The following is a 57,671-nucleotide window of genomic DNA, read 5'->3' on the forward strand; positions in this document are numbered from 1 at the left end:
TCGAATGTACTTTCTAAACTTGCCGCTCTATCCATTCATCCCGCAATATCCCCATAATCATACGGTCAAAACACTTCCCATCTCTTTGAACCGCTTCTCTCATACAGCCTTCCATTTCAAAACCCATCTTTTTATACAATGCAATGGCAGGTTTATTATACGAAATAACATCGAGACCGATGCGGTGTAAATTCAATTCATAGAAAGCATACTTTAGAATAAGATGTATTGCTTCTTTCCCATATCCTTTTCCTCTATCATTCGCATCTCCTATACCAATGGCTAATAAACCTGTTCTGTTATTCCACTCTATACCATGAATCGCCACAAAACCAATTAAGCGATCTTCTTGAACTGTCCTTACCATGAAAGAAACACTATTCGATCTCCGTCCTTTTAATAACCCATCACTTGCTATTTCATTTAAAGATTGCGGGAATGCTACATCTGTATCAACATTTCTTAAATACTCACTATCTTCTTGCCACATAGCCATTACTTCAGCATCTGTTTCTCTCATAGCTGATAATTTAATCGTTTTATTTCGAAAAAGATTCATTGTCATTTCAAACTCTCCCTTTTAAATAACAGGGATACTTATTTTAGCCTATTTATCCCCTTGTTCCATAAACTGTTTCATAAACGGGATACTTACAATAAGCACTGACATTGGCACATCTCCTCCATATTGAATTAACTTCATTGTATAATTTTTTATTTATTCTAACAATAACAGAAAAGCCCTCCAAATTTTGAGGGCCTTTCCTAATAGCAAAACTATATTATTTCGTAAACATTTTCTCCGCTTCATCCATTGCCATTTTGTTTCCTAAAGCAGAATAGTCAAGCCATGGTTGATCATTGATAATGTATACGTGCTTGCCTTTAACTGCTTTTAAGTCTTTCCAAATTGGTGTTTCTTGAAGTTGTTTAAATGCTGCTTTTGCTTTATCATCTCTATTTACAACAACGAAAATCGCATCTGCATCAAAGTCAGGTAATACTTCTTGTGAAATGACTTCGAAAGGACGGTTTCCATCAATTTTCTCTACACCATTTGCAGGTTGTAACCCTAGGTCTTGGAATAAAATTGGTCCCATCGGTCTTTTCGTACTAAATACACGCAATTCTTTTGCAGTAACGCGAATTGCCATTACTTTTTCGTTATTACCTAGCTCTTTATCTATTAAACCTTTTACTCGTTTTGATTGCTCTTCGTAATCTTGAATATATTTATCTGCTTCTTTCTCACGGTTTACAAGTTTACCAACTTGTTTTAAATGCTCTCTCCACGTACCTTCATCTAAATTGAAAGAATGTGTTTTTGCAATTTTTTCGTATTTCGCTACATCTTTACCAGCATATTTTTCATCAACATAAATGTCAGTTGGCTTTAATTGAAGTAACGCTTCCATATTCGGATCTGTTACAACACCAAGCTTCTTCGTATCTTTCAACTTCTCTTTAGCGTGCGGTAAGAAATCTTTTAAATCTCCACCAATAACAGAACCTACTGGTGTAATTCCTAATGCAAGTAAATCATTTGTTAAATGAATAGACATTGAAGCAATTTTTGGATCATTACTTTTTTCCGTTTTTTTCGTTGCCTCTTCATTAGCTTTCGTTTGACCACATGCTGCTAATACTAAAATACACATCATGCTAAATAAAATAGTAAGTTTCTTTTTCATATGTTCTCCTCTTTGAAGTATTTATTTTGTTTTTGTAAGTAAATAAAGAAAATACGGTGCTCCTAAAGCTGCCACTACTACACCAGCCGGAATAGAGTTTGGCTCAAATATAGAACGACCTATCGTATCTGCTAGCACTAAAATAATCATTCCGATAATGCCAGCTAAAGGAAGAAAGTGTTGATATGTAGTACCTACTAACTTCCTTGCGATATGCGGAGCAACTAAACCGATAAAACCAATTCCTCCTGCCATCGATACACTTGTGCAAGATAATCCAACCGCTGTAGCTAAAAGTAATAACCGTTCTTTTTGAACAGAAACACCAAGTCCTGCTGCTACACTATCACCTAGTGACAATGCATTTAACGTTTTAGATTTTAGCCACGCATAAGGGGTTAGTATGAAAATCCAAGGTAATAATGCAAAGACATGAATCCAATCCCTTCCCCACACGTTACCAACTAGCCATCTAGAAGCGAATGTATACGTCTCATCATTTAACTTGAGAGAGAAAAATAACGAAATTGCACTAAAGCCAGCTGAAACTGCAATACCAACGAGAATAAGTCTAATGGGAAGTAAACCTTTTGACCGATCACTCGCAAGTAAAATAATAAGAAATGCAGCTAATACTCCTCCGCCAAATGTAAATAACGGTATTAAAATGGATGCACTCTCATTAATAGAATGAAAGAGAGTAACAAATACGATAAGACCGAAAGATGCACCTGAATGCACCCCTAAAATACCAGGATCTGCAAGTGTATTACGTGATAACCCTTGCAAAATCGCACCGGAAATACCAAGACCAATACCGGCTAACATCGTGATTATTATTCTTGGCATACGATAATCATATAGCACGGTTGCACTCTCAAAATTACCATAACCCAAAAGTGTTTCAATTACTCTAAGTGGCGCTATACTCAGTGTCCCTGTATTTAAACTAATTAAAATTACAGCGATACTTATACATCCGAAGATTGTAGTTACAGTAATAGCTCTCTTTTTATCCGTGTTAAAAAGATCCTTCACTTATAACTCCCTCCCAACTTTACGTGCTATATAGAGGAAGAACGGAACTCCAACAAGAGCTACCATAATCCCTATCGCAAGTTCCTTAGGAGGATTTACTGTTCTTGCCCCTAAATCAGCTACAACTAATAACATAGCTCCTAATAATGCTGACATAGGAATAATGAGTCTATAATTAACACCAACTAATTTTCTAGCAATGTGCGGGATAACTAGTCCTACAAATCCAATAGAACCAACAGCTGAAACAGAAACACCTGCCAGAATAACTACTATAATCATCCCTAGTATTCTCGTTCGGTTCGTTTTCACTCCTAAATTTGTAGCAACATCATCCCCCATTGATATGAGTGAAATAGATCTCCCTAGCATTGTCGCGAAAATAATCGTTATAAGAATAATAGGGACTAAAAATTTCAAGTGTTCCCACTTAACCCCTGCAACACCACCAGCATACCAAAACGCTAAATCTTGGCTTAAATCATAATAAATCGCAACACCTGAACTTAATGAATGTAAAAGCGCTGCCATAACCGCTCCAGCAATCGTTAACCTCATTGGTGTTAACCCGCCTGATGTTGCTGATCCAATAACAAAAATAAGTACTGTACTTAAGACAGCTCCAATAAAGGAAACAATCATTAAATAGGAATACGGCATATGTGGGAAAAAAGCAAAACTAAGTGCTACTACAAACATCGCACCTGCATTTATTCCGAGTACACCTGCATCAGCTAAAGGATTTCGTGTTACACCTTGCATAACAGCACCAGCAACCGCAAAAGCTGCCCCTACAACTGCTGCACCAATTACTCTCGGGAGCCTTAATTCATAAATAATTTGGTGCTGTGTTAGTTTCGGATTATAATCCAAAACCGCTGCCCACACCGTTTGTACATGAATATCTTTTGCACCAAATGAAATGGCTAAAAATATAGATCCAATTAAACATAAAATTGTTAAGCTCATGAAACATATGAACTTAATATGTATCCAGCGGTTATTACCAGCATGTACAGTAGACTTATGTAACATGTTTCATTTCATCCTTTATATTCAGTTGTTTTTTATAATTATTTTTTATTTGTAATTATTATTGATAATAATTATCATTTTCATTTAGATATTATATCGCCACTTTTTTTAAATAGCAAACTATTTTTTCACTTCGCTAAATATTAAAATACTCATTACAATTCCCTTCCAAGACTTACAAATACACGCAAAATAGACTACTAGCTTATTTTTAAAAGTGTAGTATACTTAATCATTATTTTGATTTTTCTAATAAAAATTCCAAAGGTGACACAATGTTCTATATAAAACAACTACTATACTTCACTTACGAGCAAGCATTATCTTGCTTATTCCCAGTCGTTATTTTCTTAACACTAGCCCTTTCAAAAATCGTTTCTATTCCAGGGTTATATCGCTATGATTTCATATTCATCGCATGTCTTCTTATGCAGTGGATTATGTACAAGACTGGACTTGAGACGAAAGACGAATTAAAAGTAATTACTGTCTTTCACCTCATCGGCCTTTTACTAGAAATATATAAAGTTCATTTCGGTTCATGGAGTTATCCTGAAGAGGCGCATTCAAAGATTTTTGGAGTCCCGCTTTACAGCGGCTTTATGTACGCAAGTGTCGCAAGTTACATATGCCAAGCGTGGAGAAGGTTGTATTTACAAATGCATTATTGGCCGAAAGCTATTTTTACCGTGCCATTAGGAGCAATGATTTACTTCAATTTTTTCACGCATCATTTTCTATACGATTTTAGATGGTTCTTAACTTTACTTCTATTCATCGTTTTCTTTCGGACATTTGTGGAATTTTCATTACGAGGCGTTACATATAAAATACCACTGGTTCTCTCCTTTTTCCTTATCGGTTTCTTCATTTGGATTGCAGAGAACATCGCAACATTTTTCGGTGCATGGCAATATCCAAATCAACGGGAAGCATGGAACCTCGTTCACTTAAGCAAAATTAGTTCATGGTTTTTACTCGTTGTTATTAGTATTATGATTGTTACGCAACTCAAATATTTGAAGCAATCAAAAAGATAATGCTAATTATGTAAAAACAGTTAGCCCATCACTCATTAGAGAGTGATGGGCTTTTTTTAGTAATATTTTTTAAACCGACCTTATCAAAGGAATTATAATTTACAAGAGTATAAGCAGTTGCACATTATGAACTACTACTAGCAGAAGATGTTGCTGCAGATGAAGCGGCAATCGTTGCCATCATAGCAGCCTGTTGTGCTTGTATGAGGACTTCTATCATTGTTTGTAAACCTGTGTTGGTAGTTTTACTTTCCTCACCTTTCTGACTTACGAACAGTTGAATAGCAATAAGAATATTTGTATCTGTATGCCAACGGAACAATTTATCCCCCTGCAATTTTTCAATAAATGCTCGAATAGAATGAATCTCTTTTTCTCCATCCTCGAGTAACGCTAGTAGCCCGATAGCTGGGTAATGCATCTGTTTTACTTTTACCTTTTCTTGCTTTAACAAATTCCATATATTTGTGCATTTTGCAACTAATAGTTCTTCCCTGACCTCCTTCTTTAATGAAAGAATATGACTCAAAAATTGAAGATCATTCCCTTTACGCAAACCAGCTGTCGCTAGTTTCTGATAAAGACGTTCCACTCGGTCCATAAGTGTTTCTACATGCTCTGATTGTCCTGCTAATAAAACTGCGAGCGGATAATCATTTGTACTTGTAAGAAAGAGATGATCCTTTTTCATGCGTTTATATACTTGCATCGAACGCTGAATGTGCGCGCCATGCTGTTCATCTTCTTCTGTCAAAAGCACAGCTGCTGCGAGATAAGTAAATATACTCCGGCTAAAGCCACCAGTGACCAATTGTTCATATAAATCTAAAAACGTCCGAAAAGCTTTCTTGTAATCTGTAAAGTGAATATCTAATGTTGCGGCCACTACAAAACGATGATAAGACTTTAAGTATGAAAACATCCCTACCTGATTCTTAATATAACTACTAATTTCTAAAAAACGTCCGAGATCAAACAATTTATCACTACCTGCATACATAGCCGCAATCATCATTCCTGTTCGAGAATCACTCGCTTTCCATTTTAGTTCTCCCTTTAACTGTACATATGTATGTTTATATTGCTCCAACTTTTTCTCTAATGTAATCATAGTATTCACCCCTATTTCTAGTTCTTCTCTATCATTATACGTATATTCCATATTTAGGAATACTATAATTAATAATCACAACATAAAAAATTCTCTAATCCTTCAAGAAGTTATACAAAAAAGGTAGATAATAATTTATCTACCTTTTTTGTATATATTATTTAACATTACAACTGTATTGCTTGTTATATGCAATTAAGACTAAAGAGCTTTAATAATACGTTCCATCGCCTTCATTTGCCCAATATGATCAGCTTCATGATAAAGCATCATACCGTAAAGCTCCCCTACTGTTTCCAATCCTAGGAATGGCTCTGGCAGTTTATTTTCAAATGCTTCTGCTGGAGTTTCGTTAATACGTTTTGCTTGTTCTTTTAATTGAGCCGTTAACACTTCTAACGATGGTCCTTCTGTCGTCCATTTAGATGGTCTTGATCCATATCCAAACATACCTGGATATTCAGTTGGCAATTGTTTAAATTCTCTTCCGAACATGAAAGTCTCTGCTGCTGTTAACACGTGTCCAATATGCCAACGAATTGTATTGTTAAAACCCTCTGGCTGCGTATCCACAGTTTTATCATCTAACGTTTCCATAAATTTAAGTAACGCCCCGCGCGTTATTTCAAATTGTTTTAAACCCACTATTCTATTCATTTTATCGTTCCCCTTCTTGATGTACAATTTATTATGAACTAAGAATGTTCAACTTACTAAAGTTTCACCTTGTTTAATCTATCAGAAACAAATAAGAAATACATCTAATATGCTTATTAAAAATAATAAAAAGGTTCACTCCTCGTAAATATAGAATTACTTACTATGTTAATAAAAGAGGAGTGTACTTGCATGTTACATATTTTAAAACAACAATATAATCTTATTAGCTCTACAAGAGAAACTCTATTTTCGTTTTTGGAAGAAATCCCAGTAGAAAAATTACATAGCACAGTTTCTAATTTCGGAAGCGGTAGCATTATAAAGACTCATATTCATGTAGCCGATTGCTATCGATACTGGCTTGGATCATTCGCATTCAAGCAAAAAAGAGCAGATTTTTCATTTGCTAGCGATTACGAAATTGAGCATGCAAATGTGGAAAAAGTTCGCGCTAGATTTAAGTTAGTAGATGAGACTGTACAACATTTTTTAGATGAATACAATGACCGTTGGCTCGAAAATATAGCAAATGAAGTGAAATGGCAAAAAGAACCTTGGAGCACAACTCCGCTATGGCTTTTAACTCATACGGAGACGCATGAATTTCACCATAAAGGACAAATTGTATCTATGGCTCGTCACCTTGGATATACTCCTCCTGATACAGACCTTAGTTAATACATTCGTGTTCATTTAAAAGCGGAATGAGCAGCAAGAATAATAGTATGATCAAAAAACTCGTTGATACATTTTGTTGTGTATAAAACATTTATTATTTGTTTTAGGTATACCATGCCATTATAAAATTCATGTAACATCGAATTAAGATTCATATTTTTTATGTAACTCATTGAAGAAAGTTAAGTATTTATACATTCAATTACTAACTAAAGGAGAAAATTATAATGAGATTAGAGAGCGAGAGAATTTATTTAAGGCCTCTTTGTCAGCTAGATGCTCCTATTATATTAGAAAGTACAATGGATGATGAAATAAGATATATGACTGGAACTAAGTCCACTTTTTCATTGGAGCAAATTACGAAACATATAGATCATATAAATAATGATTCAAGTCGCTATGATTTCGCTATTTGTTTACAAAGTACTGACAAGATGATTGGAGAGTTGTCGATTTTAGATATCGATGAGGAGAACAAAAGAGCAGGATTCAGAATATCAATGCTTTCAATAGCATTAACAGGACAAGGCTATGGAACGGAAGCTATTAAAATAGTTTTAAGATTTGTTTTTGAACAACTATCATTAAATCGTTTACAGTTAGAAGTATTTAGCCATAATTTACGCGGAATTAAAGCTTATAAAAAAGTTGGTTTTGTAAAAGAAGGAACCTTACGTCAATCTTTATTTTATAACGATACATACTCAGATGAAATTATTATGGCCATACTTAAAAGCGATTATATAGAGAGACCTTTGTAAATGGATGCAGTTAATCTATTAAACAAATTTAAAGAACCTTACCACAATAAAATGCAGTAAGGCTCTTTCATTTTTATATCAAATAACAGCTCTTAAAACATGTATAATCGTATTAATACCAAATAGTCTCCGCATAATTATATGCATCACTATTCGGAATTGCATGTTTCCCTTGTGCTTGTGCCTTTCTTGGATCTAAATCATATACCATTGGTGTATAGCATGATGTTTGCCCTTTATTTACAACACCATTTCCTCCAGCACTTCCGCAAGTGTATGCCTTTCCATCTGTTTTTCTAACAATCCTTGCATCAGCTTCATTATTATAAACTGCCAGGCGAGTTACAGTAACTTTTGCCCACGCTGTTTTACACGTCGTGCTAAATTTTAATTCCACATAAGAATTTGAATCAATCCACTTCTTTTCTTTCGTTACTGCAGATTGATCACAGCTGTTATAATAAGGACTTTTCCCATCATATGAATGGTCTTCTGCGTATGCTTTATCGCTATTAGTCGTGCTAAACATACTAGTTACAACGAGTAAAGATAGCAATAAACATGCACTCGTCTTTTTTAAAAGTTTCATATCATTTCACTCCTTTCTTAATAACGTGCTGTTTTCCCGTAACCGTTATTAAACGTAACTGCTTCAGCATCTGCTGTGTATCCGAAATCAGCAGTCAAATCAAATACCATTCCTGTATAAGTGCTCGTTTGACCTGTTTTTATTGTGCCGTTCCCCTGATTAGAAGTAACTGATTTTTGGAATACACCATTTTTGTATTTATTCACAACAGCGTACGCGTACACTCCTCCCGAAACAGCTGGTGCTGGTTGATCTAAAACAAACTTAGCCCATGCTGCATGACATTTATTACTGTAACGTAAATACACTGTCCCTACTTTTTTACTACCTTCATATACAGCTGTAGATTTTGCATTAAATCCATCTGCATCACACGTCGTACTTCCCCCGTATACTTTCGTTGTTGCTGGATTTTTCCCGTCATAATAACTGCTTAAATCAGTAGCTGCAAATGTACTTCCTTGGAAACTAAATAATACCCCTACACTCGCTGCACTTAACACACATACTTTCATTAGCTTTTTAAACATTGTAAATCTCCTCCCTCAAAATAAGTACGTTTATCTATCCCCTATGTACGCCCCTCCTTTCATGCTGCCTAGAGGCATCTTACAGAAACGAATAAAAGTTGTAAATTCCCTTACGATTATTGGAATATACAAAGAAATTTACTTATCCTTTTAAGAAAAAAATTTGAGAAATACACATTTGAAGACATCCTTTATTTCAAACATAAAAGAACCGATACTTGTTACATGCAAGCATCAGTTCTTTATAAAAAATTGCCATTTTTTCTTTTTATAAAATAAATATTTCTCCACTTAATCCGTTGTAAAGAACTCCCTCGTTACATCAATAAATTGCTGCAGTGGCACTTTCATCCATTTGTCTTTATGCCAAGCGATTTGCGTATAAATCGGAGAGATTGTATTTTCTAAATGTAACTCTTTTATCGTCCCCTCTCGTATATCTTTTTCTACTACTATTGCTGGTAAAACGGCTATGCCTAAATCTGCAATAACACATTGTTTAATTGCTTCAACACTAACAAACTCAATTTTATTTGCTGGATATACATCTTCCCAGCGAAATAGCTCTTCAAATAAAGTCCGATACGAGCAGCCTAATTCTGTTAGTAACAGTGTTTCACTCTCTAAATCTTTTATAGAAGCAGTAGTCTGTTCAAGTAAACGATGTGTAGGAGCAGCTACTACTTTTAATTCTTCTTTCATAAGCGGTTCCACATGTAAAACATCTTCTGTTTTACACTCATCCAAAATAAATGCAAGATCTACTTTTCCCTCCATCAATTGTTCCTTCGCATCTTTATTGGAATGTGCTGGTTTAAATATAAGTTTTATTTTTGGGAATTGTATTTTAAACCTCTTTAATATAGAAGGCAGTCTGTATGTACATTGACTTTCTTGTGCACCAATTATTAACGTACCTGCTATTTCTTCATCATCTTTCACAGCCATTTTCGCTTCGTTACTGAGTGCAATCATCTTGTCGGCATATAGTTGAAACTTCCTACCTGCTTCAGTTAAGAAAAGACGTTTCCCTAATCTCTCAAATAGTGGTGTACCGAGCTCAGCCTCTAATGTTTTAATTTGTGCTGTAACGCTCGATTGGGCAAAGTTTAATTTCTTCGCAGTTTGTGTAAAGTTCAAAGTATGTGCCGCTACTTTAAATGTAATTAACTGTTTTATTTCCATTTATCATCCCTCTTTTCAATCGATATTTCCGATTGATTCCATCGAAATAATCCTCTTTGTCTATTGATATTTGTATTGTATGATAAAGAACATCTATAAACAATATAAATGGAGGTATTCCATATGAAAGCACTTTGTTTCGAAACATTCGGAGACGCTAATGTTCTACACTATAAAGAAATACACAATCCAATCATAAGTCCAAATGAAATTCTTGTCCGCACGAAAGCAATCGGATTAAACTTCGCTGATATTTATAGACGCCGCGGCGATTATCATCTTGCTGGCAATCCGCCTTATGTATTAGGTTATGAAGGAGCTGGAATTGTTGAAAAAGTAGGAGCTGACGTTACTACTATCAACCTAGGAGACCGTATTGCATTTGCGGACGTCCCATTTGCAAATGCAGAACTAGTTGCCGTTCCATCTGAAAAAGTAATCCCACTGCCAGATTCTATTTCTTTTGAAACAGCCGCTTCTGTCTTATTACAAGGATTAACTGCACATTATTTAACGCACGATAGCTATCAACTAAAACAAGGTGATATAGCTTTAGTACACGCTGCAGCTGGTGGCGTCGGTCAACTTCTTATTCAAATGATTAAACTACAGGGCGGAACAGTAATTGGTCTTACATCATCAAAAGAAAAAGCAAAGATAGCTACATTAGCTGGTGCCGATCACGTATTTTTATATACCGAAGCATGGCATATGAAAGTACTGGAAATGACTAATGGAACTGGAGTAAATGTTGTGTATGAATCAGTAGGTTCTACATTAGGGGAAAGTTTTAACGCTACTAAAATTGGCGGTACTGTCGTATTTTACGGAATGGCTGGTGGTAATCCTGCGCCAGTTGATCCGCGTATGCTTATGGATACTTCAAAAACTTTAACTGGTGGAGACCTTTGGAACGTGCTTACTACTTTTGAAGAACGTAAAAAACGATCTACTCAATTATTCGATTGGATCGCAACTGGAAAATTAAACATTTCAAATCCTACTACATTCTCTTTACAAGACGGTGCTCTTGCTCATGAATTATTAGAGAGCCGTAAAAGCACAGGGAAGATTTTATTAATCCCATAATTCACAAAATGAAAAGGAAGCTAGATTTCTCTACCTTCCTTTTCTTATTTCTATTTGAGATTTAATTATATTTCCACACTTTCTTTCCCTTTTGCAACATAACTCATATCTCCAACAGACTCGACTGTGTATGTTCCATCTTGATATACAATTTTCGTCACACTAGCATTTTCCACTCCAAGTTTTGTTTTGCTACTGTCTAACATTTCTATTAAGGTAGTAATCAAAAGCCCATGAACGACAACTAAAACGTTACCGCCACCATTTCCAGCAGCTTCTTCACTAATTTTATCTATCTCTGTTTTTATACGAGTAGAAAATAAGTCCCAATCTTCCGCCTGTTTTGTAGGATCTGCTACGCTAATAAGATTAATCACTTCTTGAATAGAAAACTTCATAAGTTCTTCTGATGATGCAACGCCTGCAGCTTTTCCAACCACATCCCACATATTCTCAAGTTTTTCACCTTCAAAAATACCGAAATTTAATTCTCGCAAATCTTTTCTTTGCTCAAGTTTTAATTTTGATTGCTCACTATATTTTAATACTAAATTAGCAGTTTCAATTGCGCGGCCGCTATCACTACTATATGCATTCATAAAATGAATATCTTTTAATCCTGTCCCTAAATTTGTGGCAACTTCAACACCTTTTTCTACTAATGGAGAATCAGCCCAACCTTGCGCACGATGATTCGTATTTAATATTGTTTTACCGTGTCTTGTAACATATAACGTAACTGCATTCTCATTGCTATCTGTTTCTCGCTTATTCATTTCATTCTCTCCCTTTACGTTTCTATATCAATTTTACCACCTCAATTATTCATTGAGCAAAATATACGTCAGTAGATCCGCTTAATAAAAAAAGCTATCTTTCTGTATATCCATACAAAAAGATAGCATCTTTTATGATTACATTTCTTAACCGTTACTCCTACTCAGCAAAAGCACTCGAATATTGTACAATTCCTTTTACACCTCGAAGAGCATTTTCTGTTAATTCCATTATCATAAATACCTCTTCAGGCACTTCAAACGGTGCTTTTATATTCCACTCACTTGCTTTCTTAAAACCAAATTTCGGGTAGTACTCTGGATGTCCCAATACTACAACTGATCCGTATCCAAGTTCTTTCGCTTTTTCTAATGCAGCTACAATCAGTTTTCCACCAATTCCTTTTTTCTGATGACCCCTAGCAACTGAAACTGGTGCAAGCGCTAATGATTCTACAGAAGTTCCATCTTGTTCTATTGTAATTTTCGATAACATAATGTGACCAACTATATCTTCATCTACCGCAACAATTGATAACTCTGGAACAAACGCGTCACATTCTCTAATACGTTTTACAAGTTCATGTTCTGTTTTATCACTAAATTCTTCCTTTAAAAATGCTTCTTTTACGACTTCTTCTGTTTTTCTATAATCATTTTTTTGTTCTTGTCTAATCGTTACCATTTTAACTTATCCTCTATTCTTTCTTATTTCTTTTTGAATTTTACGCAGTGCTTTTTTCGATCCGCGCTCAATATCGTGTTGCATTTTTCTTTCTTTATAATCAACAAATAGTGTATTTAAATCGTATCCTTCTGGATATAACTCCTTCGCTGCTACTTCTAAAGTAATACGTTTTACATTTACTTCAACGAATTCACCGTTATAATATACAACAACATTATAAAAATTATCTTTTTCCTTATAGATAATACCAAAATCATCATGATCCAATAAATTAACACGATCGCCGATTTTGTACTCATAATGAGATTCTCTTTTTTCTTGTACGAATTTCGGTTTTCTAATTTTACTTTCATTCACTTTTTCTAAAGCGTACTCTTTATTTCCCATGTACTCTTTCGCCCTTTTCAGTACATGTTCTTTTACGTTCATTTTATTCGCAATCCAAAGTGCATTACTTTCTCCTGATTTTCCGATAACTAATTTATAAAGCGGCTCTAACGTTTCACTATTAAACTGCATCGCTGCATTCATAAAGTCATCATGCATTTCTGAGAATCGTTTAATTTCTCCGTAATGCGTACTCGCAACGGTAATACATCCCGCAAAGTACAACTCTTCTAAAATAGAAATTGCAAGTGCTGCACCTTCATTTGGCTCTGTACCGCTCCCTATTTCATCAAATAAAAGTAACGTATTATTATTTGACATCCTCATAATCTCAGAAAGATTTTTCATATGAGATGAAAATGTACTTAGTGCGTTTTCGATACTTTGATTATCACCAATATCTACAAATACATTTTCAAAAATAGCGATTTCTGTCCCTTTATCTCCTGCAATATGAAGACCTGACATTGTAGCTAATGTTAACAATCCAATCGTTTTTAACACAATTGTCTTTCCGCCCGCATTCGGCCCTGTAATAATTAAACTACGATACTCTTGACCAATTTTAAAATTCAAGGGTACAACTTGCCCTGTTAAAAGCGGATGCTTACAATTCACTAAATGAATGTAGCAATGATCATTTAACTTCGGTTCTATTCCATCAATCGATTTACTAAACTTCGCTTTCGCAAATACCATATCATACTGACTAATTAGCTCCATGTTAATCTTTATACTATAAATATTTTCTAATACCATCCCTGATAAAGTCGCTAAAATTTGATATTCTTCAACCGCTTCTTCTGCTTTCAAACCTGCTAGTTCTGCATTCAATTTCGTAACCGTATGCGGTTCTATAAATACAGTAGAACCTTTTGCCGAGGCTTCAATAATACTTCCAGCAACTTGATTTTTATAGGAAGATTTAATTGGAATCGTATAACGGTCATCCTTTTTACTAATAAAGAATTCCTGAATGAATTTCTTATTTGCACTACTATTTAAAAACTTCGTTAAACGTTCTTTTATTTTCCCATCTACAGAATCGATATTATTTCGAATTCGTTTTAACTCTTTACTTGCAGCTGCATCAATACTATTTCCTTTAATTGAAAAGTTAATTTCCTCTTCAATACTTTTATATTCAGTCATTGAATTTGCATAAGAAGCTAATACTGGTGCAAAAAATTCTTTATCTAACATAAACTTTTTAATCTTTCTACATCCACGTAAAAAGTCTGAAACACTCACTAATTCTTCTGGATCTAAAATCATACCTTTTTCTAATTTTTGAATTGTACTAGCAATATTAGAAATGCCGAAGAAAGGAACATGCCCTTCTGCATCTAATATAGCTCGTGCTTCTGTCGTTTCATTCAACCGATTTCTCACTACTTTTATACTCGTACTCGGCTCTAATTTGTTTAATAATTCCTTACCTAATCCACTTACACAATAAGATTTCACTATATCCTTTAATTCGTTATATTGTAACTTTTCAAAAGTCATCGTATTCATTTTGTTTCTCCTCACTATGATTGATTTTTATCATAAATGAAGATACCTACTCATTAGATTCCAATGAGTCATATATAAAATTCCATAATTATACAATAAAAACATATACAAAAAAGCTGCGGGGATACCGCAGCTTTTACATTTACAAGGCATGTGTAATAACGTATGAGGAAATAAGCCATAAAAAATAGATGGCAGTCCCTTATTACACGCTTTATAAAGTATTGTAGGTATCTTCATAGGTTTTGAAATAAATGCATGACAAAATTAGGGGTATGATGTACATAAAAATCCCCTGGTCTTATCCGATTTATTTCATTAAATTTTTCCTATTTAATACCTACCGCACTCACAAAAAGCACCTCTCATTAATTTATATTATAGTCATTGAAATCTAATTTATTGAAATCATCATACTATATGTTACGTGAGAAGTAAAGGTGTCATACTTTAGTAGTACGTAACTATAAATTTCAATATTGCTTAAATTAGGTCTATATTCGCTGAAGAGAAATTATAAGAAGCGCCTCCGCTATTGCGAATGTCATTTACTTCCCCAAATACATTTAATAATTATGACAAGCAATGATAGGAGGTTTACTATATGAATGAAGAGTATAGTATTTTACACGGACCTGCTCTGGAACCAAATTTAATCGGTCCCACACTACCATCAATTCCACCATTTACATTCCCCACCGGACCTACTGGAATCACAGGACCTACCGGCGCGACAGGTTTTACCGGAATTGGAATAACTGGTCCTACCGGGGTTACAGGTCCTACCGGAATCGGAATAACTGGTCCTACTGGGGTTACAGGTCCTACCGGAATCGGAATAACTGGTCCTACTGGCGCAACCGGTTTAGGGATTCTTCCCATATTTGGAACAATAACTTCTGAAGTAGGAATCGGTTTTTCAGCAGTAGTTAATACAAATATTAATTTTACCATTCCAGGACCTGCTAGTGGAACTACCCTAAATCCATTAAATAATTCTATTACAATTGATACCACTGGCGTGTACTCTGTATCCTTTTCAATTGTATTTGTAATACAAGCTATATCGTCTAGTATATTAAATCTTACAATAAACGATTCCATTCAATTCGCAATTGAAACGCGAGTTGGTGGTGCTTCTGGGGTGAGAGCTACATCCGCCAGAACTGATTTACTACCTTTAAATCAAGGGGATGTTCTTCGAGTACGAATAAGAGAAGCCACGGGTGACATTATATATTCCAATGCCTCTCTTGTTGTTATAAAGGTCGACTAGCTCTTTTATTACAATAAAGATTTATGAAAAATAAAGTGAAACTTTAATAAGCCCTCACCAATCGGGCTTCCCACAAATAGCGGGATAAATATGCACAATATAAAAAGAAGAGGAAAACTTATATTTCAGTCTACCTCTTCTTTTTCATCACCAAATTATTGTTGAACATATATGGAAACTGATCCTCCACTTACTTGGAACTGCCCCCATCCGTCCTTATTAATTGTTACAGTATTTGTTTGATTACCCGTAATATCGTACCATACTTCCCCTGCGTTATTCTTTCCAACATCCATCCACTTCGCCCCTCCTGGTCCATCAGAGATTAATGTTGCTAAACCAGAATTAGCATGTACACTATCACCTTCTCTTGTCCAGCCAATCACATCCGGATGATCAAAATAATCACGCTGCGTACCATATGCAAAGTTTTTTCGTGCCGTCAAAATCGGATCAATTTTGTCCTTTAACGCTGGAATTTCATAGTTACTATTTCCTTTTGTACCATAGTAATCACCATAGAAAACAGAAGGATACCCCTCTGCACGCGTTAAAATAAATGCATATGCCAGCGGTTTGAACCAAGGGCTCACTACAGATTCCAATGACTGACCAGGCTGTGAATCATGATTTTCAACTAGAGTAACCGCAAGTGTAGGATGATTCGCAACTACCGTTCCTTTTAAAATATTTCTCATATCATAATTTCCATTTCCTGTTGAAGCATAATGAAAATTATAATGAAGTGGTGCATCGAACACAGATTGATTATAATTAACCTTCGCTAAATAATTATTTAAAGTCTGGATATCATTTTGCCAATATTCAGCTACTGTAAACATTTCTTTCCCTGTTTGCTGTCTAACATGATTTACCCAATCGCGCAAATATTCATGATCAATATGTTTAACAGCATCTAAACGAAAACCATCTAAATTTAATTCATTCGCATACCACGTTCCCCATTTTTTCATTTCATTCGCAACATCTGGATGATCAAAATCAAGATCCGCATACATCAAATAATCATAATTCCCATTCTCGCTAGACACTTCCCAGTCCCATGCTTTACCTATGCCCCTAAATTTATAAATTCGGTTTAATTTCCTTCCTTCATCCCAATCCGTTCCGTCAAAATGATACCATTTCCATTTGAAATTAGAATAAGAATCTCCACGTCCTGGAAAGTTAAATCCCGTCCACGCACTAATTTCATAATCACCTGATACTTCAACATTTCGATTGCTCGGGTCTACCTCAACTGCTGTTACAGTTTCTGTATAATCAGCCCCACCTTTATGATTCATAACTACATCACCGTATACATCGATGTTTTTCTTATGTAAAGCGTCAATTGCAGATTTCAATTGTGCTTTCGTCCCATATTTCGTCCGCACTGTGCCCTTTTGATTGAATTCCCCCAGATCATATAAATCATATGCTCCATATCCTACGTCATTTTGCGTAGTTCCTTTATATGCAGGTGGTATCCAAACAGATGTAATTCCTTTTTCCGCTAAATTTTCAACATCAGTACGCAAACGATTCCAATGATTCCCATCATTCGGAGCATACCACTCAAAATATTGCATTAACGTTCCATTGTTAACTGTGTCTGCATATGCCTTACTCCCCTCATATATACTAGGTAAAAACATAACAACTGACAATCCGACTATTGTTATTCTTTTAAACATCTGTACACCATCCCCTTCCAAGAAAGCGTTTGCATAGTTTATCAGAATTATTATAATATTCGTCCCACCGTTAGTAAAGTAGCAATCTCTCACTCTCCCATATTATTTTTAATCTAATTTCAAATATTCAACGTAGTTTTCATTTCACATCCTATTCAAGATTGTTTACAATTTACCTATAAAAGCATAACGGAGGGATTTCGATGACAGACTTTCAAAAACAATTTTTCGCACGATTACATATAGAAGAAAAAGACACAGTTTCATTTGAAGATTTATCTAACATTATGTACGCAATGGCACAAACTGTTCCTTTTGAAAACTTAAATATTCTCGAAAAGAATTTTAAAGAAATATCAAAAGAAAATTTGAAAGAGAAAATTTTAGTAAATAACCGTGGCGGTCTTTGTTATGAACTCAATCCTACTATGTATTACTTCCTGAAAGATTCTGGATTCGATGTTCATCTCGTTTCAGGAACAGTTTATAACGCTGCAAACTCCATATGGGCTGTTGATTCTGGCCATATCGCAACCGTTTTAACACATCATAATGAACTTTATTTAATTGAAGTAGGATTCGGATCATACTTACCTCTTGCCCCTGTCCCTTTCTCAGGTGAAGTCATTCACTCTGCTACAGGAGATTATCGTATTCGTAAAGAAATGACCGAAAAGGGAAACTACATTTTAGAGATGCGGAAAAACAATGAGTTCTTGGATCAATCTGCTGCTGATGATTGGACGTTAGGCTATGCATTTTATATAGAAGAAGTGGATGAAGAAAAAGCAAATACAGCACAAAAAATTATCGTTGAACATGAAGGATCACCCTTTAACAAAGTACCTCTTATTGTAAAACTAACTGAAGATGGGCATGCCTCTTTAACGAAAGATAGCCTTACAGTAGCGAAAAATGGTAAAAAAACGAAAGAAACCGTTACAGACATGCAATATACAAACCTTTTACATTCAAAATTCGGAATTACACTATAAGTATGTAAGCCTTGTTATTTTAGCAAGGCTTTTCAATTTTCAGCAGGGATTTTTTGCAATTTGTTGTATTTCATAGTTATATAGAAATATAACTACATGTTTAGAAAGGAAATGATTATGACAGAACTTAAAGATCGATTACAAGTAGCTGATATAGAAAAATGGGATTTAACAGACATTTACCATACAATTGAAGATTGGGAAAGTGATTTTCATAAAATTGAAGTATTAACGAAGGAATTACACGAGTTTAATGGCAATATTCACGATGGCAATAGTTTATTAGCTTATTTAACGAAGAGTGAAGAAATTTCTAGCATAATATCTTTAATGTTCGCTTATGCACGATTACAATCTGACCTTGATACACGCAATACTGACGCGCAATCTCTTGTCGATAAAGTATCACAATTACACGTGAAAGTAAGTGCAGCTAAATCTTTCTTTTCCCCCTTCTTACTTAGCATAGACGAAAGCACATTACATTCTTACATAGAAGAAACAGAAGGCTTACAATATTATAAAGAAGACTTGTTTGAATTATACCGTTATAAAAAACACGTATTGAATAAGGACCAAGAAGCAATTTTATCACAAATGGGTGAAGCTCTTTCTTCTCCACAGCACACATTTGGTATGTTAAACAATGCAGATATATTATTTGGTGAAGTGACGACTGACGATGGAGAAAAAGTGAACTTAACACGCGGAATGTATGCAAAGTTAATAGAAGATACGAATCGTGAAAAGCGTAAAGAAGCTTATAAAGCATATTACAAACCATATGTTCAGTTAAAGAATTCCATCGCATCTACTTTATCCGCTGCTATTAAAAATAATGTTACTGTTTCGAAGCTAAGAAACTATCCATCAGCGCTAGAGAAATCATTATTTGGCGATATGGTTCCGAAAGAAGTATATGAAAACCTAATTGATACAACGAAAAAAAACATTCAAACATTACATACATACAATGAAATTCGAAAAGAAAAATTAAACGTAGATGAACTAAGACAATACGACTTAGGCGTCGATTTAGTAGAAGGTGCAAAACAAGACATTCCATATAGTGAAGCATTTGACATTATGATTGCATCACTAGCTCCTTTAGGAGAAGAATATATTGAAACATTAAAAAGTTTTAAAGATAAAAGATATATAGACGTAAGGGAAACACCAGGAAAACGTTCTGGTGCTTATAACTTTGGTGTATATGGTGTTCACCCTTTCATTCTTTTAAATCATCACGATGATTTAAACAGCCTGTTCACTCTTACTCATGAATGCGGACACGGTATGCATACGCACTATTCACATGGATACCAACCAAGAATTTCTGCACATTATTCTATCTTTGTCGCAGAAGTCGCTTCAACAGTAAATGAAGTGTTATTAATTCACTATTTATTAAAAGAAGCAAAAGAAACGAACGTACGTAACCATTTAGTTAACCATTTTATTGAGAAATTTAAAGGTACTTTCTTTACACAAATTATGTTTGCAGAATTTGAAAAAATCACACATGAAATGGCTGAACAAGGTAAACCATTAAATGCACAAGTATTCAGTGAAATTTATGAAAAGCTATTTAAAGAATATAACGGTGATTCACTTGTATTTGATGAAGAAGTAAAATACGGATGGGCTAGAATCCCTCATTTCTATCGCCCGTTTTACGTATACAAATATGCAACTGGATTTGCATCTGCCATTCAAATCGCTGATAAACTATTAAGCGGTGATCCGAATGCTCAGAAAAATTATATTGAATTCCTTAAAGGTGGAAGTTCAGACTACCCATTAAACTTATTGAAAAAAGCTGGCGTCGATTTAACAACGCCAGAACCGATTGAAAGTGCATTGAAACAATTCACTCAACTTGTTGAGGAGTTTTCAACCCTATAAAAAAGAGCCTCTAGGGGCTCTTTTTTATATTCCCTTTCCTTCTATTAAATCATTCGCCATTTTCCTAAATTCTTGATTAAATGCGTCATTCATACCATTTTGGACGTTAGAAAATAATATGACAAACGTTCGTTTATCCCAGTTAAAATTATTAAAAGTGTTCCAGCCAGCTAATACACCGTGGTTATGATAATAATCTGGGTAAATATAGAAACTAAATCCATATTTTCTTGCAGGTGATGCAGAAAACATATCTGATACACTTTGTTTAGAAAGTAGTTTACCATCCATAATAGCTTCATCTAATTTTTTCATATCTTCAACAGTCGTATACATTTCACCACAACCATACAGCCAGTTCATTTTTAAGCGCGGCGTGGCTATTAACTTATTATCTTTTTTCGTATACCCTTCTGCTAAGAAAATATCTTCTGGAAGTGTTGCGCCCATTCCAGATTCATTCATTTCAACGGGAGTCAAAATATTTTCTTTCACATATTCAGCAAGTGGTTTATTCGATATTTTTTCTACAATATATGCAAGCACCATATAATTATAATCTGTATATTTCCATCCTGTCCCTGCTGGAAATTGTAACGTTTGTGCCCCAATCCACGTTACTAATTTTAACCGTGATGCTGCGTCAACACTACCTTGTCCCTGTTCTGGTAATCCAGACGTATGTGTTAACAAGTTTCGTAACGTAATGTTTTTATCTGCCGGAAACGATGGGATATATTTATTTACATTGTCTTCAATGTTCAACTTCCCTTTTTCTTTTAGTTGCATAATAGATATTGCAACAACTGTTTTCGTAATAGAGCCAATGCGATATTTCGTTCTTGGCGTTGTTAATACTTGATCTTTCACATTCGCATAACCGTAGCCTTTTCGTAAAATTACATGACCTTTACTTGCTACAAGAACACTCCCATTAAACCCTTTATCTTTTAAGTACTGATCTAGTTTTCCAGCTGCAATTTCATAACGCTTTTTCTCATTCGCATCGATTTCCTGCTTAACATCTTTTTGCTTACTATTTACATTAGAAAATGCCTTTGCATCATATTTCTTTCCTTTATTTGCATGTATTAGTGTAACAATACTTCCACAAAAAACTGCAAAAATAAAGAAAACGATTAACCATTTCTTTAACATACTAGGAACCCTCTTTTATCTAGTTTCACTTAACGTACATCCATTCTATTTTATATCTTTTAATTATCAAGTATATTATAATATTATTTAATATTCACTCTGTTAAAACTAGATTCCTTTTTCTCATTTTCAATTTTGACTACTCTCTATTGTATTTCTTTCTTGCAAAATTTCCAACATACAATCGGATGCATTACACTATAATTTCAAATTCTTTTGTAACATTTGTTACATACTAAAAAGAATGGAGATGTAATATGAAAAACACCGATAAACGCAATCGTTTAGATGATAAGATGTTTCATTATCGGATAACAAAAAACAACATGGTATTAATTGAATATTACGAAAAACAGATTATGGTATTAAAAGGAAATGATGCTGAAAAATTTTTAAATAAAATAAATCATGCAAATAACGATAAAGAAAAACAGCTAATTATGGCTAAAATTACAGGTAATTTCAAAAGAGGTAATGAACGAAATTGAAAACGAATCTCATTTACATTTTGATTATACAACAAATAAAAAAAGAAATGTCGCTCATTCAACATTTCTTTAGACTTTCTTCATAAAAAATTTACATTGCTAACATTCCTTCATTTTCTATCCTTCCTATATAAGCTAACCGCTGAAATAGTTAGTAATACAACTATGCATAACCACGCATACGTATATCCCTTCTTATCTACAATATAACCAAATAAAGCAGGCGCAGCAATAATGGCAATTTGATTTAATGTAAGTGCAAAACTCACTGTCATCCCTACCGATTCTTCACTTGCTGATTCCGCAACTTCAGTTATGAAAAGGCTAAACCATCCAATTGCAAAGAACCCTAACAATGCACTTACACCATACAATACATTCGTTATTGTATGTATGCTCATTACTAATATTAGAATGAAGAAAATAGAAATACAAACAGTTATAAATAAGAGGGTACGCCTATTCTCCTTATAAAATAAATCACTAGTAGCTGCTAATATAACCCTACCAACCATTCCAGAAAAGAACATAACGGAAAATACTTTTCCAGCTAAAATTGGCGTGATTGATTGTTCCAATACTAAAAATTTTATAAAGTGCGCAACTAACACCATTTGCAATGAAATCATACAAATGCCAGTTATATAAATTGTATATAACTCTTTTTTACACATCACTTCTTTTAACTACATCCAAAAAGAAAGTTTACTACGTTCTTGTTTAACTTTCTCTTGAATATATGGTTCCTTATAAAATATAAAAAATAAAAACCCTCCAATTATACAAATACATGCAATACTATTTACCGCATAGGCCATATTATATTTTATTGTAAGAAACGGGATCAATACTCCCGCTAATGTACCACCAATCGGTATACCGGCTTGTCTAATCCCCATCGCTAACCCGCGATTTTCTTTTGAGAACCACTTCATTATCACCTTACTTCCTCCTGGCTGCGAAACACTATAAAACGTTCCTACTAATAAAAGTACAAAGAGTAACCCATTAAATCCATTGACCATATTAGTCAGTAAAAACGAACCTCCTAGTAAAAATGAACTTATCGAAATTAACAACTTTTCATTGTATTGATCAAGTAGCCGCCCGACAAAAAGCATACAAAATAGCGGTCCTATATTTACAACACTTACTAACAATCCAATCTCCGTATTCGTAAGTGTATATTCTTCTTTCCAAAATAAAGCAAACGCTCCAACACCATACGTTATAAGTGTCGCTGTTGTTTGAGCAACCGTCGCAAAAATTAACATAACCCACTTATAAGTACTATTCACCCTTTCTTCCATTAACACAATAATCCCTCCATCCCCTTCCATTGTATGAAAGTTCTGATATCATATAAAATAAAGATTTATCATGTAATTCATCAAAAAAAATGATACCTTTTCTGGAGGGATGATACTTGGATATAAAAGATTTAACTGTATTTTACGAAGTTGCGAAAGAAAAAAACATATCTCACGCAGCTAAAAATTTAAACTATGTACAGTCTGGCGTAACAATGCGTATGAAACAACTAGAAAACGAATTAGGTGTGCCTTTATTTTACCGAAACGGAAAAGGTGTAACTTTAACTTCTAACGGTGAGATTTTATTAACATACGCCAAACAAATTATCTACTTAATGGATCAATCTGTTAAAGCAGTTCAAAGTAATGGGATCGAACCAAGAGGCACTTTAAAAATTGGATGTACAGAATCTACAACCGCTGTAAGACTTCCATCTATATTAACGGCCTATTATGAGAAATACTCAAAAGTCGAATTGATTTTAGAATCAAATACGACGGAACAATTGATTAGGCTTGTACTAGAACGAAAACTGGACGGAGCGTTTATAGCTGGCTCTACTCAGCATGCTGAACTTCATACAAATATATTTCGTGAAGAAGAATTAGTTCTCATTAGCAAAAAGCCTTTATCTTCCTTTAAAGACATAGGAGACATGAATTTACTTGCATTTAGTCATGGTTGCTATTATAGAAATTTATTAGAAGATTGGCTTCAAGAAGAAGGAATTTCACCTAAGCGAGTATTAGAGTTTGGAACAATTGAAGCGATTCTCGCATGTGTAAAATCAGGTATAGGCATAGCAATTATGATGAAGTCTATTTTAAATGGTCATCAACATGACATATCATTCAACCCTTTGCCAAATAGCTTCAAAAAAGTTCCTACTACTTTTATTACTAGAAAAGATATATATCACTCTGCTGCATTACAAAAATTTATGGAGATGACTCACAATGCGTGAAAAGAAAATACGTGGTATGAACCGAAAAACAGACACTATGATACAGCGAATTGAGGAACATACAAAAACGTTCCCTTCTACTTTCTATAACGATGAATATTGGAATATGCTATTGCCAGTTTCGCAAGCTTTTATTGACTCTCGTAAAACACCTAGAAAAGTAAAACGGTTATGTATTCAAACCTTATTAAATCAAGCAAATCATTTAATAAATATGAAACCGAGCGATACACATACATATCGAGTTGTTGTTTTGATTCCTATAAATAATTTGTGGGATTCGCAAATCATTACATTTAAAAATGAGGACTACTTTCATAATTTCTTTAATAGAAATAGTGAATTTCAAAAATGGATTCTTCTTTCAAATGAAATTGATTTTTGGGAGACATGGGAAATGTCAGTTTGTCATACCTTCAAAACGCTTCACTTTCAAGAAATTATTTATGATGTAGATGAATGCTATGAAAAAGAGATTCTGTTTATCGGAGAGTTAGATTAAAAAGGGTATACCTAAAACACTGGTATACCCTTTTCCACTTATTTTTCCTTCAATACACTATGTAATCGATCCGGATAATTTGTAAACATTCCTGTAACACCCCATTTGATTAACAGTCTCATATCTGGTTTCTCATTAATTGTATAAGGGTGAATTAATAGTCCATTTTTCCTAGCCATTTTCATATATGACTCATCAATAATTAGTTCTCCGTTATCATTACGTAAGTTTGGTCCAATACCAGCTGCATACTTTTTAATTTCTTGAAAATCATCATTTGTTACACTTTTCGGTTCATGTGTAATGCCAGACCATTCAACAATTTCATTGTTTTCATTTGGATAATACCAAAGCAATTGAACTAACGGAATATTTTCATTCATACTATGAATCTTTTTCAAACTATCTTTACTAAATGATTGAATCATAACACGGCTAGAAGACATGTTTTGGCCTACTAAATTATATTTTTGTAACAACGCCAACAATTTCTCTTCCATTCCTGGATACACATCTGGTGATTTTGTTTCAATATAATACTTCATACTTCTTCCATACTTTTGGAAGATTTCTTCAAGAGTTGGAACCTTTTGCCCAACATACTCTTGCTTAGCCTTTTCTGGATACGCTTTATTAAACCATGATCCAGCATCTAAACTCTTTATTTCACTTAACGTTTTATCGCGTACTTCGCCTGTTCCATTTGTAGTGCGATCAACTGCAGTATCATGCATTGCAATTAATTGGCCATCCTTTGTTAATTGAATGTCTAACTCTAAATAATCCGCTTTCATTTTTTTCACTAAATCATAAGAAGCAAAAGTATGCTCAGGTGCATGTCCACTTGCTCCGCGATGTGCAATATTTAAAAACTTATTCGTATTCCATTCATGCTTTCCTTCTGCTTTCGCATGAACAGCTCCCCCAGCAAAGATGCTTCCCGTCATAAAGAAAATAACTAAAACGCTAATAATCTTTCTCATCCTTCTAACCCTTCCTACGTTGCAAATTTCAACAAGCTAATGAGATTTACACGAAACAGAAGACACACTTTCATTATTTTTATAAACCTATATTAAAATTCCAATCTTACAAATGTTTTCTATATTATTAATATAGAAAACTAGTATTATCCTATTTAATTCCTATAGCCCTCCTTTTCACATGTAACTCCCTATTTTGTACGGTTCATTCAATAAAAAAAGCCATAAATTATTTAGGCTACACTCCTGTATCCCTAAATAAATTTATGGCTTTTCTCAAATATCTCCGGCCTCTATTAACTTGTCGAATTTAATCATATCAAACCTATTGAAATTTGTGAATATTTTTTTCAGTAGAGTGAAGCACATAAAACAATATTTCTGTAGTTACTTAAAAATCACATAATAAATTTCTCATTACCTCTTCCGATACTATATCTGGATTTACTACCGTTTTTTCCGAACGCCATCCGATAAAGCCATCTGGTCTAATTAATACAGCACCTCCATTCTCTATACCATATAATTTGCTAAAAATATCTTCTGGAACAACAAAGTCTCCACTTAAGCCAACACGATACCCTTTTATATTTATTCCTAATTTAGCTGAAACAGCATGTGCTGCCTCAGCCCAAGAACTATTTTCTACTCCTGTAAGTAATACAAAACTGTTACCGAATAAGTCTAATGTAGAAACTTTCTTCCCTTCATACGTTCCCCATAAATGTGGCGCTCGCGTTCCAGGTCTTCCGTTCAATTCTATGCTATCCATTCTATGCGGAGTGACTGAATCATCTATAATTGCCTCTGAACAATACTGATATCCAACTGTAACAGCTAAACCATCCATATTATTCAAACTGCCTTCCTCTCTATTCGCAGCACGAAACAGTAAACTACTTGCATAAGCTGTCGTTAATTTTGCAACAGAGTGTCTCTCCTCATGATATGTTTCTAACAGTTTTGGTTTTGCCTTCCCTTTTATAACAGCCGCTAATTTCCAAGCTAAGTTATGCGCATCTTGTATTCCTGTATTTGAACCAAATCCTCCTGTTGGCGGCATAATATGTGCTGAATCTCCAACTAAAAAGGTTCGATTCCCTTGAAATTTCACCACTGTACTTTCGGCCGCTTCCCACGGTAAAACACTTAATATTTTTGATTCAACATTTGTACTTCCAATTGCTATTTCAATAATTTGTTTACAACGTTCCATCGTGAAATCCTCTGGTCCCTCTCCTTTTAATGGATCGTAGGCTACATGGTAAATCCATTTTTTCACGTTATCTACTGGGATCAGTGCACCAAGAACCTCTGGATGAAGTACCATAGAAAAACCGAATGCGTCTCCTTGTATAAACTCACTTAAGTCTGCTTCAAAATAAATATTCATATAATAGCCACCAATGGTTCCACGCCCCTCAGTTTTAATCCCTAACTGCTCACGTATTTTACTTTTCGCTCCATCCGCTGCAATTACATAGTCACAATGTATGACACTTTCTTTTTCTGCTTCACGATTTCGAATCTTTGCTTTTACCCCGTTTTCACTTTGTTCAAATGAAACTAATTCATGATAAAAAGATAGTTGCCCGCCTAGCGTTTTTGCTTCTTGTAACATCATCTCTTCTAAAATAATTTGATAACATGCAGTTTGTTTTGATGGACTAATCTTTTCTATTTTTTGAAGTAACTCTTCATCGTTTCCGTATTGTGTCGCTCTCATTTGTTCCAATTCTTCTTTATTCGCCTCAGCTATTGTATGAACCGCTATTCTTCCTCGGCAGTTCTCTAATGCTTTACCTGCCAATTTAATTCTTTTTTCCAAGCCTAATTCTCGAAATAACTCCATTGTACGTAAAGTAAGACCCCCTGCTTTCGGATGAATGGCAGTAGACGGATGCCTTTCAATAAGTAAGTACTCAATGTTATGTTTTGCAAGAAATAACGCAGACGCTAACCCAGATAATCCCCCTCCAACAATTAAAACTGGTACATAATTCGATTTCATATATTTCCCCTCCAAATCATTGTTCTGAGCTCAGTGACATAAATATAATCAAAAAAAACATTAAAATATAGACTTATATTTCATTTTGAATTATCATATAGATAGATTACGCCCCAAAATTCCTTTTACCTTTTCATACATCTATAATCCACCTGAATTGTGTCTGTATGAAAGTGTAAAACAAAAGAACGTACTTTACGTTGAACCATGTTCTATCGTAAAATTCAAAAATAATACAAACATTATAAGCGGTCGTAACCTTATGGATTATACAAGGTTACGACCGCTTATTTTATTGTTACATCATTTTTTGTTTTTAAAACCTCATCTATTGTGTTATGTAGTCCTTCCAATCCCTTTTCTATCTCCCTATAATTTTCAACAATAAAAAATTCATTCGTCTCGATTTTCTTTCTCAATATTGCACCTCATACAACAATCATGTAGCATTACCGTATCGAAGTAATGGTTCATCATCTTAAACCTTTCGACTAATTACCTGGAGGCAAAGTGATTGAAATGAATAAACAAGAACAATTAAATATTATAAAAAAAGATTTTATTGATTCTCAAAAAGTATTATTGGCAATTGGTGATGAAACGCGTCAAGCTATTTTATTAGTGCTAATGGAAACGGAATGTCAAACAGGATTACGTGTAGGAGAAATCACGAAGCAAACACACCTTTCCCGTCCAGCAGTATCACATCACCTTAAGATTTTACGAGAAGCTGGCATTATTTTAATGAGAAAAGAAGGTACAAAGAATTTTTATTATATTGATATACGTACAAAATTAGGTTTATTAAAAAATCTTGTATTAGATATTGAGAAGCTATTGCAGAACTTTTATTAAAACTTGGAGGTATAAGAAATGAAAGCAATGATAATTGATAGATATGGAAAAGTCCCAATGCGTATGGCAGAGGTACCTACTCCTGAAATAAATGAGTATGAAGTGCTCGCAGAAATTCATGCAGCTAGCATTAACCCAATTGATTTTAAAATACGCGACGGAAAAGTAAAAATGTTACTGAAATATGAAATGCCCCTAATCCTTGGGAATGACTTTGCCGGTGTCATCACGAAGGTTGGATCAAAAGTAACTCGTTTTAAAGTTGGTGATGAAATATATGCTCGTCCAAGAAAAAATAAGATTGGTACTTTCGCGGAGTATATAGCCATTCATGAAGATGATATAGCTTTAAAACCGAAAAATTTAAGTTTTGAGGAAGCTGCTTCGATTCCACTCGTTGGCTTAACATCATATCAAGCATTACATGACATCATGCAATTACAAAAAGGACAAAAGATTTTAATTCACGCCGGATCCGGTGGTGTTGGTACTTTCGCTATTCAGCTAGCAAAAATAATGGGTGCCATTGTTACAACGACTGCTAGTGAAGCTGGTGCGAATTTAGTAACGTCTCTTGGCGCAGATGAAATTATTAATTACAAAACAGAGAAATTTGAAGATATACTAAAAAATTATGATGCCGTATTTGATACAATCGGCGGTGCAACACTTGAAAAATCATTCAATATTATAAAAAGGGGAGGAAACATTGTTTCCGTTTCAGGCATGCCGAATGCTCGCTTCGGTAAAGAATTTGGTTCAGGATTCTTTAAAACTCTCTTATTTTCATTAGCCAGCAAAAAACTTACTGCACTTGAAAAAAAGCATAATGCTCAATATTCATTTTTATTTATGAAGCCAAGTGGGGATCAATTACGTACTATTGCAAACTATATTGAAGCTGGTGAAATCAAACCGGTAATCGATCGAGTTTTCCCTTTTGAAGATGCGCAAAAAGCAATGGAATATTCCGAGGCTGGAAGAGCAAAAGGAAAAATAATTGTAAAAATTAAATAATAATAAAACCTCCATTTTCTTAAAATGGAGGTTTTAAATTTGCTGTTAAATAGACATAGTGCAATGAAGTCCTTACAATAGATTGCAAGGGGAAATATTATATTATACTTTTAGTTAACTTTACAAAGAATACATACGTACAAATACATAATTTAAAATACAAAAAGGAGGAGATACAATGACTAAAAATAATGAAACAGGTTGGAATTTAGATAATAGTTATACGACTTTACCACAATCATTTTATACAGAAATCCCCCCTACTCCCGTAAGTTCACCGGAGTTAGTTAAACTAAACCATTCATTAGCGATATCTCTTGGCTTAACCCCTGAAGAACTGAAAAAGGAAGCTGAAATTGCCATTTTCGCTGGTAATGCACTCCCAGAAGGAGCTCATCCATTAGCTCAAGCATATGCTGGTCATCAATTCGGACATTTTAATATGTTAGGCGACGGTCGTGCTCTTTTAATTGGCGAACAAATTACTCCTTCAGGTGAGCGTTTCGATATTCAACTGAAAGGTTCTGGCCCTACTCCCTATTCACGCCGAGGAGATGGCCGTGCTGCACTCGGTCCGATGCTACGTGAATATATTATTAGCGAAGCAATGTATGCACTCGATATTCCGACTACTCGCAGTTTAGCAGTTGTTACAACCGGTGAACCAACCTATCGTGAAACAAAGTTACCTGGAGCAATTTTAACTAGAGTAGCTAGTAGCCATATTCGCGTCGGTACATTTCAATATGCTGCAGCTCGTGGTTCAATAGAGGACCTGAAATCACTAGCTGACTATACGATAAAAAGGCATTACCCAGAAATTGAATCTCATGAAAACCGATATACTGCATTACTACAAGAAGTCATTAAAAGACAAGCCAGTCTTATCGCAAAATGGCAACTTGTTGGATTTATTCACGGCGTAATGAACACTGACAATATAACGATCAGTGGCGAAACAATTGATTACGGTCCTTGTGCATTTATGGACAATTACGACCAAGGAACTGTATTTAGCTCTATTGACACACAAGGTCGTTATGCATATGGAAATCAACCATATATGGCCGCATGGGATCTAGCACGACTAGCTGAATCTTTAATACCAATTCTGCACGAAGATGAAGAAGAAGCATTAAAAATCGCTCAAGACGAAATTTCGAAATTTAGCGTACAGTATGAAAAACAGTGGTTCCTTGGAATGAAAAAGAAATTAGGACTATTTAGCAACGAAGAACAAGATCAATCACTTATTGAGCAACTTTTAAAAATGATGGAGAAATATAAAGCGGATTATACAAATACATTCCGTTCATTAACTCTTGATGCTATCGAAAATACAGCTCTATTTGAAAGTCCTGAATTTAAAGAATGGTACAAACTGTGGCAATCTCGATTAGAAAGACAAGAACAATCAAAAGAAAACGCCTACGAGATGATGAAAAATAATAACCCATCAATCATCCCGAGGAACCACCGTGTAGAAGAAGCACTAGAAGCAGCTGTTACAAATGACGACTATAGCGTAATGGAGCAACTTCTTGAAGCTTTATCAAACCCTTATGCGTATTCTACAGATCAAGAAGAATACTGCATTCCGCCTACACCGACGAATCGCCCTTATCGTACTTTTTGTGGGACTTGATTGTTTAATATGTAAAAAGGTGCGTTCATATAATTTGTGTGAACGCACCCTTTTTATATCCCCCCACTCAACTAAAACTTTAAAATGCACATCCCCCGATGCCATTTCTTTAATCCAAAACAAATTCTACACTATTCCAATAGACTTACTCGTAAGCTTGTTAAACAAATATTGAGAAATATAAAACATCATTTCTAAATATTTTTATTTTTGATACTATATTTTATAAGAATATTCAAAAAGTGAGGGGATTTCATGAACGTTCAACTACAAGGTAATGAACAAATTACAAAATTATTTAATGACTGGTATAGAGCTATGTTACAGCATCAAACTACCCATGCAACAAAAATAAAAAAAGATATTGAAAATACCATCTCTAATTCAGAAGAAGATACAAACCTACAATTGTATTATTCACTTTTTAATTTCAGATACAAAATCTTAACAGATGGTTTAAATATTAATAAAGATGATTTTAATAAAATTGATTCTTTCCCACTTCCAGAGAATGGGCTATTTTCTTATTATTATCATTTTTTTAAGGCTATTCACAATACAATTATTGGAAACTACAATGCAGCAAAACACCTTTTCGAGAACGCTAAAAAGCTGCTAATACACGTATCTGACGAACTAGAGAATGCTGAATTTAACTACCGCTTAGCTGCCTATTATTATCAAACATATCAACCACTAGTAGCAATCCAATCTGCAAATGAAGCTAAAGCGATTTTTTCAAAACATATAAACTGTGAAATTAATGTTGCTTTGTGTGATAACATCTTTGGTTTATCTTGTATTGATTTAAAACAGTTTGAACAAGCTGAAATTAGACTTGATTCAGCATTAAATATTCTACAGAAGTATTCAGAGGAGACTTTATCATTAAGAGTACGACATAATTTAGCTTGGCTATATGCAAGTCAAAACCTTTCAGAGTTAGCAATGCGTCATATTTCAGAGGTTACAACTAAGCAACCAAATCACTTTAAAGCACTTTTTGTTGAAGCACGTGAATACTACAAGCTTGGAGAATATACCCAGGCTAAAGAACTTATAAAAAAAGGATTAAACATCTCAAATAAACTAGAAAACAAAGAGTTTCAATATCGTTTCATGATTTTAAGAGAACTAAATAATAAAACTTCTATAAATGATTTAGAAATGATAATTTTGGAAGGAATTTCTTACTTTAAAACAGAAAACCTTTGGGAATGTATACAAGAGTACACTGATGTTCTAGCAAATATGTTTTATGAAAAAGAAGACCATATAAAAGCTAGTCAATACTTTTACATGGCCAATCAAGCAAGAAAAAAACATGAAGAAAAGGGAGCTTTGATATAATGAAAAAGATTAAATTGAGCATCATTGGCTTAGCTGTTATTAGCATCACAACTCTTGGGTTAAGCTTCACCTCAGAAACACCGAAAACACAGTTAGGATATGTAGCATTAAACATTGGGGACACCCCTGCACCACAAAGACCTGACCTTGTTCAATCTATTGACGTAAGTAAAGACTACAACTCAACAACAACTGAAAAAGCACTTTAAAAAATGAAAGACCTTCAATTAAGAAGGTCTTTTTAAATACGCTTATTTAGAATATTTCCCTTTCATGTAGGCTTTATTTTCTCATCAACTCCGCAATCCTCTTACTCTCCTCACTACCAACTTTCTCAAGTTTCTCCACAACTAAATTCCGTCTCTCTACAGAATGATTTTGACTTAACTTCGCTTTTCCTTCTATTTTATTTATCTTTATTTTGAATCCAACTATTCCCTTACTTAATCCTCCCATATAATTTGGATCTACATCATTAAGTGAGTAGGTGCTCTCTGGATCTTCATATTTATTTACTAAATCTTGAAGAGAATCTACTAATGTCTTCTCATCCTCAACAATTTCTAATTCACCATATACATGCACTGCAACGTAATTCCATGTTGGTACTGCATTGTTTGTTTCATACCATAACGGAGAGATGTAACTATGTGGTCCTTGAAATATAGCTAGTACTTGCTGAGTCCCAATATCTTTCCACTGTTCATTCGGCCGTGCGAAGTGACCATGTAAAGTAAGGGTCTCCCTATTTAATAACAACGGCAAGTGCGTTGCATATGGTTCTCCGTTATGTTGAGAAAATAATGTCCCAAAGCTATTTTGTTCCATTATTTCGTACTTCATCTCTTCATCTTGTATTACGAAATATTTTGGTATGTACATAAGCTCCCTCTTTTCCGCTCTTTTCTATTTTATTTCCTATTATATTTAGTAACCGCATCAATCAACAGGGCCAGTTTGTATTTGTTTTATAATGGCAGCTTTCTATTTCAAAACAATAGGCAGCATGTATTCCATGCTACCTTAGTTTATTTTTTCTAATATATTTGTAATAAATACGGTCTTACCCTCAATATAACTAGATCGTTTTTTCGACTCTCTTGCTAACTCTTCCTTCAAGTTTCCATACTCATTAGCTACTTCAGTATGTTCACGAAGGTAATCTTGAAACGCTATATGCCTTCTCAATTCTTCACTATTTTTATCACACACATATAAATGATGTTCCATCCAAACTGTATTTCCCTCGTTCCATGGAACGAACGTATCCTTTCTTCCAAACGCCTCTCTTCCTTTAAAGCTCCATTCTAACTGATGATAGTATCCTATCGCTTCAAACTTTGTTACTACTTCAGGAAAGATTTCATAATCTTCTATTACGATATCAATATCTAATATTGGTTTTGCTACAAGTCCTTTAATAGATGTACTCCCAACATGTTCAATGGATAAAATGCGGTCTTCCATTACATCGTTAATGAAAGTGTGTAGCTTATTAAATTCACTTTCCCATTGGATGTTATACCCTTCGATAGTAATTCTCTGTTTCAAAGTATCCCTCTCCTCAAAAGCAACTATAACCTCTGAATATGAGTATCCTTAAAATCCGTCTCATATTTCAATCCATATCCAAACATTCGATCCATTCCAATATGTGCTGTCCATATTAAGCCAATCATTATAACGGTATCTATCTTAAAATAGACACCTATTAGAACAATTAATATGGATATGATATATGTATGACATACGTTATATATTTTCGCACCAACGTGATTATTGATCCCATACGCTAACATGGAGAAATCCGGCGCTAAAAGGAATACAAAAAATATAATCCAACTAAACTCATATATTGAATACATATAAATCGTGGCTAAAAATACAACCGTTCCTTCAAAATGTACAATACGTTTTTGCATTATTTATCATTCCTATTTTTCTATATTTATTAATACATTTTCATCGCTGAAAGTATTCTTTGCATTTTTTGACCAGATGGTTGCTAATATTGGCCCTGCAATGTTATGCCATACTGCCGCTAATACACTTGGGAGTGCAGCAGCCGGTCCAAAATGCAAAATACTTTCCAGCTATATTACTTATCGCTTCTAGTACTTTCATCCACTCAGCCCCTATCTTTTAATTGAAACACCTTATTCGGATTCAAAATATTTTGCGGATCAAGAGCTTTCTTTATTTTCTCCATTACAAATAATGCCGCCCCATGTTCTTCTTCTTGATACTTTCGTTTTCCGATTCCAACGCCATGTTCTCCTGTACACGTTCCTCCTCGTTTAAGAGCATACAAAACGATACTTTCGTTTATTTCGTCTGCCTTCTTTACTTCCTCTTTATCATTTGTGTCAATCATTAAGAGTACATGGAAATTCCCATCTCCAACATGACCTAGAATACCGCCAATAAGCCCTACTTTATCTAATACCTCTTTCGCATGTTGAATCGCTCCAGCTAATTCCGAAATTGGCACACATACGTCTGTACTCATTAGCTTTTTACCAGGATAACTATGCACGTAAGAGTACGCTAAGTTATGTCTTGCATCCCACAGTTTATTTCTCGCTGCTGTTTCCATCTCAAATGCAATTTCTATACATTTATGATCAAGAACGATTTCTTTCGTAAATTCAATATCTTGCTTTAACCCTGCTTCATTACCGTGAAACTCTAAAAACAGTGTCGGTTCTTCTCTGTAACTTGTTTCATTGTAATGATTTACTTGTTTCATAGATAATTCATCAACGAGTTCAATTCTCGCGATTGGAATACCTGCCTGTAATATGTTAATTACAGCTTCTACTGCATCATTTATAGTTGGAAACGATGCCCTCGCAGCCATAACATGTTCTGGTATACCGTATACTTTTAAAGTTAACTCCGTGAAACATCCAAGTGTTCCTTCTGAGCCTACGAAAATACCATTTAAATGATAACCTGATGATGACTTCGCCGCTAAATTCCCGGTATGTATTACTTCTCCATCAGCAAGAACGACTTCTAAATCTCGGACTTGATCACGCATTACTCCATACTTTACCGCTGTCGTTCCGCTCGCATTTGTAGCAGCCATTCCTCCTAACGTTGCATCAGCTCCTGGGTCTACACTAAAAAATAATCCATACTTTTTCAATTCTTTATTAAGCTGAGAGCGCGTCACCCCTGGCTGTACTCTCACAAGAAAATCCTTTCCTCTTATTTCAAGTATTTTGTTCATAAGAGAAAAGTCCATTGTAATTCCTTTTTCGTAAGGAATTACATGTCCCTCTAAACTGGACCCTACTCCAAATGGAACGACAGCTGTTCCGTGCTGACTCGCTATTTTCATTATCGCGCTAACTTCTTCGGTCGTTTTTGGAAAAACAACTACATCAGGTAAACTACTAACATGGTAAGATTCATCTTTACTATGTAACTCTCGTACTGTCATATTTATTACTACTCGATCTTCAGGAAGTATGCCTTTTAATTCATTTACTACATGTTCAATTGTTATTTCCATAATCAACTCTCCTTTTTAAATTTAAAACAAGTATACCATCTTTATACAAAATAATTAGAAAAATGAGATTTTTAAACCTAAACATACAAAAAAGAACCTGCAGCACACGCTACAAGTTCTTTTCCACTACATTTTAAACGATTTCTTTATTAACAACATAAACCAAATTAAAGTAACTGCCATCAACGAATGAGAAAATCCTACAATATAAGTTAACCCTTTAAAGTCAGCTCCATTTAACTGAAGAAGCCCTCTCGCTGCTAGCGAACCTAACATTAATGTTAATGCAATGTTATGTAAAACAAACCACTTATTAAACCCTTGCACTTCATGAAACGCGAATACTTTTGCTAATCCTAAAGCAATTAAAAAGAAGAAAAAGCCAAGTACAAGTGTATGTGTATGCAAAAGATTTAACAAAGTAGATCCTAAAATCCCTTTATACTTACCATACTCCCTAGCGAAAATCCCTGATAATAAACCGATAATCAAATACGTAAACGATGCATTATATAATTTCTTCATTATGTACCTCCTTGAGTAGAATGTGTAGTGTGTCATATTTAGTAATAATGATAGTTATATAGTAAAAACTCCTAGTCACCTAGGAGTCATTGTATAAGCATCTCACTCTTTACAATCAATCCTAATTATAAAATATCTCTCTATACAAAACAAACGAACTTTATGTGAACAAACAAAGCTCCATTAAAATATGTTGCACTTTTGTTTTACACAATCCATACTAATTGTTATAACTTTTTAAAGGTGGTGTAATAATTGATAGTTCTTGAAACCGAACGTCTTAACCTTCGTTGGTTTGATATAAAAGACGCTCCTTTTATTCTTGAGTTAGTAAACGATCCTGCATGGATTCAGTTTATCGGTGACAAAGGAGTTAGAAACTTAGAAGATGCAAAAAATTATATTGTAAACGGTCCCATCGATATGTATAACAAACTCGGATTTGGCCTTTACTTAGTAGAACGAAAAGAAGATCTCACTCCACTTGGTATGTGTGGCCTTATTAAAAGAGATTCATTAGAAGATGTTGATATCGGATTTGCCTTTTTAGAGACATTCCGTTCACAAGGATACGGCTACGAGTCAGCTTCTGCGATAATCGAATACGGTGTACAAAAGCTCAACATGAAACGAATTGTAGCAATTACTTCTATAGATAACATCGCCTCAGGAAAGCTTTTAGAAAAAGTAGGATTACGATTTGAGAAAATCATTTCAGATTCAGGAGAAGATTTAAAATTATTTGGGTATAACGCATAGTAAAGAAGGTCGCCGTGAATGGTGACCTTCTTTACTATTTTACTGATCTCGTCATAATACTTTTAGTTCCATTATAGTTTTGCAGTAATTCTTGTGATTACTACTATGCCTTTCATATCACATTTTTTGGAAATTCATAGAAATAAAACTTTCACATTTAAATAAATTATATTAATATATCAAATAAAGGAAGTGAGAATAAATGGAACAACCTCTATTTTTATTAGTTCTTCAATTCATTGCATTCATATTAATCATTTGTATCGTATATGGAATGTTGTACAATACCGTATTAAATTTAAATATGCCTAAATGGACTGCACATATAGTAGCTACGGTCTTTTCCCTTGGTATTACCTATCAAGCTTTTATAAATTTTATTTGAAAAACTTTTGTAGCAATTACTTCTATTGTTGATGCAGTAAAGCTTTTAGAAAAAGCAGGATTGCAATTTGAGAGGGTTATTTCAAGATCAGAAAACGTAACCATTTTTTATAAAGTCTTTCCAGCGCAAAATAGTGAAGAAGTTAGTTCCGCTGAAAGTGTGTTTGCATAAAAAGAAATGAATTTAATTGATGCTACAAAAATTTTATTTTAATTCTGGTTCTATTGTTTGGAATCGTTCTAGGGTACCATTTGTGTGGACTTTAAAAATTTTCATTTGCGCACCAAAATGTTGCGTTAAGTAAAATGTATCACCAGTTATTAAATTTCCAATCTTCCAATCAGGTTGATATGTACTTTCCATGGAACTTTCTAAATCCCCAATCATTATTAAATTGATATATAATGAAGATGAACTACTCAACATTTTCGTTAAAGATAGTCTATCAACCTCTAACTACCTAATGAACTCAAGTAAACACATCTTCAGTCATTTTAAGAGGTACAAAAGGCAACCTTTCGGGTGATTTTTGTATAAAAATTCTATTTTTTATATTCGATACCAACCACGAACCTTTTTAAAATAATAGTATCATTATGTCTCCTTTTTAGAGATTATTTTTAATTACCTTGAATTTTTGCACCAGAACCGGAAAATCCCTGACTACTCGAAATATCAACTATCAGGTGCTAATATTCAATAACGCGTACTGAAAATGATTAAACATTTTTATAAACCAGTGGAACATTTAAGAAATCAATTTTTCTCTTATCGAAATTTAATTAGCTTACAGTAATACAGTGGTCATATATTTTTAAGAATAACGGAAGAATATATAGAAATTGCTACAGAAATGTGAAGTTTAATTAATTTAGGAGGAACAAACTTGTTTAATCAGCTTGTAAAAGTTATACCGAATTTATTTACGGTTGGAAATTTATTGTGCGGTGTTTTCTCAATCACCTTGAATATGAGTGAATATTTAGGAGCAGCCTCCATTCTCATTTTCTTTTCAGCTGTTTTAGATTTTCTTGATGGAAGAATTGCAAGAAAATTAAAAGTGAACAGTGAGTTTGGCGTAGAATTGGATTCCTTAGCTGATATTGTTAGTTTCGGCGTCGCTCCTGCGCTTTTATTTCATACGATAGCAACACCTTCTATTTTAACTTCTTTGGCATTTATCCTATTCCCAACAATGGGTGCTTTAAGATTAGCAAAATTTAGTATTAAACCAACTATTGGATATTTTAAGGGATTACCTATTCCAGCTGCAGGATTATCATTGGCTGGTATGGCATTGTTTTCATATGGTAATGCATGGATTACTTTAATCCTCGCCCTCTTAATGGTAAGTCCCATTAGGTTTAAAAAATTTTAATGAAGGTCACGCCCAACGCCATTAAGGAGCATTTTAAATGGATTTAACGCGTCAATAAGTATAAAAAAGCGGGACAATAATATTAAATTAGGTGCCCTTCGAAAAATTAAAACCTTGTATTTATGGCTATTGGGTTAATCCATCGATATGTTATTCTGAAACGTCAGTCCACTTTTAACAGGAGCTCCCTTTATCAAGAGAGCTCCTGTTCTTATTTCTTCTTCTTTTCTGTCGGTTGGCTTTGTTTAGCAAAATTAGATGAATCATCAAAATTCGGTTGCTTTTTACCAGCATTATTACTTCTACCTTTTCCCATATGTAATGCACCTCCCCTCCCCCTTACTATTCCCAATAAAAAAATTCTCTTGCATCCAAGAGAATTTTAAATTGGGTTCTTATTGATAATACCTAAGTACTTCCAACACTGCCATTCCATAAAAGATGGATCCAATGTTAAATTATTTAATGCTAAAACAAATATTACATTTTCATATTTAACTGGATAATCAATTAATAATCCTAATGTATTTCCTGAATCTGCGACAATTATGATTCCCTTTTCTAACACGTCATCTATAACTTCTTTTAATTATTCTTACCTAGCATATAATATTTTCCTACACATTGAGATTGCATGTTGTATAAGGAAGCCCTTCTTCTTTCCATGCAAGAAATCCTCCCTTTAAATTCACTACTTCCTTTATACCAGCTCTTTGTAAAATACTAGCTGCTATAGCGGAACGTAATCCGGTTCGACATTGCAAAACTATTGGAAAATCTTTCGGTATATAATCTAGTTGTTCAAATAGATTACCTAAAGTGATATGTATTGCATCATGAAGGTGTCCTTCCTCCCACTCTTTTTTACTACGCACATCGATAACCTTAACGCTTCCAGCTTTTATATGCGGATATAATTCAATCGATGTTCTTTCTTTGTAACTTTCAAATCTATCAAGTCTTTGTATTACTTTTAAGGGTGCAAAAGCAATAATATTATCTAACCCAATAGATTCAAATTCTCTAATAACTGCCTCTACTTTAACCTTTTCCTCATCTAGAATTATTAAAGTTTCTTTTTTATAATCTAATAACCATCCACACCAAGTTGTGAAAGAATTGTTATAAGGTATGTTAATTGACTTCTCGATATGACCTGCAGCAAAACTCTCTACATCCCTTATATCAACTATTTGATAAACGCTCTTCAAAATTTCTTGAAGTTCTTCTACTGTATTAATAGCAGTACTTTTTCTCTTCTTACGAATTGGCGGACCATACTTATTTAAATTCTTCATTAATGAAAAATACTTTGGAGGCTCTGGCTGTCCCGTCAATAAAGTCGATATAAAATCACTTTCTTCATTACACCGAAATGCCCAATTGAACATCTTTTCATAACCTAATGTAGAAGTTGGAATTGCTCCTAATGCTTTTCCACATGCGCTTCCCGCACCATGTGATGGCCATATTTGCAAATAATCAGGAAGTATTTTTATTTTTTGTATAGAATCAAATAATTGTTTCGCTCCTATTTTTGCAGTATCTTTAATACCGACTGCAGTTTCTAATAAATCCGGTCTTCCTATATCTCCTACAAATATAAAATCACCTGTGAATATTCCTATCGGTTTATCATTCGTATAATTATTTTGACTTGTATCAGTTACTAAAAAAGAAATACTTTCAGGCGTATGCCCTGGGGTGTGAATTACATTAAATTTTATATGACCTACTTTAAACTCTGTGCCCTCTCTAACCAATTTGTATCGACCTTCGTTAAGATATTGATATTTCCAATCACAATCTCCTTCATCAGATACATATAAATTTACATGGTAAAGATTAGAAAGTTCTCTAGACCCAGAAAGAAAATCAGCATGAATATGAGTCTCAGCCGCAGCAATTACTTCCATCCCCTCTTTCTTAGCAAATTCTATATATTGTTCTATATAGCGACTAGGATCAATAACGATTGCTACGCCTTCTTTCTGACAACCGACTAAATAGGAAGCATGTGCTAATTTTTCATCATAAAAATATTTTAAAAGCATAGCTATTCCCTCCAATTAGTTATTTCAAATTAATTTTCAATTTTTGTAACCACTTTTTATCTTCTCCTATAGAATCCCTTTCAACATTAAATTCCAATACATATATGGCAACATATATCTTTTAAGTAAAAACATACTATACCGTTCTTTCGCTTGATTAAATGGAAACGTTTCTTGAGGCTCATGTTCATAGTTAAATTCAGCAAGTATAAGACTTTTATATCCTGTAACAATCGGACATGATGTATATCCATCATATTTAGCCTGTAAATCTCTTCCGCTAAGTACGTCCATAATATTTTGTTTTAAGACGGGTATTTGTTTTCGAATTGCTGCTCCAGTTTTAGAGGTAGGTAAATTGGTACAATCTCCAAGTCCAAAAATATTTTTATATTGCACATGCTGCAAAGTATAAGGGCTTATATCTACCCACCCCTGATGATCACTTATCTCACTCTCTTTAATAAAATTAGGTGGCCCCATTGGCGGAACAACATGTATCATACTATATGGTACGGTTTCTCTTTTTAGTGTTTGCGTATCTTCAAAAATTGCCTCTCTCTTTTCGGCGATAATTTCCACTAGATTTTTATTATAATTCGTTATAATTTGCTTTCTTTCTAGTACTTGTTCTAAAGTATTTGCATATCGTGGAACCTGAAATATGTTATTGTTTGCAGAATAAAATATTACTTTACTTCTGTTTCTTACACCACTATTACAAAAATACTCCTCTGCTAAGTACATAATTTTTTGTGGAGCACCACCGCATTTAATAGGAGTATTAGGGTGGGTAAAAAGCGCATTTCCTCCTTTAAATTTTTCGATTTCTCTCCAAGTAGAATCAACATATGTATAAGAATAATTGCTACATACCCCATTAGTGCCAATAGACTCTTTTAAGCCTTTAATACTGTCCCAATTTATTTGGATACCAGCTGCTACAATAAGAATTTCATACTCAAGTAGCAGTCCGTCATCTAAAAGTATCTTATTTTCAGATGGAAATAACTCAACAACACTTTTAGGGATCCACGTTGCCCCTTTTGGAATAAGCGATTCCTGATTACGCATCGTACTTTCCTTTGAAACAATTCCTCCCCCCACTAAACTCCATAGTGGCTGAAAGTAATGTTTTTTTGATGGATCAATAATTGCTATACTTTCTTTCAATAGGGGTACATTTCGTAATAAATGTGCAGTAGAAGATAGTCCTGCTGTCCCAGCACCAATTACAATAATTTTATAACTATCTCTGGTCTTCATTATCCTCTTCCTATCTAAAATTGATTTTTAAATTAACTAATTAGTAGCCATTTTTTCATCGTAGTAACATGATTATAAGTTAAAAACATCATAGTTTTATCTGATTTAAATGAAAATTTTGTTAATTTCACCATCAACATTACTATATGCGTAAATCCCCTATGTTACTTCCATATTTTAGTTTTAATATTAAAATTAAATATTATTATATAAAATAAAAATAATGCATTAAAATACTTTTCATGAATCCGGATAAGTAATGTTTAAAAAACAACATCTAACATCTTAGATGTTAAAATAAACAAATTCACATACTTCACAAATATGAAAAGTATTAAATATCGCTTAAGTTTCGTTACCTTTTTCTGTATATATTGATAAAAAATTGTGAAATTTTATCGCATTATGCAAGACATTTAATATCAAATATATTACTTTTACTATGAACTAAATGGTTTATAGGGCTTTTCTAAATAAACAAGGTGCTAAATTAATTCTTAAGAAGCCATTATCATTGCATTTATCTAAAAATTTAAAAAATATATGCAGATGGATATCATCTTAAATACATATATAATTACCTTTAATTTTTTGACACGATTTCACATAATTCTTAAACTGATTTTTTTGCGTGCATTATGAAAAAAATGCACCGTGTCAGTCTTTAAAAGATTATATATCATAACTTTAAGAGAGGCAGGAAAACTATGAAGATGAAAAGAAAAATCTACTGGTTAAATGCTAGCCAATAGATTTTTCTTTTTTATCTAAGGATTCTTTTAAAAGAACAACAATTTTACTACAGTAATCAAGAACAGGTTTCTAAATTAAGTTACTGGAGAATATATAACTCTGGCGCAATATCCCTACCAGCTTTCATTCCAATAATAACTCCATGATATAACGTCAAAGATGAAATCCCTCAACTTAGGTATTTGACTTTTTAAATTTATACAAATGTCTTAGCTCTATGTACTGTGATATATAGGTCCACATCAATATGTTATTGCATCATATACTGAACAGATAATTTAAATTACTTTTATAAAGGATGATGAGGATGAACCTAGAAGATATACAAAAATCCTATGGCGTAATTGTAAGTTTAGGAGGATTGTGTCAAGTCACCAACCAAATCAAAAGACACAATTTAAGAACATTTTCTGGACCTTTAGATTGGTTTTATTATCCATCACTTTCAGATGTAAACAGATTACTTCAAAATCGATTTAAAAAATTCATGAAGTTGGAAAATATGGTTATAGAAGGTTCAGAAAGTTACGGTCTTATTGAATCAGAATTTGATAATCAAATTAAATGGGCAGAACGAATTACCTACTGTATAAAGGACACTTATTATAATTGTTTTTCAATGCATGATTTTCCTATTAATTCCGAAAAGGATTTGAAATCAACCTATCCTTCTTTTAAAGCTAAATTAGACACTAGAATTAATCGATTCCTTGAAAAAATAAATAGTAGTGAATCCATTTTATTCATTAGAATTTGGGGAAATCGAGATGAAGCGGTTGAATTACAAAACGTATTATCTAAAATTACAAATAAGGATTTTAATATTCTTATTGTTAATTTCAAGGAGGGTATATCTAATATTGTTGAACAAAATTGGGGAATATCGAGGGTTTGTTCAATTGAACTCCCACGTTATCAGGATAGATGGGAAGGTGATGATTCCGATTGGGATGTTATTTTAAACAAAATAACATTAACTTAATAATTTTCTTCTTACTTTTAACATGATTTGGCCCGTAAAATCAAATAGGTGTAGAAAAATAAAATTCCTGTCTAATTGATACACACTTAATTAACAAAACGTTCATATAATAATTCGTAAGTCCTTCTTTATTGAATAAATAGTTCTTTACAAAATTAGTTCCATCACTAGAGCACCTTTATGCGGTGCTCTTTTTTGAATTTATAAAATGTAAAAATAGTTGTTCCATTTTCCTTTAAATGGCTAATTCCCTTTGTTATTCTTCTATTGATTTCTGTATAATCATTTATGCGATCAGCATATTCTGCTTATGTAGTGCATTCACGACTACTTACTTCCATACTTTATCTTATATTTTGTCTTCTTGGATATTTCATTATAAGCTTCTTCAATTCCCTTGATTTCCTTCCCCTTCTTTTATCTTAAGAACAAGCAATTTCTTTCATTAATATTAAATAAACTAAAGCATAGATTTTAAAAGAACCTAATTTACATATAATTAATGATAAACTACAGTGTGTATTCTCCACGTTTAATCAGCATCTGAATTATAAATCTAACATATTTTTTTTAGTTGATTGTCATTATGGTACAACCGTGTATACATTTACCAAACAAACTACATAGTTTAAATTAGTAAAATATATAGAGAGGAAGGAAATAAATCTATGAAAGTCATAATTTTGTGTGGCGGAAAAGGGCTTCGGATGCAAGGAATTTTAGAGGACATTCCCAAACCATTAGTTCGAGTTCAAGGAAAGCCTCTCCTCTTGCATATAATGAATTGGTATAGAAAATATGGACATTCTGATTTCATTTTACCCTTAGGATATAAAGGTGAGAAAATTAAGGAATATTTTATGGACTTTAGCTGGAAAGAGAATGACTTTAGTTTGAATTTTAAAACCAGTCAATATACGCTACTTCAGAAATTAGAAAATTGGAATATACACTTTATAGATACAGGAATTGATACAATGACCGGGGCAAGACTAAAAAAACTTGAATCCTTTGTACAGGGTGAAACCTTTTTATTAACTTATGGTGACGGATTAGCCAATATAGATATTGATCAACTAATAGCATTCCATAAAGAAAAAGGAAAAATTGCTACATTAACTGGAATTAAAAAAAATAGTCAATACGGCCTATTGGCGGTCGAAGATGGAATTGCTATTGATTTTAAAGAAAAACCATTACTTGATGAAGTAATTAATGGCGGTTTTTTTGTATTTAACAAAGAAATATTCAATTATTTAAGTAATAATGATGATTGTGTTCTAGAAGAAGATCCTCTTCGAAATTTAATAAAAGACAATGAGCTCGCCGTCTATGAACACAATGACTTTTGGGCTAGTGTCGATACACCTAAAGATTTAAAAACTGTAAATGAAAGTTGGAATCCAAATAAATTTTAGTGGAGAGGACTGAATAAGCATTGAACTCTAATGATAAAAAAATAAGTTTACCTCGATTGTACATCCCCTCTAATGAGAAAATAGTTAACCCACTTTCAACAGGAATTAAAGCTTCAAATCTCTCCAAAAAAAATACTCAAAAAAGAATTAATCCCCAATTCTATAATCAACAACATGATCTAAATAATCATTTCTGCGTCATTATAGGTAGTGAGTATGTCTTGAAAATTATTGCTTTACAGCAATCATTAATGCAGTACTCAGAAAAATTCACATTGTGGATTTGTTGTATAGATCCTTTTGCATATTCACTATTAAAAGAAATGAGTTTAATTAATGTAAACCTTTTACAAGTTGAAGAATTAGAAGATCGTGAACTAAAAGCAATTAAGAGAAAAAGAAAAGTAAATGAATATTGTTGGACTTTAAAATCTGTCTTGATAGAATATTTATTGGTCAATTATGATTTACCATCTATTCTATATTGTGATGGTGATTTATGCTTTTTCTCTGACCCTAATATTATTTTTGAGGAATGGGGTGACCATTCTATCTTCCTAACCCCCCAAAGAGATCGTGATTGGGTAGAAAAAATGTACGGAAAATATCAGGCTGGTCTAATTGGATTTAAGAATGATCTCTATGGACTAAAAAGTGTAAGATGGTGGAAAAATAAATGTATAGATTGGTGCAGTGCCGAGGCTGAAGAGGGGAAATTTGGAGACCAAAAGTATTTAGATTATATCCCTATATATTTTCCAAAAGTAAAAATTTCAAATAACTTAGGTATAAATGCTGCGCCTTGGAACTGTATATATAATAACGATTATAAAATTGACAAGACTAAAAATGATATATTTATTGAAAACGACAAACTAGTTGTTTACCATTTTGCATGTATTACTATCTTTACTGAAAATGATTTTGATCTTTGGTCTTTGGGAGAAATTTCAATACCCAATAATATATTAAACCATATTTACACTCCGTATTTAGAGAGAATTCAATTTGTTTTAAAGCAATTAAAGGATAAATTCAATAAAGATACTAAACAATTTTTAAGTAAAAAAGATATAAATAAAGCTCAAACTTTATATAAAGATTCACAATTAAGAAGAAAAATGAATCAATCCAATCATTTTATGAACTTTTCCATGATTATAAGTAAAGAACGATTAATTCAAGGATTGACCTCTTATTATTCCTTAGAAAATTTCAACGCTAAATTTACTGTATGGATCTGTTGTATGGATGATTTAACTTATCAAATATTAGAGAAATTAAAATTAAAGCACGCCATACTAATTCCGGTAAAAGAAATTGAAAATCATGAACTCCTCAGTATAAAAAATGATAGAAGTTTACAAGAGTATTGTTGGACATTAAAAGCGCCCCTATGTCTACATGTCCTTAGTCTTTATCCGGAAGTTGATCACATTATATATTGTGATGCTGATATGTATTTCTTTACAGCACCTAATATCATTCTTGATGAGTGGTGGAAATACTCTGTATTCCTTTGCCCTCAAAGAAGCTCTACTGAAATTGAAAGCATACACGGTATATACCAAGCTGGTTTAGTAGGCTTCAAAAACGATCAAAATAGTAAAGAAATTTTAACATGGTGGAAAGATAAATGCCTAGAATATTGTAATAATCATTATGATGTTGAAATGGATAGATGGGGTGATCAAAAATATTTAAATCATATTCCTAACATCTTTTCTAATATAAAAATCATGACTCATAGAGGTATTGATGCAGCACCTTGGAATGTCATTTTAAATAGCAGTTCTATATCCAAAACAGATAATAAAGTTTTTATTGATCAAGATGAATTAATAGCTTTTCATTTTGGAAGTATGCAAATTATTAATCCAAATGAGTTCGATTTATGGAAACACGAAACTTTAGAATTACCTCCAGCAGTTTTAGATTATATATACATTCCTTATATTGAACAATTGAATAAGACATGTCATACCCTTCATAATACTTTTCAAAAACCTTCCTCCTCTTTATTTGCTGATCAAATTGATACAACAACAATAAAAAATTATTTTAAATACCCCTCCCCTCATCACAATTAAGACTGATACTTTCCTTATTTAAAAATAAATCTATTTATTTCAGCAACTAAAAATACATCTTAATAAAGGATAGATTATCACTATGATTGCTTCATTTAAAAATAAAACTTTCCTTATTACTGGTGGATACGGTTTTATTGGTTCTCACTTGGCACGAAGACTTTTAAATTTACAAGCAAAAATTGTTCTTTTCATAAGAACACCATCAAACTCTTGGAGACTAAAGGATATTCTAAAATATATTGAAACCTATGAAATAGATATACGAGATAAAAAACAAGTACAAGATGCAATAAAGAAAATTAATCCCGATTATATCTTTCACCTGGCAGCCTATGGTGTAAATTCTGCCCATACAGATTACATCCATGCTATAGAAACAAATGTTATAGGGACTTGTAACATTATTCAAGCAGCAAAATTGGTGAATTGTAAAAAAATCATCAATTTTGGGAGTAGTTCTGAATACGGTAACAAGATGGAACCTATTCATGAAAATATGTTACTAACTCCTGTGGATATCTATGGAAGTACCAAAGCTGCTGCTACTATACTCGCCCATCAAATTGCTAGCGAAAACAATATTAATCTTATAACATTAAGACCTTTTGGCATATTCGGAGAAGGCGAAGAGCCGCATAAAATTTTTAGCTATATAATCTTGCGAGTATTACAAAACAAAGATGTAAATTTAACTTTATGTAATCAATTAAGAGATTATTGTTATATAGAAAATGTAATAGATGCCTGTATCCTAGCAGTAGAAAATACTACTGTACAAAATGAAATTTTTAATATTGGGAGCGGCACTATTCACCCCTTGAAACATTATGTAGAATTATTATTCAAACATTTGAAAACCAATTCCAGACCAAATTACGGTGCAATTTCCTCTAGAACAAATGAAAGATGGGTTCCTGAAGCGGATGTGCAAAAAATAAAAAACTCTCTTTCCTGGGAACCTAGAATTAATATTGAAGAAGGAATTATAAAAACTGTTAATTGGTATAAAAATAATAAACATTTATACCTAACCCCCTAAAAATAGGGTACTAAAGGAGGTGGACTAATTGTTAAACCAAAACTTTAATAATGCTTTTTACGGAAAAACAATTTTAATTACTGGACATACTGGTTTTAAAGGTTCTTGGTTATCCCTATGGTTGAATGAATTAGGTGCTACTGTAATCGGATATTCATTAGATCCTAAAAATAAGAATGATAACTTTAACATTACTAACCTTCAAAATAATATAATTGATATTCGTGGAGACATTAGAGATTTTAATAAATTAAATAAGGTTTTTACAGATTATACACCTGAAATTGTATTCCATTTAGCTGCCCAACCTCTAGTTAATTATTCATATGAATATCCTAGAGAAACATACGAGGTAAACGTTGTAGGGACTATGAATGTACTAGAGGCAATTCGATTACATGAATCAGCTAAAATAGGAATTATGGTGACAAGTGACAAGTGCTATGAAAATAAAGAATGGCCTTGGGGTTATCGTGAAATTGACCCTATGGGCGGCCATGACATATATAGCTCAAGCAAAGGATGCTGTGAACTTTTAATTTCTTCCTATCGAAATTCTTACTTTTCAGAAGAAAACTTTTCTCAACACAAGAAAATAATTGCAAGCGTTCGAGCTGGTAATGTAATTGGTGGTGGTGATTGGTCAATAGATAGAATTATTCCTGATTGTATACGAGCATTAGAATCAAACAAAAACATTATTATTAGAAACCCTACTGCTATTAGACCCTGGCAACATGTACTAGAACCTTTAAGCGGGTATTTACTCCTTACAGAAAAAATTATAAATAATGGTATCCCTTATTCAGGAGCATGGAACTTCGGGCCATCCCTAAGCAATATTGTTCCAGTAGAAAAATTAGTGACCAGTTTACTAGATATTTGGGGCTGCGGGGATTGGACAGCAGAAAATATAGGTCCAATAAATTTTCATGAAGCAAATTTACTAAATCTTGACATTAGCAAAGCAAAATTCAATCTTAATTGGCAGCCAAAATGGTCCCTACAACAGACTTTAGAAAATACAATAGAATGGTATAAACATTATAATTCTTACACCAGTTCTGAGATGATAAATCTATGTATTAGCCAAATCAAACAATATTGCATGCTTTGAACTACTCCCACTTCCCCATACTTGCTGTGAGTTCCTTATGGAGGGAGTCTTCTTGGTTAAAATAATAAAAGATACATTAATTTTTATAGTCTAAATTATAAACCTACTATACCTAAAATTATGTGATTGTCCATTAACAAAGATTTTATTTCTTCGGTTATTTCAAATCAACTATTGACATTATACTTAAGAATAAAGGAATCACATATTTTTCTAGTGATTCCCTTGTTCTGAGAAAATAATGTCTTGCTTTAACGACAATACAGTATATGCGATTATTAATTTATTTGTTCTAGTTATGAAAAAATCTATTCCTGTCAAAAGAGCTTTCTTCAAAGAAAAACTTCCTATTTTCTTCTACTTATCCTACCCGAAAAGTAACTAAGATGAAAATTTCGATAATTATATCTACTATTATAGAATTATCCCCTTCTTGTAGCTATTCCACTAAAGTTCATGCTTATATATTGATTCTCTGATTTATTATCACCAATGTTGATGAATTCATGCATTGCTTATTCTATACACAAATTGCTTTTTGAATTATCTTTTCAGAATAAGTAAAGAAGGCTTTCTCTTTTATGCACTTCTTCCCTACCAGTCTTTAATTTGCCTTTAATCAACAATAAGAACAAATCTTCAATATAGTACATCTTCTATAAAACAAAACCATAAGTAAGATAATTTCACTATTACAAATAATGAGATGTTCTGTTTCACCTTTTTATATTATCTAAAAAAGAACTTATAGGAATTCTTACAAGTTCTTTTTTGTTTTCTTTATTGTCTTCTTATTTACATACGCAAGATTTATATATTTTATCGGATACATACTATATGTATCCGATAAAATAATTTAAAAATTAATATGTAATTGATCCGTTTTAAGAAAAGGAAATTTCATAAATCTTCAATCACAGTTTCTAAGTTCACCTGATAGAACGTATAAAGACTCATATCATCTTTTGATAATTTTTGGATGTTTTATTCTAAGTATATTCGACACAAATTGATTGTTTTTTATGAATTTTCTTGAAAAATATTGTAATATCACTCCATTTTTTCTTCTATTTTGTTATGATGTTTATAATTAAATTGGATTAGGATTTTTTTAGAAAATGGGGGCGTATATTATGAGTGTTTCAGTAAAGGGAAATGAGCAATTAACCTCTCTATTGAACGACTGGTATCGAGCTATGCTATCTCAACAAGTTATAAAAGCTACTAATCTAAAAAAGAAAATTGATGAAAAAATTAATAAGTTAAGCATTGAGCCGGATCAAGAACATCAGGATCAAAATTTGTTACTATACTATTCACTACTCGAATTTCGTTACAAGGTCTTAACAGATAGCCTTGGTATTCAACAAAATAGTTTTGATACTATTAGCGATTATGATATGCCTACAGATCAATTTCTACAATTCTATTATCATTTTTTCAAATCCATTCATTCCACTTTTATATCTAATTATACTGAGGCAGAGGAACATTATAAACTAGCAGAAAAAATATTGGTAGCTATACCAGATGAAATTGAACATGCTGAATTTTACTATAGAATTGCTACTTTCTATCACCATACCTATAACAATCTCGCTTCTATCGAGTACGCAAATAAATCGAGAGCAATCTTTTCAAAGTACGAAGGTTATGAAGTAAAAACAGCCTTTTGTAATAGTTTGCTAGGTGGTTGCTGCATCTATTTAAAACAGTACGAACAAGCAGAAGAATATCTACATTGCGCAATTGATTTACTACAAAAAAATAGGGAAGAAGATTCCTTGTTATACGTAAAAAATACTATGGGGTGGCTGTATTCTGATCAAAGTATGTCTACTTTAGCTATTCGTCACCTTTCAGAAGTAACAGAGAAAATCCCTACACACTTCAAGGCCATCTTCCTACAAGCTAAGGAACATTATAAGTTAGGAGAACAATCAACGGCCAGCCAACTCATTGATAAGGGACTACAGATTTGTAGAGAAATTCATAACGAAGAATACACACACCACTTCTCTATTTTAAAAAAATTAAACGAAAATATTCCATTGGAAGAATTAGAAAAAATCATTCAAGAAGGAATCTTATACTTTGAGGAAGAAGAATTATGGGAATATGTTGTCGAATACGCCGAATTATTTGCCACAAAATGTAGACAATTAGAGAACCACCAAAAAGTAAGTGACTATTTCCATATTTGTTATCAAGCAAGACAAAAATCAATCGCAAAAGGAGTGTTAAAATAATGAAAAAAATTAGCTTATTATTATCAGGCATTGCTTTTATTGGGGTATTAACGGTGGGAATTTTTCAGTTTTCTAAAACAGATCAGCTTGCTACTCATGGGCATTATCCTGCTCCTTCATATAGTGTTGGCGATTATGGTGGTGTACCACCACAAATTTAATGTACATGTATTTAAAAACCCTCCAAATGGAGGGTTTTTAAATGGCTTATCTGCCTGTTCAATACGCATAGAGAGTACATATTATACTTATTTACTATGTTATAAGATTTTTCATTTCCACTCTGTAACAAGATTCTAGCATTCTCTCCTAGAATCTCAACTTAAATCTTAAATCCACCAATTAACTCTTGAAGTTCTTCCGCCATCTGTGCTAATTGTATTGCTGAAGAATTTATCTCTTCCATAGAAGCATGTTGTTCCTCAGATGAACCAGCTATCGTTTGCATACTTGAAGAATTTTCTTTTACAGCCATAGCTATTTGATCAATCGATGTATCAACTTTCATTGCATCAGTTGTCATTTTATTTGATAGTTCTACCATACCATGCACTTTTGATACAATATCATTTGCAGATTTTGAAATCTCATAAAAACTTTGTTTTGTATCATTCGCAACCTTAATTCCCGACTGTACTTCTACGCCTACTTCATTCATAGCTTTTACAGTCTCATGTACGTCTGCTTGTATTTCCTTAATTAAACTGCCAATTTCCATTGAAGATTCGGATGATTGCTCCGCCAACTTTCTAACTTCATCAGCAACAATTGCAAACCCTCTCCCCTGTTCCCCAGCTCTAGCTGCTTCAATCGCTGCATTTAATGCTAATAAATTTGTTTGTTCCGCAATATTTTGAATCGCTTCTAATATACTGCCAATTTGCTGTGATTTCTTATCTAATAATTTTATGACATTATCGGATTGAGAAACAGAGTGATGGATAGACTGCATTTGTGTTACAGTTTGTTCTACTAATTGTTCACCTTCATTGGCTTTTTGTTTAGTGTATATGGATGAAGCCGATACTTCAGAAGCATTCTCAGCTACGTATTGAATATTTCGTGTTACCTCACCAATTAATTCAGCTCCAGACTCAACTTCATTATTTTGAACCTCTGCACTGTTCGAGATTTCTTCCATCTCTTTTGTAATTTGTTCTGTCGCAACACTTGCTTGCTCTACACTAGCAGTTAGTTCCTCAGAAGACGCAGCTACATGTCCTGCAGATGTGTTAATTTGAGAAATAATATTACGTAACGACTCTGCCATTGTATTGAAACTACCACCTAATTGACCAAGTTCATCCTTTGAACGAATATCTATTTTCTCGGTTAAATCTCCTTGACTAATTCTTTGAGCTGAAATGACTAATTGTCTTAGTGGAGTAATTATAGATTTGAGTATGAATAGAATTACAATTCCACCTAACAATAATGAAGCACCTATTATAGTGAGCGTTTTATAAAAAATAGGATTGGTAGCTTCTTCAATTTCTTTCGTAGGCATTACGCCAGCTATTTTCCAACCTGTTTTTTTATTTGTCTTAAAGCTTATGTTTCGATCTTCACCATTGAGGCTATAAGTAATTACTCCATCTTCTGTCTTGTACAATTCATCCACTAAAGTTTTATCTAATTTCTCTCCAGGTTTTAGTGATGGATGAACAACTATAGTTTTATCTTGACTAACTATAGATACAAATCCTTGCTTCCCAATTTTTATCATTTTGGATGTTTTTACGATATCTTTAATATTCAAATCTACGCCAATGACACCACTTTTATCTGCATTCTGCTTTGCAATTGCAATTACCATATTTCCTGTAGACTTTGATTTATATGGAGATGAAACAATAATCTCTCCATCTGCTTTTACTGCATCCTTATACCAACTGCTTTCTAGCGGATTAAACCCTTCTGGTATTTTTCCAACAGGTGCATGAATAAATTGATTGTTACTGGATGCCGTATAAATCGTTTCTACCTCTGGATGTAACTGTATATATTGATCAAATTTATTCTGTACATTTTGCGATTGTTCAGGATTATAATCCCCTTGTGTGAGTACCTTTGCAAAATGAGTGATATCTGTATGCTTATTTTCTAATTCATCATCAACAATCTTATCTAAAATACTTATATTATCTTTTGCTGATTGTAGAATTGTTTCATTAAGATCTGTTTTTGATTTATTATAAGATGATACTCCTACGATAAGGCTTGGTATAATTAATATTGCTATAAATGCCATAGACAACTTCGTTTTAAGCTTTATTTGCCCCAATCTTTCTTTTATATTAAACACTAGCTACTTCTCCTTTTCATTTTTACTACTTATATAGTTTATTTAAATTTTTCTCCTTTACTTTTCCACATTCATTTATGGTACCATTCGAAATGAAACCACAATTACATCCTATTATCCATACTTTATAATTTAGAGATTTAATTTTCACAGACAGAGTTTTATCTGTCCTCCTTTCGAATATGTTATTTTTCTAGATTCAGCAATTATTAGACTACGAATTATTCCAAATAAACTTGATGCAACATATACTTCATTTAAAAAATAATTATTGGATTTGTTTGGATAAAAATCTAGTTTAGCGCTAATCCAATCGGATGAAATTCTTACCATAATACATTCACTAAACATAAATAAGTAAATTTATTTCTTTTAATACTTATATTTAACTGCCTTTTAACCATTCTAACTGTATTATTTCATCGTTTTATCTATTTATTCCAACCACTTTTGTTTTATTGAATCACTAAACTATAAATTCTAAATAGGAGAATAAAATAAATTAGAGAATTACATTGTAACACATATATATAAGTTGTTAATATTAAAATTTAAAACTTTACTATTTTTCATATGCAATATTACATGCGAAAAGCCATAATTTTTTTGTTATACTATGCATGTGGATTTTTCATCCAAAATCCACCCAAACGCATATTTATGTATATGCCACCCTAATTGATGAAAGTGAGAAGAGTGTTTATCATTTTTCTCACTTTTTTATTTAGGCTCTGTTAATATTGATTATTGATAAAAAGTATTAAATAAGGGAAGACACCTTAGAGTTGGTGCTTCCCGTATTTGTTGATTATTCAAATCTAAAATAGGTATTTTCTAAACCTATTCTTTGCTTTAATGTTCTGCCCAAAGCATAATTATTTGGTAATTCTTTTTCAATGACACAAATAATATAACCTGCTTTTCCTGTTGTTAAATTAGTTAGTTGTAAGTAGTTAGTGTTGTCGTAGATATAAGAAATAATATATTCATAGAAATTATTTTCTTTATCTTCTCTATTCATACCAACATTGTACAACCTAACTCTTGCTCCTACCCAAATTTCCTCATCATCATCAACATTACTTAAAGGCATCCATTTCGAGTTATCCAATATTTCACCCTTTTCTTAATTCATTCGTTTATACACGAATGTTGCTAGACACAAACTATCATAAGCATCCGTCATTTCATTGATTAGACGACCACCAACAGAGAAAAAAGACTCAACATAGCTTTTTACCCATTGAAACACTTGCTCTTTTAGTTATTTTTACATTTTGAATCTACGAAAATGAATTCCCTTATAAAAACTCTAACAGAGAATGTTCCCTCCAAATTTCACCTAGGGAATTATTTGTTTTCCAAAAAACCTACCAACATCTTTATCAACTCATTTTAGAATATTTAAACAATAATTCCATATACATTACCTGCATAAATTATTCATTTTCTTTTATATAAGACCTACCTTTTTACTTTTGGTAGATTATTAGACATTGGATTATTATACATAAACCCCAAAAACATGCGGTATTTTGTAGAATTTTGTCTATCAATATGTATGTACACCCTTTTGTAGTGGATATAGACTGTGAGGTGTAAGGAGATACCTTACAAAATAATAAAAAGGAGATTATAGAATGAGTAGATTAACAAAATTCTCAAAGTTAGTATTTGCAACTTTAATCGCGGGAAGTAGTCTAAGCACCTTTGTTTCGTCACACAGTGTACAAGCTGACACCTTAGATCCTAATTACCAAGACAATGTAAAATTCATACCACCTTCTAGTGCTAGGCCAAAATTGGAACAAAAAAACACTATTGTTCCAGAAGCAAAAGTTGTTAAAAACCATTATGTAAAGTACTCTAAAGCACATTTCCAAACTAAAGAAAGTATACCAAAAGAGATTTATTATTCTTCAGAAGGCTTTAAGGGCTATATACAGGCAAGTACCGTTTGGGATATGGGAGATCATTTCGCAACACTATATTCCGGAACCGTTATTCGATGTTAGACTTTTAATCCATTCTCCCCTAATGCTTAAAATGATTAATAACTCACTGCCAATACTTTAATATCTATTGTTCATAAAATAAACCACAAAATCTTTCGATTTCATGGTTTATCAAATATAAAGATAATGCTAAACGAATACTCTAACATTACCTTCCCCAAAGTTAATTATAGAGTATTTTCAAAAAAAAGACACTCTTGTAGTGTCTTTTTTATAGTATTTTAAAAAGAATTCCACCTACTAACACCTTTTTGTTGCGCCTATTCGTTTATTTCAATATGATACTTTTCCATCTCGTATATGCAATAGACAATGATAGCTAAACTCCAACTGACACTATAATAATTATGTGTATAGAAGTCATAGCCCGCTTTAATACCTTTCTCTATTACAACTAATGTAAATCCTAAAGCCACCCATCTGTTAATTTTCATCTTTATAAACGTTAAAGAGATAATTATTAAAAATAAAATATTTGTAAGATGATTTATCATTAGCTCATATTTTTGAATGTATACTGCCATTATACAAGCAACGATATTAGTCGCAATGCCAAAGGCAATCACCGCTCCCCAAACCCTGTCCGAAAGTCCCACTCCTTAGTCAGTCCCTTCCTAAACAAATATCCCTTTCTTTAATTCGTTCCTACACCCTATTCAAGATATGCTAAATTATCCTTGTCTGATGAATATCTATTTATCTTTTCATATAGAGCAAACAAAATTTCTACTCATAATTTTTTCTTTATTAGACAAACTATGTCTAAGCCGTTTGAACTAGCGGCTTCACTCTTCTGGTAATGGGATAGCACAATTTATTGAATTGACTAACTCATTCAACCCACTGGCACCGGCAGGCAACAAAATAGTTGTCT

Annotated in this window: 54 protein-coding genes and 2 pseudogenes; 26 read left to right on the forward strand and 30 right to left on the reverse strand. The window is 33.1% G+C overall.

Going from position 1 to position 57,671, the window contains the following annotated elements; all coding sequences use genetic code 11:
* Nucleotides 1–13: 13 nt before the first annotated feature.
* From M1D73_RS17755 to M1D73_RS17770, 4 genes are all read right to left on the reverse strand, one after another.
* Nucleotides 14–565 carry a GNAT family N-acetyltransferase gene (locus M1D73_RS17755; RefSeq protein WP_016123097.1) on the reverse strand — a complete coding sequence of 184 codons (552 nt, stop codon included), beginning with the start codon at nt 563–565 and terminating at the stop codon, nt 14–16.
* 217 nt (nt 566–782) lie between these two features.
* Complete coding sequence (locus M1D73_RS17760) at nt 783–1,691, reverse strand: iron-hydroxamate ABC transporter substrate-binding protein (RefSeq protein ID WP_000728218.1); 909 nt, start codon at nt 1,689–1,691, stop codon at nt 783–785.
* 21 nt (nt 1,692–1,712) lie between these two features.
* Nucleotides 1,713–2,729 carry a FecCD family ABC transporter permease gene (locus M1D73_RS17765; protein WP_121868223.1) on the reverse strand — a complete coding sequence of 339 codons (1,017 nt, stop codon included), beginning with the start codon at nt 2,727–2,729 and terminating at the stop codon, nt 1,713–1,715.
* Entirely contained in the window at nt 2,730–3,764 is a 1,035-nt protein-coding gene (locus M1D73_RS17770; RefSeq protein WP_000902730.1) for a FecCD family ABC transporter permease, read from the reverse strand.
* Between the two features lie 275 nt (nt 3,765–4,039).
* On the opposite strand from M1D73_RS17770, the gene M1D73_RS17775 reads away from it, so the two are divergent.
* The gene (locus M1D73_RS17775) at nt 4,040–4,804 is read left to right on the forward strand and encodes a DUF817 domain-containing protein (RefSeq protein ID WP_121868222.1); all 765 of its coding nucleotides are present in this window, start codon (nt 4,040–4,042) and stop codon (nt 4,802–4,804) included.
* A 124-nt stretch (nt 4,805–4,928) separates the two neighbouring features.
* Here M1D73_RS17775 and M1D73_RS17780 read toward each other — a convergent pair whose 3' ends face one another.
* Together M1D73_RS17780 and M1D73_RS17785 are read right to left on the reverse strand one after the other, a co-directional pair.
* Nucleotides 4,929–5,966, reverse strand: coding sequence for a DUF4003 domain-containing protein (locus tag M1D73_RS17780; protein WP_481157928.1), 1,038 nt, complete (start codon nt 5,964–5,966; stop codon nt 4,929–4,931).
* Between the two features lie 150 nt (nt 5,967–6,116).
* Entirely contained in the window at nt 6,117–6,572 is a 456-nt protein-coding gene (locus M1D73_RS17785) for a DinB family protein (protein WP_121868220.1), read from the reverse strand.
* A 192-nt stretch (nt 6,573–6,764) separates the two neighbouring features.
* Here M1D73_RS17785 and M1D73_RS17790 point away from each other — a divergent pair, with 192 nt between their 5' ends.
* Together M1D73_RS17790 and M1D73_RS17795 are read left to right on the forward strand one after the other, a co-directional pair.
* Complete coding sequence (locus M1D73_RS17790; protein ID WP_000902409.1) at nt 6,765–7,253, forward strand: DinB family protein; 489 nt, start codon at nt 6,765–6,767, stop codon at nt 7,251–7,253.
* 227 nt (nt 7,254–7,480) lie between these two features.
* Nucleotides 7,481–8,017: a GNAT family N-acetyltransferase gene (locus M1D73_RS17795; RefSeq protein ID WP_001235430.1), complete on the forward strand. Its 537-nt coding sequence runs from the start codon at nt 7,481–7,483 to the stop codon at nt 8,015–8,017.
* Between the two features lie 112 nt (nt 8,018–8,129).
* On the opposite strand, the gene M1D73_RS17800 is transcribed toward M1D73_RS17795, so the two are convergent.
* The 3 genes from M1D73_RS17800 to M1D73_RS17810 form a co-directional block, all read right to left on the reverse strand.
* Entirely contained in the window at nt 8,130–8,606 is a 477-nt protein-coding gene (locus tag M1D73_RS17800) for a DUF2690 domain-containing protein (RefSeq protein ID WP_000771162.1), read from the reverse strand.
* Nucleotides 8,607–8,623: 17 nt separating this feature from the next.
* On the reverse strand, nt 8,624–9,136 hold the full coding sequence (locus M1D73_RS17805; protein WP_000473741.1) for a YjfA family protein: 513 nt from the start codon (nt 9,134–9,136) through the stop codon (nt 8,624–8,626).
* 291 nt (nt 9,137–9,427) lie between these two features.
* Complete coding sequence (locus M1D73_RS17810; protein WP_121868219.1) at nt 9,428–10,321, reverse strand: LysR family transcriptional regulator; 894 nt, start codon at nt 10,319–10,321, stop codon at nt 9,428–9,430.
* Nucleotides 10,322–10,444: 123 nt separating this feature from the next.
* On the opposite strand from M1D73_RS17810, the gene M1D73_RS17815 reads away from it, so the two are divergent.
* A complete protein-coding gene (locus M1D73_RS17815; RefSeq protein WP_121868218.1) occupies nt 10,445–11,410 on the forward strand; it encodes a quinone oxidoreductase family protein in 966 nt (321 codons plus the stop codon).
* A 65-nt stretch (nt 11,411–11,475) separates the two neighbouring features.
* Here the strand turns inward: M1D73_RS17815 and M1D73_RS17820 are convergent, their stop codons facing one another.
* The 3 genes from M1D73_RS17820 to M1D73_RS17830 form a co-directional block, all read right to left on the reverse strand.
* Nucleotides 11,476–12,186 (reverse strand): histidine phosphatase family protein, encoded by a 711-nt coding sequence (locus tag M1D73_RS17820; RefSeq protein WP_001042046.1) that lies wholly within the window; start codon nt 12,184–12,186, stop codon nt 11,476–11,478.
* Nucleotides 12,187–12,346: 160 nt separating this feature from the next.
* On the reverse strand, nt 12,347–12,871 hold the full coding sequence (locus tag M1D73_RS17825) for a GNAT family N-acetyltransferase (RefSeq protein ID WP_000256469.1): 525 nt from the start codon (nt 12,869–12,871) through the stop codon (nt 12,347–12,349).
* Nucleotides 12,872–12,877: 6 nt separating this feature from the next.
* Nucleotides 12,878–14,779, reverse strand: a complete 1,902-nt coding sequence (locus tag M1D73_RS17830; RefSeq protein WP_121868217.1) for an endonuclease MutS2 — start codon at nt 14,777–14,779, stop codon at nt 12,878–12,880.
* A gap of 604 nt (nt 14,780–15,383) precedes the next feature.
* Between M1D73_RS17830 and betA the strand changes: the two genes are divergently transcribed.
* Nucleotides 15,384–16,055, forward strand: a complete 672-nt coding sequence (betA, locus tag M1D73_RS17835; protein ID WP_001001591.1) for a collagen-like exosporium glycoprotein BetA — start codon at nt 15,384–15,386, stop codon at nt 16,053–16,055.
* Nucleotides 16,056–16,210: 155 nt separating this feature from the next.
* On the opposite strand, the gene amyS is transcribed toward betA, so the two are convergent.
* Nucleotides 16,211–17,752 (reverse strand): alpha-amylase, encoded by a 1,542-nt coding sequence (gene amyS / locus M1D73_RS17840; protein ID WP_000476408.1) that lies wholly within the window; start codon nt 17,750–17,752, stop codon nt 16,211–16,213.
* A gap of 203 nt (nt 17,753–17,955) precedes the next feature.
* On the opposite strand from amyS, the gene M1D73_RS17845 reads away from it, so the two are divergent.
* Nucleotides 17,956–18,747, forward strand: coding sequence for an arylamine N-acetyltransferase family protein (locus M1D73_RS17845; RefSeq protein WP_000129192.1), 792 nt, complete (start codon nt 17,956–17,958; stop codon nt 18,745–18,747).
* Nucleotides 18,748–18,864: 117 nt separating this feature from the next.
* Complete coding sequence (pepF, locus tag M1D73_RS17850; protein WP_000137543.1) at nt 18,865–20,652, forward strand: oligoendopeptidase F; 1,788 nt, start codon at nt 18,865–18,867, stop codon at nt 20,650–20,652.
* A gap of 24 nt (nt 20,653–20,676) precedes the next feature.
* On the opposite strand, the gene M1D73_RS17855 is transcribed toward pepF, so the two are convergent.
* Nucleotides 20,677–21,810 (reverse strand): serine hydrolase domain-containing protein, encoded by a 1,134-nt coding sequence (locus tag M1D73_RS17855; protein ID WP_000915193.1) that lies wholly within the window; start codon nt 21,808–21,810, stop codon nt 20,677–20,679.
* 257 nt (nt 21,811–22,067) lie between these two features.
* Here M1D73_RS17855 and M1D73_RS17860 point away from each other — a divergent pair, with 257 nt between their 5' ends.
* Nucleotides 22,068–22,298 carry a hypothetical protein gene (locus M1D73_RS17860; RefSeq protein ID WP_121868216.1) on the forward strand — a complete coding sequence of 77 codons (231 nt, stop codon included), beginning with the start codon at nt 22,068–22,070 and terminating at the stop codon, nt 22,296–22,298.
* Between the two features lie 110 nt (nt 22,299–22,408).
* Here the strand turns inward: M1D73_RS17860 and M1D73_RS17865 are convergent.
* A pseudogene (locus M1D73_RS17865) lies at nt 22,409–23,638 on the reverse strand (MFS transporter).
* An 86-nt stretch (nt 23,639–23,724) separates the two neighbouring features.
* On the opposite strand from M1D73_RS17865, the gene M1D73_RS17870 reads away from it, so the two are divergent.
* Nucleotides 23,725–24,576, forward strand: a complete 852-nt coding sequence (locus tag M1D73_RS17870) for a LysR family transcriptional regulator (protein ID WP_000351689.1) — start codon at nt 23,725–23,727, stop codon at nt 24,574–24,576.
* A complete protein-coding gene (locus M1D73_RS17875) occupies nt 24,569–25,078 on the forward strand; it encodes a DUF3916 domain-containing protein (protein ID WP_063220834.1) in 510 nt (169 codons plus the stop codon). The genes M1D73_RS17870 and M1D73_RS17875 overlap by 8 nt, the downstream gene beginning before the upstream one ends.
* A gap of 38 nt (nt 25,079–25,116) precedes the next feature.
* On the opposite strand, the gene M1D73_RS17880 is transcribed toward M1D73_RS17875, so the two are convergent.
* The 3 genes from M1D73_RS17880 to M1D73_RS17890 all read right to left on the reverse strand — a co-directional run bounded on the left by M1D73_RS17880 (nt 25,117) and on the right by M1D73_RS17890 (nt 28,491).
* Nucleotides 25,117–26,061 carry a glycerophosphodiester phosphodiesterase gene (locus M1D73_RS17880; protein WP_001226341.1) on the reverse strand — a complete coding sequence of 315 codons (945 nt, stop codon included), beginning with the start codon at nt 26,059–26,061 and terminating at the stop codon, nt 25,117–25,119.
* A gap of 391 nt (nt 26,062–26,452) precedes the next feature.
* Nucleotides 26,453–28,072 carry an FAD-dependent oxidoreductase gene (locus tag M1D73_RS17885; protein WP_121868215.1) on the reverse strand — a complete coding sequence of 540 codons (1,620 nt, stop codon included), beginning with the start codon at nt 28,070–28,072 and terminating at the stop codon, nt 26,453–26,455.
* Between the two features lie 287 nt (nt 28,073–28,359).
* Nucleotides 28,360–28,491, reverse strand: a complete 132-nt coding sequence (locus M1D73_RS17890) for a hypothetical protein (RefSeq protein WP_001227549.1) — start codon at nt 28,489–28,491, stop codon at nt 28,360–28,362.
* Between the two features lie 91 nt (nt 28,492–28,582).
* Here M1D73_RS17890 and M1D73_RS17895 point away from each other — a divergent pair, with 91 nt between their 5' ends.
* The 5 genes from M1D73_RS17895 (at nt 28,583) to M1D73_RS17915 (ending at nt 33,148) form a co-directional block, all read left to right on the forward strand.
* Nucleotides 28,583–28,927 (forward strand): ArsR/SmtB family transcription factor, encoded by a 345-nt coding sequence (locus M1D73_RS17895; RefSeq protein WP_000571870.1) that lies wholly within the window; start codon nt 28,583–28,585, stop codon nt 28,925–28,927.
* 18 nt (nt 28,928–28,945) lie between these two features.
* The gene (locus M1D73_RS17900) at nt 28,946–29,944 is read left to right on the forward strand and encodes an NADP-dependent oxidoreductase (protein ID WP_000646436.1); all 999 of its coding nucleotides are present in this window, start codon (nt 28,946–28,948) and stop codon (nt 29,942–29,944) included.
* A 178-nt stretch (nt 29,945–30,122) separates the two neighbouring features.
* Nucleotides 30,123–31,589 (forward strand): protein adenylyltransferase SelO, encoded by a 1,467-nt coding sequence (locus M1D73_RS17905; RefSeq protein ID WP_098212543.1) that lies wholly within the window; start codon nt 30,123–30,125, stop codon nt 31,587–31,589.
* 255 nt (nt 31,590–31,844) lie between these two features.
* The gene (locus M1D73_RS17910) at nt 31,845–32,939 is read left to right on the forward strand and encodes a response regulator aspartate phosphatase (protein WP_016125000.1); all 1,095 of its coding nucleotides are present in this window, start codon (nt 31,845–31,847) and stop codon (nt 32,937–32,939) included.
* Nucleotides 32,939–33,148 (forward strand): hypothetical protein, encoded by a 210-nt coding sequence (locus M1D73_RS17915; protein ID WP_000721430.1) that lies wholly within the window; start codon nt 32,939–32,941, stop codon nt 33,146–33,148. Before M1D73_RS17910 ends, M1D73_RS17915 begins: the two co-directional genes overlap by 1 nt.
* A 73-nt stretch (nt 33,149–33,221) precedes the next feature.
* Here the strand turns inward: M1D73_RS17915 and M1D73_RS17920 are convergent, their stop codons facing one another.
* The 6 genes and pseudogenes from M1D73_RS17920 to M1D73_RS17945 all read right to left on the reverse strand — a co-directional run bounded on the left by M1D73_RS17920 (nt 33,222) and on the right by M1D73_RS17945 (nt 36,984).
* Nucleotides 33,222–33,821: an FMN-binding negative transcriptional regulator gene (locus tag M1D73_RS17920; RefSeq protein ID WP_000275841.1), complete on the reverse strand. Its 600-nt coding sequence runs from the start codon at nt 33,819–33,821 to the stop codon at nt 33,222–33,224.
* Nucleotides 33,822–33,962: 141 nt separating this feature from the next.
* Nucleotides 33,963–34,490 (reverse strand): GrpB family protein, encoded by a 528-nt coding sequence (locus tag M1D73_RS17925; RefSeq protein WP_098212542.1) that lies wholly within the window; start codon nt 34,488–34,490, stop codon nt 33,963–33,965.
* Between the two features lie 23 nt (nt 34,491–34,513).
* Entirely contained in the window at nt 34,514–34,861 is a 348-nt protein-coding gene (locus M1D73_RS17930) for a DUF4260 domain-containing protein (RefSeq protein ID WP_098212541.1), read from the reverse strand.
* A 12-nt stretch (nt 34,862–34,873) separates the two neighbouring features.
* A pseudogene (locus tag M1D73_RS17935) lies at nt 34,874–35,017 on the reverse strand (bile acid:sodium symporter family protein); the annotation flags it as partial.
* Between the two features lie 50 nt (nt 35,018–35,067).
* Nucleotides 35,068–36,459, reverse strand: a complete 1,392-nt coding sequence (locus M1D73_RS17940) for an FAD-binding oxidoreductase (RefSeq protein WP_071741077.1) — start codon at nt 36,457–36,459, stop codon at nt 35,068–35,070.
* 126 nt (nt 36,460–36,585) lie between these two features.
* Complete coding sequence (locus M1D73_RS17945; RefSeq protein WP_000737896.1) at nt 36,586–36,984, reverse strand: DUF2871 family protein; 399 nt, start codon at nt 36,982–36,984, stop codon at nt 36,586–36,588.
* A gap of 255 nt (nt 36,985–37,239) precedes the next feature.
* On the opposite strand from M1D73_RS17945, the gene M1D73_RS17950 reads away from it, so the two are divergent.
* Together M1D73_RS17950 and M1D73_RS17955 are read left to right on the forward strand one after the other, a co-directional pair.
* A complete protein-coding gene (locus M1D73_RS17950; protein ID WP_000636203.1) occupies nt 37,240–37,743 on the forward strand; it encodes a GNAT family N-acetyltransferase in 504 nt (167 codons plus the stop codon).
* Between the two features lie 202 nt (nt 37,744–37,945).
* Nucleotides 37,946–38,128: a hypothetical protein gene (locus tag M1D73_RS17955; RefSeq protein ID WP_000437513.1), complete on the forward strand. Its 183-nt coding sequence runs from the start codon at nt 37,946–37,948 to the stop codon at nt 38,126–38,128.
* Between the two features lie 204 nt (nt 38,129–38,332).
* Here M1D73_RS17955 and M1D73_RS17960 read toward each other — a convergent pair whose 3' ends face one another.
* A complete protein-coding gene (locus M1D73_RS17960) occupies nt 38,333–38,515 on the reverse strand; it encodes a DUF5065 family protein (RefSeq protein WP_002000399.1) in 183 nt (60 codons plus the stop codon).
* Nucleotides 38,516–39,014: 499 nt separating this feature from the next.
* On the opposite strand from M1D73_RS17960, the gene pssA reads away from it, so the two are divergent.
* Nucleotides 39,015–39,506 carry a CDP-diacylglycerol--serine O-phosphatidyltransferase gene (gene pssA, locus M1D73_RS17965; protein ID WP_000483086.1) on the forward strand — a complete coding sequence of 164 codons (492 nt, stop codon included), beginning with the start codon at nt 39,015–39,017 and terminating at the stop codon, nt 39,504–39,506.
* Between the two features lie 617 nt (nt 39,507–40,123).
* Here the strand turns inward: pssA and M1D73_RS17970 are convergent.
* Both M1D73_RS17970 and M1D73_RS17975 read right to left on the reverse strand, forming a co-directional pair.
* Nucleotides 40,124–41,560, reverse strand: coding sequence for an MBL fold metallo-hydrolase (locus M1D73_RS17970; RefSeq protein ID WP_121868214.1), 1,437 nt, complete (start codon nt 41,558–41,560; stop codon nt 40,124–40,126).
* 66 nt (nt 41,561–41,626) lie between these two features.
* Nucleotides 41,627–42,826 (reverse strand): FAD/NAD(P)-binding oxidoreductase, encoded by a 1,200-nt coding sequence (locus tag M1D73_RS17975; protein WP_000857313.1) that lies wholly within the window; start codon nt 42,824–42,826, stop codon nt 41,627–41,629.
* Nucleotides 42,827–43,886: 1,060 nt separating this feature from the next.
* On the opposite strand from M1D73_RS17975, the gene M1D73_RS17980 reads away from it, so the two are divergent.
* The 7 genes from M1D73_RS17980 to M1D73_RS18010 all read left to right on the forward strand — a co-directional run bounded on the left by M1D73_RS17980 (nt 43,887) and on the right by M1D73_RS18010 (nt 52,638).
* Entirely contained in the window at nt 43,887–44,561 is a 675-nt protein-coding gene (locus M1D73_RS17980) for a papain-like cysteine peptidase (protein ID WP_001047153.1), read from the forward strand.
* Nucleotides 44,562–45,229: 668 nt separating this feature from the next.
* Nucleotides 45,230–45,979 carry a sugar phosphate nucleotidyltransferase gene (locus tag M1D73_RS17985; protein ID WP_000864434.1) on the forward strand — a complete coding sequence of 250 codons (750 nt, stop codon included), beginning with the start codon at nt 45,230–45,232 and terminating at the stop codon, nt 45,977–45,979.
* Nucleotides 45,980–45,999: 20 nt separating this feature from the next.
* Nucleotides 46,000–48,069 carry a glycosyl transferase gene (locus M1D73_RS17990; protein ID WP_121868213.1) on the forward strand — a complete coding sequence of 690 codons (2,070 nt, stop codon included), beginning with the start codon at nt 46,000–46,002 and terminating at the stop codon, nt 48,067–48,069.
* Between the two features lie 82 nt (nt 48,070–48,151).
* A complete protein-coding gene (locus M1D73_RS17995; protein WP_000561952.1) occupies nt 48,152–49,111 on the forward strand; it encodes an NAD-dependent epimerase/dehydratase family protein in 960 nt (319 codons plus the stop codon).
* Between the two features lie 28 nt (nt 49,112–49,139).
* Nucleotides 49,140–50,228: a CDP-glucose 4,6-dehydratase gene (rfbG, locus tag M1D73_RS18000; protein WP_481157929.1), complete on the forward strand. Its 1,089-nt coding sequence runs from the start codon at nt 49,140–49,142 to the stop codon at nt 50,226–50,228.
* Nucleotides 50,229–51,361: 1,133 nt separating this feature from the next.
* Nucleotides 51,362–52,477, forward strand: coding sequence for a Rap family tetratricopeptide repeat protein (locus tag M1D73_RS18005; RefSeq protein WP_000116953.1), 1,116 nt, complete (start codon nt 51,362–51,364; stop codon nt 52,475–52,477).
* On the forward strand, nt 52,477–52,638 hold the full coding sequence (locus M1D73_RS18010; protein ID WP_016125008.1) for a transcriptional regulator: 162 nt from the start codon (nt 52,477–52,479) through the stop codon (nt 52,636–52,638). The genes M1D73_RS18005 and M1D73_RS18010 overlap by 1 nt, the downstream gene beginning before the upstream one ends.
* A gap of 161 nt (nt 52,639–52,799) precedes the next feature.
* Here M1D73_RS18010 and M1D73_RS18015 read toward each other — a convergent pair whose 3' ends face one another.
* Nucleotides 52,800–54,782: a methyl-accepting chemotaxis protein gene (locus M1D73_RS18015; RefSeq protein WP_481157930.1), complete on the reverse strand. Its 1,983-nt coding sequence runs from the start codon at nt 54,780–54,782 to the stop codon at nt 52,800–52,802.
* Between the two features lie 808 nt (nt 54,783–55,590).
* Nucleotides 55,591–55,875 carry a hypothetical protein gene (locus M1D73_RS18020; RefSeq protein WP_002024558.1) on the reverse strand — a complete coding sequence of 95 codons (285 nt, stop codon included), beginning with the start codon at nt 55,873–55,875 and terminating at the stop codon, nt 55,591–55,593.
* Nucleotides 55,876–56,422: 547 nt separating this feature from the next.
* Here M1D73_RS18020 and M1D73_RS18025 point away from each other — a divergent pair.
* Nucleotides 56,423–56,797 (forward strand): hypothetical protein, encoded by a 375-nt coding sequence (locus M1D73_RS18025; RefSeq protein WP_000088960.1) that lies wholly within the window; start codon nt 56,423–56,425, stop codon nt 56,795–56,797.
* Between the two features lie 260 nt (nt 56,798–57,057).
* Here the strand turns inward: M1D73_RS18025 and M1D73_RS18030 are convergent, their stop codons facing one another.
* The gene (locus tag M1D73_RS18030; protein WP_000524431.1) at nt 57,058–57,393 is read right to left on the reverse strand and encodes a hypothetical protein; all 336 of its coding nucleotides are present in this window, start codon (nt 57,391–57,393) and stop codon (nt 57,058–57,060) included.
* Nucleotides 57,394–57,671: the final 278 nt, after the last annotated feature.

The organism is Bacillus sp. PK3-067 (assembly GCF_056738645.1).

Bases quoted from the DNA above. Each gene is read 5' to 3' on its own strand.
- M1D73_RS17795 (WP_001235430.1), top strand. From the start codon at position 7,481: ATGAGATTAGAGAGCGAGAGAATTTATTTAAGGCCTCTTTGTCAGCTA.
- M1D73_RS18010 (WP_016125008.1), top strand. From the start codon at position 52,477: ATGAAAAAAATTAGCTTATTATTATCAGGCATTGCTTTTATTGGGGTA.
- M1D73_RS17985 (WP_000864434.1), top strand. From the start codon at position 45,230: ATGAAAGTCATAATTTTGTGTGGCGGAAAAGGGCTTCGGATGCAAGGA.
- M1D73_RS17995 (WP_000561952.1), top strand. From the start codon at position 48,152: ATGATTGCTTCATTTAAAAATAAAACTTTCCTTATTACTGGTGGATAC.
- M1D73_RS17955 (WP_000437513.1), top strand. From the start codon at position 37,946: ATGGAACAACCTCTATTTTTATTAGTTCTTCAATTCATTGCATTCATA.
- M1D73_RS17900 (WP_000646436.1), top strand. From the start codon at position 28,946: ATGAAAGCAATGATAATTGATAGATATGGAAAAGTCCCAATGCGTATG.
- M1D73_RS17855 (WP_000915193.1), bottom strand. From the start codon at position 21,810: ATGTTAAAGAAATGGTTAATCGTTTTCTTTATTTTTGCAGTTTTTTGT.
- betA (WP_001001591.1), top strand. From the start codon at position 15,384: ATGAATGAAGAGTATAGTATTTTACACGGACCTGCTCTGGAACCAAAT.
- amyS (WP_000476408.1), bottom strand. From the start codon at position 17,752: ATGTTTAAAAGAATAACAATAGTCGGATTGTCAGTTGTTATGTTTTTA.
- M1D73_RS17980 (WP_001047153.1), top strand. From the start codon at position 43,887: ATGAACCTAGAAGATATACAAAAATCCTATGGCGTAATTGTAAGTTTA.
- M1D73_RS17805 (WP_000473741.1), bottom strand. From the start codon at position 9,136: ATGTTTAAAAAGCTAATGAAAGTATGTGTGTTAAGTGCAGCGAGTGTA.
- M1D73_RS17815 (WP_121868218.1), top strand. From the start codon at position 10,445: ATGAAAGCACTTTGTTTCGAAACATTCGGAGACGCTAATGTTCTACAC.
- M1D73_RS17785 (WP_121868220.1), bottom strand. From the start codon at position 6,572: ATGAATAGAATAGTGGGTTTAAAACAATTTGAAATAACGCGCGGGGCG.
- M1D73_RS17775 (WP_121868222.1), top strand. From the start codon at position 4,040: ATGTTCTATATAAAACAACTACTATACTTCACTTACGAGCAAGCATTA.
- M1D73_RS17800 (WP_000771162.1), bottom strand. From the start codon at position 8,606: ATGAAACTTTTAAAAAAGACGAGTGCATGTTTATTGCTATCTTTACTC.
- M1D73_RS17945 (WP_000737896.1), bottom strand. From the start codon at position 36,984: ATGAAGAAATTATATAATGCATCGTTTACGTATTTGATTATCGGTTTA.
- M1D73_RS17790 (WP_000902409.1), top strand. From the start codon at position 6,765: ATGTTACATATTTTAAAACAACAATATAATCTTATTAGCTCTACAAGA.
- M1D73_RS17940 (WP_071741077.1), bottom strand. From the start codon at position 36,459: ATGGAAATAACAATTGAACATGTAGTAAATGAATTAAAAGGCATACTT.
- M1D73_RS17880 (WP_001226341.1), bottom strand. From the start codon at position 26,061: ATGAGAAAGATTATTAGCGTTTTAGTTATTTTCTTTATGACGGGAAGC.
- M1D73_RS17810 (WP_121868219.1), bottom strand. From the start codon at position 10,321: ATGGAAATAAAACAGTTAATTACATTTAAAGTAGCGGCACATACTTTG.
- pepF (WP_000137543.1), top strand. From the start codon at position 18,865: ATGACAGAACTTAAAGATCGATTACAAGTAGCTGATATAGAAAAATGG.
- M1D73_RS17970 (WP_121868214.1), bottom strand. From the start codon at position 41,560: ATGCTTTTAAAATATTTTTATGATGAAAAATTAGCACATGCTTCCTAT.
- M1D73_RS17860 (WP_121868216.1), top strand. From the start codon at position 22,068: ATGAAAAACACCGATAAACGCAATCGTTTAGATGATAAGATGTTTCAT.
- M1D73_RS17885 (WP_121868215.1), bottom strand. From the start codon at position 28,072: ATGAAATCGAATTATGTACCAGTTTTAATTGTTGGAGGGGGATTATCT.
- M1D73_RS17930 (WP_098212541.1), bottom strand. From the start codon at position 34,861: ATGCAAAAACGTATTGTACATTTTGAAGGAACGGTTGTATTTTTAGCC.
- M1D73_RS17825 (WP_000256469.1), bottom strand. From the start codon at position 12,871: ATGGTAACGATTAGACAAGAACAAAAAAATGATTATAGAAAAACAGAA.
- M1D73_RS17960 (WP_002000399.1), bottom strand. From the start codon at position 38,515: ATGATTGGGGATTTAGAAAGTTCCATGGAAAGTACATATCAACCTGAT.
- M1D73_RS17820 (WP_001042046.1), bottom strand. From the start codon at position 12,186: ATGAATAAGCGAGAAACAGATAGCAATGAGAATGCAGTTACGTTATAT.
- M1D73_RS18005 (WP_000116953.1), top strand. From the start codon at position 51,362: ATGAGTGTTTCAGTAAAGGGAAATGAGCAATTAACCTCTCTATTGAAC.
- M1D73_RS17875 (WP_063220834.1), top strand. From the start codon at position 24,569: ATGCGTGAAAAGAAAATACGTGGTATGAACCGAAAAACAGACACTATG.
- M1D73_RS17845 (WP_000129192.1), top strand. From the start codon at position 17,956: ATGACAGACTTTCAAAAACAATTTTTCGCACGATTACATATAGAAGAA.
- M1D73_RS17770 (WP_000902730.1), bottom strand. From the start codon at position 3,764: ATGTTACATAAGTCTACTGTACATGCTGGTAATAACCGCTGGATACAT.
- M1D73_RS17755 (WP_016123097.1), bottom strand. From the start codon at position 565: ATGACAATGAATCTTTTTCGAAATAAAACGATTAAATTATCAGCTATG.
- M1D73_RS17910 (WP_016125000.1), top strand. From the start codon at position 31,845: ATGAACGTTCAACTACAAGGTAATGAACAAATTACAAAATTATTTAAT.
- M1D73_RS17760 (WP_000728218.1), bottom strand. From the start codon at position 1,691: ATGAAAAAGAAACTTACTATTTTATTTAGCATGATGTGTATTTTAGTA.
- M1D73_RS17915 (WP_000721430.1), top strand. From the start codon at position 32,939: ATGAAAAAGATTAAATTGAGCATCATTGGCTTAGCTGTTATTAGCATC.
- M1D73_RS17975 (WP_000857313.1), bottom strand. From the start codon at position 42,826: ATGAAGACCAGAGATAGTTATAAAATTATTGTAATTGGTGCTGGGACA.
- M1D73_RS18025 (WP_000088960.1), top strand. From the start codon at position 56,423: ATGAGTAGATTAACAAAATTCTCAAAGTTAGTATTTGCAACTTTAATC.
- M1D73_RS18020 (WP_002024558.1), bottom strand. From the start codon at position 55,875: ATGCCTTTAAGTAATGTTGATGATGATGAGGAAATTTGGGTAGGAGCA.
- M1D73_RS17920 (WP_000275841.1), bottom strand. From the start codon at position 33,821: ATGTACATACCAAAATATTTCGTAATACAAGATGAAGAGATGAAGTAC.
- M1D73_RS17830 (WP_121868217.1), bottom strand. From the start codon at position 14,779: ATGAATACGATGACTTTTGAAAAGTTACAATATAACGAATTAAAGGAT.
- M1D73_RS17780 (WP_481157928.1), bottom strand. From the start codon at position 5,966: ATGGAATATACGTATAATGATAGAGAAGAACTAGAAATAGGGGTGAAT.
- M1D73_RS17905 (WP_098212543.1), top strand. From the start codon at position 30,123: ATGACTAAAAATAATGAAACAGGTTGGAATTTAGATAATAGTTATACG.